Origin of the sequence: Legionella wadsworthii DSM 21896 = ATCC 33877 (genome assembly GCF_000701265.1) — a bacterium.
Lineage (GTDB): Bacteria > Pseudomonadota > Gammaproteobacteria > Legionellales > Legionellaceae > Legionella > Legionella wadsworthii.
On record NZ_JNIA01000023.1, the window covers coordinates 172,324 to 229,994 of the forward strand.

Below are 57,671 nucleotides of genomic sequence, written 5' to 3' on the forward strand. Positions count from 1 at the left end.
ATCCAGGACCTATAAATCGTGGCTTCGAAATAGATAATGAAGTAGCAGACGGAACCAATTCTTATATATTAAATCAGGTTGCCAATGGTGTTTTTGTGCGTATGGCAATCTATGATGCATTAATGGGATAATTTGGTAACTCTTTAAGGAAGTTCCGTAGAACAGGGAAATCCAGGGATATAAACCGATGAGTAATCGCTATAAATATTTATCTATTCTTGTATTGTTGCTCTTTTACTCTTCACTTTTTTATTTTATTGTTAACCATTACCAGCGAATTGATTTCTCTTCTTTTTTTTTATCCTCTCATGCTTTGTTGCAGGGTGAAAATCCTTACCAAAATTTTTTAACGACCTACTTACCGACTCAAAAAATTTTACCTGCTAACTTAAATCCTCCATTTGTTTTATGGAGTTTTATGTTTTTGTCAAAATTAAATTATTCCCATGCACTTTTAGTGTGGTTTTTTTTCTGTTTGCTATTAGGAATTATTGGTATCGCAATTTCTTTACGCTTCGCTTTTTCTAAGCGATTTCTACAGCAAAACTCTGCATATCTTTATCTTTTGTACTTTGCAAGTTTTGCCACGTTAACCAATCTTATAACCCAGCAATTTGGGAGTATCTTATTGTTCTTTATGATGCTCGGTTATTATTTTTATTTACATCAACGTGACTTTCTAGCAGGCTTTTTGTGGGGTATTATTATTTCAATTAAATTGTTCCCTGCACTACTTTTATTTTTTGTCTTAAAACAAAACCGTAAAAAAGTTTTGGCCTCAATACTGATTACTTTATTCATCACCATGGTGCTTCCTTTATTCATTTATGGTCCATGGGTTTATGACCAATATTTTAAAATGATGTCCGGTGTATTTTGGTATGGGGACGATTGGAATGGTTCTCTTTATGGTTTTATTTTTCGCTTCTTTTTTGGCGGCCAAGTGATTCCTAAAATGTCTTCATTAATTGTCATTGAAGTGCTTTACATTGTTTTCTTTTTAATTTTTCTTTTTTGGTATTGGAGAAATTTAGGTCCAAAAGAAGAGGATCCGGTTAATCATCAGCCGTTTTGTTTGACCTTGGCAATGATGTTGTTTTTGAGTCCTTTTGGATGGGTTTATTATTTTTCATTGCTTTTTTTTCCTATGTCGCTTGTCTGGTATTCGATTGCAAAAGACAAAAGTAATTCTGTAAATACAATGCTTCTTTGGCTTATGTGTTTCTTTCTTATTAATTTTCCCGTGGACTATGTTATCAGCCAACATATGTCGAATTTCATAGTTCGAATTAGTTTCTTCTCTTCTTTTTTTTATGGGTTAATCCTATTAATTTATTTATTAGGAAGCAGAAAAAAAATTTATGGTGGCATCGATTTAGTAGGCATAAAAAATTTCTCCATGCCCCCCATCTTTATAATTATATTGTTCGGGTTATTAGTTCCCATAATTTGCTACATATCACGTTTGTTAGAATTGGATTTATTTAGAAAAACTTTGAACCATTTTTTTTAACAATTCATGCTGGGACATGTAATGTATGACGAAAAGACAAAGCTTGTTGTAAATGTCGAAGATCGACATTAGTACATCCATGCATATCCGCAATAGTACGTGCGACTTTTAACAAGCGGTGATATCCCCGCGCAGAAAGCTTAAGTTGTAATAGTGACTGGCGTAGAAAATTTATTTCTTCAGTTCCCAGCTCACAAAATCGCTCACAATCATTTGCGCTTAAATGAGCATTGAGGCATTTTTGCCGCTCCCACTGTAACGTACGGGATTGGATAACTTTTTCGCGAATCGTGTCACTTTGTTTTTCAGTTTTATGAGGAGCGATCAGTTCTTCCTGAGTTAATCCTTGAACTGATATATGCATGTCAATCCTGTCCATTAAAGGTGCAGAGATTTTTGCATGATAACGTTTGATCCTCTCTGGGCTACACAAGCAATTCGCTTGGGGGTTACCCCATTGTCCGCATGGGCAGGGATTCATTGCTGCAATCAGTTGAAATTTGGCTGGAAATTCTATTTGGGCAGCTGCTCTTGAAATACATACTGTTCCTGCCTCAAGAGGCTGCCTTAGCGTTTCAAGAACCTGCCTGTTAAATTCTGGCAATTCATCTAGAAATAAAACACCATGATGCGCTAGAGAAATTTCTCCAGGCTTGGGAGGATTTCCTCCGCCGACTAAAGATACAGGTGAGGCAGTATGATGGGGGGCTCGAAAGGGAGGAACACGCCATGTCTCAAAAAGAGAGGTTTTACCCTGAATAGAATTCAAAGCCACGCATTCAAGGGCTTCCGTTTCCGACAACGGAGGTAAAAGTGTTGGAAATCTCTTTGCCAACATGGTTTTACCACTTCCTGGAGCGCCATTTAAAAGAATACTGTGTCCACCATGTGCTGCTATTTCCATCGCTTTTTTTGCATGGAACTGTCCTTTGACATCAGACCAATCCAGTGTGTCTTGAGGCAGGCAGGAATCAGGTTTTGGCGGTAAATCGTATAGGGAAGTTCCTTGACATAGATAGCTGCAAACTTCGCGCAGATTATTGGCGCTATAAATATTTTTATAACCTGTCAATGATGCCTCATAAGCATTCGCGCTGGCAATAATGAGTAAGCTTTGCTCTTTATGTGCTGCTAACACGGCAGGGATTATTGCGGAAACACCACGAAGTTCACCACTTAATGCCAATTCTGCGATAAACTCATGATTCTCTAACTTATTTTGAGGAACTTGTTTTGAAGCAGCTAAAATGCCAAGTGCAATGGGTAGATCAAACCCGCTTCCAATTTTTGGTAAATCTGCAGGTCCCAAATTGACAGTAATTTTACGGCAAGGAAATTCAAATTGGCTATTAATTATAGCGGAACGTACTCGATCCTTGCTTTCTTTCACAGCAGTTTCTGGAAGGCCCACAATAGTAAATCCAGGTAAACCATTTGACAAATGAACTTCGACGGATACAGGCTTTGCTAATATTCCCAAGGTACTCCGTGTTTTAGTAAATGCAAGATTCATAATTTATTCCTTTAAGTTGGACGTTTGCTTTTATTATTTTCCTATCCGAGTTGTTGCATAACCTGTAGTTATTCCATAATACTTTCTTATCTTTAGCTGAGATTTGAAAGCAACACTAAGTCATGCAAAAGCTCTTGAGTATTTCGCTGTTACGATTCTTTTTGATCTTTGTTAAGCTGTGCTATGAGGACATCAACTTGTTTTTGCAGATGTTCTACCTTTTCTCGAGTTCGAGCTAGAACTTTAGTCTGTACGTCAAATTCTTCGCGAGTAATTAAATCCATATGAGCAAAAGCAGCTTGCAATACTTCTTTAAATTTTTGTTGAATGTCTTTTTCAATATTTTGTAGACTGGTAGGAAGAGCGGCAAAAAGCTTTTTTGCCAAATCATCAAATTGTTTGGGGTCGAACATAATCACTCCATGTTTGGTTTTGCAATGAGTCTAACAAAAGTATAATCACAGCGGAATATATTATGAAAATGATTATGGCAATAATAAAGCCTTTTAAATTGGATGATGTTCATGAGGCGTTAATGGAAATTGGCGTACCCGGTATTACTATATCCGAAACCCGAGGTTTCGGCCGACAAAAGGGCCATACGGAATTATATCGAGGTGCCGAGTATGTCGTCGATTTTCTACCTAAAATTAAAATTGAACTCGCATTGCCAGATGAAATGGTTGAACCGGCAATTGAGGCGATTTGTAAATCAGCTTATACAGGTAAAATAGGTGATGGCAAAATTTTTGTTTATGAATTACAACAGGTGGTGCGTGTCCGCACTGGTGAAATCAATGCGGATGCTTTAACCTAATTGATCAACCCCCGTACCAATAAATGGCACGTTGGGTAATTACTGCATTTAATTGGATATCCCAAGGTTCTGGCTCGAGAAAATCATCGACTCGTTGAAATTGGTAGGCTACGCCATATAAGGGACAATTTTCTTTACCTTTAAACGTACGATCGTAATAACCTGCTCCCATACCGAGACGATTACATCGCACATCAAAAGCAACTAATGGAACGAGGACCAGATCCAAGTCTTCAACTGCAATGGCTAAATCAGGGCTGACATCTGGTTCATTAATTCCAAAACGATTTTTTTGAAAAGGGGTGTCTGGGGTTGCTGGTAAAAATGATAGCGTTAAATTTTTTTCATTGAGAACAGGAAAGTAGCATGTCTTTTCTTGCAAGAGCGCATGCTTCCAAAGTTCCTCCAAATCGATTTCACCATTCACCGCAAAATAAAGAGCAATTTTGTTGGCATATCGAAATTGTTCTAAAAAGCGAATTCGGGTACAAACTTGATTTGAAGCTGTAGCACGATAAGAAACAGATATCTTGGATCGTATTTGTTTCATCGTCTCTCTTAACGCTTTCTTGACTTGATCGGTCATACAAATGTCAGTGTATAGATCATATTAAATTATTGATTTTTTATCATAAAATTTCAAGGTATTGAATTACTCTTAAATTTTTGTCACTCTCAAAACTTTCAGGCTAAATAATTTTTTTTAAATAAAAAACTAGTCAAGCCAATAAAAATAAGGTATATAAGCCGTCCTGGTTTTTATGGGTATCCTTATGGATGTAAAATTTGTACAGTATAATCATTGAGAGAATGGTATGAGTGATTTGTTTGAAGATGATGAAGATGCTGTTGTAGAAGTCGGAGAAGATTTCCTCGATGTAGATAGTGAATTGGATGTCGAAACAGAGGTAATGGAAACCGTTCCTCGTGGTTTAGATGCACGCAGGAAATTAGAAAATATGTTAGATGAAAAACGTTTACGAGATGAATTGGATGATTTTGGGGATTATTAACTCCTATTATCATTGAAGACTCGAAAAAAGATCTATTGATGGCATGAGGGTTAAAGTACAGTCTTATGGTACGAACGCGAGTAGAAACAGTAGGGGAATGCTATAAGGCATTTCCCATAGATGATCGCATTTATTTAGGCGAAGGGTTGTTTGAGACAATAAAAGTTGAAGCAGCCAATCCATTTTATGCTGATTTGCATTGGCATCGGCTCAGTGATTCGGCAAAAAAATTGGGTATCCCTTTTGATATTTCTCTAGAACATTGGATTGAACATCTTTTCAATAAAATAAAACAAGATAATTTATACAATGGCGGTATTAAAGCAATACTGAGCGGGGGTTCTGCGCCTCGAGGTTTGGCATCACGAGGACAGGTAAGCCATCTTATCTTTCAGACTTTCAATTATACTGTGGCAACCAATCCGATTAGATTGGTAAGCGTGCCCTGGTTAAGAGATGAAGCGAATCCCATATATCAGGTAAAATCTGTGAATTATCTCGAAGCAATATTGGCACGCCGTCAAGCAATTGACATGGGAGCAGATGATGCTTTATTTTTTAATCAAAAGCATCATGCAACTGAAACTACTTGCGCCAATTTATTTGTAATAAAAGATGATTTTTTGCTGACCCCCCCACTTTCAGATGGTGTGCTTCCCGGTATTATCCGTTCGAGGTTGTTGCAAATTTGCTCGCAAAAAGACATCACCTGTAAAGAACTATCCCTATCAAAAATACTACTTGAAGAAGCGGATATACTTTTTGTTACTAATTCGTTACAGGGCGTTCGCCCGATACTCTCTTTAGATGAGATGACTTTTTCAGTTGAACATCCTTTACTTAGTCAATTGTCTTCTTATTTCGGCGTTTAAAAGAAAATCTCAGGGGCAGTAGCTTAAAAAGACATAGCAATAAAAATATTAAGACGAGAATGATAATTTCACTGCTTCTGTAAAAGGCACCTTGCTTTAAAACCTCCATTCCCGCATAACCGAAATAGGTATAAACAATTTCTGCTGGAATAAGAAATATCACTGTCGTGATTAAGTAAATACGGAATTTTATTTTCGTTAACCCTAATCCACAATTAACTATATTAAAAGGAATTATTGGCAGTAGACGTAAAAGAGCAACAATCATCCAGCCTTTTTGTTCGACTGCGGAAATTAATTTATTTAATCTTTCTTCCTTCTTCTGGGAAAACCTGTCATAAAATAAATGTCGGGTGATTAAAAAGGATAATGCAGCCCCACATGTAGCCCCTATTAAATTGAGTAATGTTCCAAACAAGGGACCAAATAGGGCGCCTCCAGCCAAAGTCATAACCATAGTGGGCAAGAACATAACCGTAGTAAAACAATATATAATTAAAAAGAGGACCGGTGCAAACCAGCCAAGATGATCAATCCATTGGATGATTTCATTGGAGTAGTTATGAAATAAAAACGCAAAAGAAATTAACGACAAAACGGATAAAACAATGAGGAATGTTTTAACGGGATAAAGCATCCGGAATTTCATAAGCTTTTTTTTAGTCAAGGATAACTCTTTATCAATTATGGCTACAGTCCTTAAAAACCAATTTATCAGAGTCTATTACACTTTGGATATGCCTGGCAATCTTGAAAAAAAATGCCTGATTGGGTATAACCTGAGCGAAGTTTTTTGAGAGATACAAACATGGAACAGGTTAGATGGAAAGAAAAGCAAAAGGAGCTTACTCGGAAGTGGATTAGGGCAATACTACTCTATTGGTTTAAAGTAGAGTTACGTGGAAATTATCAACCTGAATCTAATTCAGTGATCGTTGCGAATAGAACTTCTAAAATAGATTTGCTGTTGCTCGCTGCCTTTTTACCAGAACAACTTACGGTAGCTTTTCCTCCACATTCGGCGGGTAAATTTTGGATGAAGATGATGATGCTCTTTGCCGACGTCATGGTTATCGACTCTACCAATGCCTTTGCTGCAAGAGCGTTAATTAAAGCCATTCGCGAAGGAAAAAGATGTGTTATTTTTCCCCAAGGTATTGGATTGCAGGAGGAAAGCTTAAAGGTTTTTGATGCTCAGGGGATGGTTTTGCAAAAAGCCGGAGCATCAGTTATCCCCATTCGTATTGATGGAGCACAGCACAGCATATTTTCTATTAGTAAAGACAAACATCTTATTCGCTTTTTTCCCAAAATTATATTGCATATCATGCCGGCTCAATCTTTTTTACAAACCGAAAATAAATCTCTGGATAGAAATAGGATGAGTACTCGTTTGTTTCGGTTGATAAGTGAATTAACTTTTGCTAACAGTTTTCAACCCATGCCCCTGTTTGAAGCCCTTATTCAAGGGGTCGCATTGGGTACGAAGAATAAGGCAAAAATTGAAGATGCGAACCGTGCTCCATTAACCCCGAAACAATTTCTTGCGAGATGTTTTATTTTAGGCCGACAAATTAAAAAACAAACCCAAGCTGGCGAACATGTAGGGTTAATGTTACCTACAACAATTGCAGGAATGATCACCTTCTTTAGTTTGCATGCCTATCGGCGTATCCCTGCCATGTTAAATTTTAGCCTGGGGCTTCACAACTTATTGGCAACATGTAAGGTGGCAGAAGTAAAAAATATTTATACAGCCCGCCAGTTTATTTCTTCCGCAAAGCTTGAGGATTTGGTCGATGGATTACAGAAAGCAGGATTTAATGTTTATTTCTTAGAGGATTTTAAATCATCAATTAAATTTACCCATAAACTTGCAGGATTACTTAAAGGAAGGTTTCCATCTTTCGCTTATCGAGCTATCGGTAACCCCGTTTCTCCGGAAGAAACCGGGGTTTTATTATTTACTTCAGGATCGGAGGGGGTGCCAAAAGGCGTTGTTTTATCTCACTCAAACTTACAGGCAAATTGCTGCCAGCTCACTTCGAGGGTGGATTTTTCTTTCCGGGATAAATTTTTTAATGCCTTGCCAATATTCCATTGTTTTGGATTAACTGCAGGTTCTATACTTCCTTTAATCAATGGAATTCATTGCTTTTTTTATCCATCTCCCCTGCATTATAAAATTATTCCAGGTCTAGTTTACCAAACCGGTGCAACGATACTGTTCGGTACCGATACTTTTTTAACAGGATATGCTCGTGCCGCAGAACCTCATGATTTCAGCAGTGTCCGTTATATTTTTGCAGGTGCTGAAAAAGTGAAGCCAGAAACAATTCGGCATTGGATAGAGGCTTTTGGAGTAAAAGTATACGAGGGCTATGGTGCTACAGAAGCATCTCCAGTCATTTCCATGAATTGTCCTCTTGCTTATATGTCTGGAAGTGTTGGCATGCTGCTGCCTTACATGGAAGGCATCATTCAACCAGTAGATGGCATTACTGAAGGCGGACGTTTCATTATACGCGGGCCAAACATTATGAAAGGTTATCTTTCTTACCCGCCTGGTCATATCATTGCCCCCGAGGCTGGGTGGCATGATACAGGCGATATCGTATCTATGGATGAAGAAGGATTCATTACCATTGCCGGTCGGGCAAAACGTTTCGCCAAAATTGCAGGAGAGATGGTTTCCCTTACTGCAGTAGAAGGTGTTGCTGCTTCAATTTGGCCTGAATTGTTACATGCGGCAGTGAGCAAAAAAAATCCCAGGAAGGGTGAAGAAATTATTTTATACAGCGAAGCGGCTCATGCAGATAAAGCAAGTTTCATCAAAAAGATTCGCGAGCTGGATTATTCGGAATTACTGATTCCTCATAAAGTGTTTCCTGGAAGCAAAATTCCTGTTTTACCTTCAGGTAAAATAGATTATCTAACCATTGAGAAAGAAATAGCTTAGTTAGAATAAAAAGATGCAAATAAATATTTTATCAGGTCAACTGGACAATAAATTTATCGCAAAGAGTGCGGATATCTAGTTTGCAAGGTCTCAATATTCTTTATTTTTTCAAAACATAGCTACCTGGTGCCTCCATGAGCGGTTTTAAAGGCAACTGGTTCAATTCCGGGGCAGGAATGAGCTTCCCCGATAATGGCTTTAACCAATTAGACCATTCCGGCCACCAGGAACCTTGATGTTCTGTTGCCTTTGCCAGCCATTGTTCTGGTGTAGCAGGAGCCTGTGGATTGACTTTATAGTTATATTTTTTTGCCTCAGGCGCATTAATAATGCCTGCAATATGCCCTGATCCTCCCAGAACAAAATATTTGGGACCATTCATTATTTTAAAACCTAAATAAGTGGTTTTCCAAGGCGCAATATGGTCTTTTTCAGTTGAAAGAAAGAAGGTTGGAATGTCAATCGAACTGACATCGATGGGTGTATGATTCAGGTGGATTTTACCTGGCTTTACTAAATCATTGTGTAAATACATCCACCGCAAATACTGAGAGTGCATCGTGGCGGGCATGTTGGTCGAATCTGCATTCCAATACAAAATATCAAAAGGAACAGGATTTTTTCCACGAAGATAATTTTTAATAAAGAAAGACCAAATTAAGTCATTGGCGCGAAGTGAGTTAAAACTTGAAGCCATAAACTTACCCGCCAGATACCCTTTTGATTTCATTTCATTTTCGAGTTTTGCAATTTGCTGCTCATCAATAAAAACAGCAATATCGCCGGGATCACTAAAATCAATCATGGAAGCTAGAAAAGTTGCACTACGAATGGATTTTTCCTGATTTGCTTTATTATAAGCAACCAACATGGAAAGAAGTGTGCCTCCGATACAAAACCCCATGGTATTGACTTGATCGACATGAAGCTGTTTTTGAATGGTATGGATGGCGGTTAAAGGACCCTCATTTAAATAATCATACAAACTTTTATGGGAATAATTTGAATCCGGATTAACCCAAGAAATAATAAATACAGTAATTCCTTGCTTCACGAGCCATCGGACTAGCGAATTATGTGGGCTTAAATCCATAATATAATATTTATTTATCCAGGGGGGGATAATAAGGAGAGGAACAGAATGCACTTGGGTTGTTTGGGGTGAATATTGAATGAGCTCCATTAAGCTGTTACGGAAAACGACTTTTCCAGGGGTCACGGCAATGTTTTCACCCAGTTTAAAAGATTCTGTGTCCGTCATTTTTGGAATAAACCGAGGAGAACCCACCTCCACATCCGAAAGTAAATTATGAAGTCCTTGCAATAAATTTTTACCGTGACTTTTGAGTGTTTCGTCCATAATTTGGGGATTTGTATGGAGAAAATTAGCCGGTGACAAGGCATCCAAATATTGTTTTGTAAAAAATTGTAACCGTTTCGCTGTATTTTTGTCGGGATATTCCAGCTGTTCAAATAATGCATTCATATGCTGGCTTGCTAAAAGATAATGTTGGGTTAGCATGTTAAAAAATGGATTATTTAACCAATCTTCCTCTCGAAAACGAGGATCTTCTATGGGCATGGAAGTGCCATTTAACCAATGCTGTAATTGAGCTTGGGCTAATTTGACTGCATCCTGCCAATATGCGAGTTGCATTTCCCAAATCCTTTCCGGGTTCTGAATGAGAATGCTCATCACTTCCTGGAACTGTTCCGTCAATTCGATGTACTGATTGATTATCGTGGAAATGTGGTGCGGTGCTGATTGGATTTCAGAAATTATCTGAAGGCTTTTCTCAGCAATTGCATGCAATAAGTCGTTAAGTTCCTTGTCATGAATCATTCTAACTCCTGTTAGACTATTTAACAGGAGTATATTTTGGTTTTTTTATCAATGATTAGCAAGTTTTATTGATTTTAAAAGATTGTTGAAAAATATCGAGTGCTTCTTGGGATTTATCAATATCTTCTTGAGTTTTTGTTTTCACAGTAGTCCAGAAGGAAGGTTGCGATTTATAATGGAAATAGTTGGGAGGGTAGATACAACTTAAAATCCGACAAAAATTAAAAAACTTTTCTTTAAACCCCCGGTGTTTTTCGATACCATGTCCTTGAGCATCCGCATAAGCTTGAGTTATTGATTTTTCATCTATTTGGGTTAACTGATTTGCTTGAGAAATTCGTGATGTAATTTTTAGGAGCTTTCTACTAAGAGTTATAGCAGCCCTACCTGCTTGTTTGTCATCTTTCTTTATTCTATGAGCATCTAATTCAATGGGATAAATTGCAGCAAACGCCTTATAATGATCGTCGCTGGCAATTTGCTTTTCTAATTGTTGATTAAGAATTGTTAATACTATACCGAACTTAACGTCCATTTTGGGAAGATTATCCATGATTATTTTAAGAGCCTCTAATTGATCACGAGTGACGAATATACCTTCAATTGCTGGACCAACTAATTCATCTATTTTAATATTAATTTTGTCATTATCAACTTCCACATCCATATCACCTAGACGGGCTTCTTTTCTAGTTTTTTGAGCTTTTTCTAAAGCTAACTGGGCAATCTCCTTGAGAGCTTCTGTATGTAATTCCATGCACGTTCTTCTCAGTTCTTTTAAATTTTGAGAGGAAGGATCAAGTAAATACTTAATTAAGGCACAACGAATATCAATTTTAGCAGTAGTGATAATAACAGTAGTCACAATAATTCACTTGTATAAAATTTAGTAATTAAATAATACAATAATATTATTAAATGAACATTAAGCGTTTTACTCTTAACTTAGGGAAAAAGGTAATCTTTTGGAGGTAAAAAGCATCAAATAGGTTTTACTTTACTTCACCGAGGCTACGATCATATCTACCCTTCGATTTAATGTTTAAAATGGCGCACTCCCGTGAATACCATGATGATTCCATGTTTTTCAGCACAAGCAATAATTTGTGCATCTCTGATCGAGCCGCCTGGTTGAATAATTGCAGAAATACCTGCTTCCGCAGCAATTTCCACAGTATCAGGAAAAGGAATAAACGCATCTGAGGCCATGACGCCAGCACGAGTATCAAATCCCATTTTTTCTGCTTGCCATAGCCCGATACGGGCGCTCATCACCCGACTCGTTTGGCCTCCACCCATACCCAATGTTGCTCCATTTTTAGCATATACAATGGCATTAGACTTCACATGTTTTACGGCAATCCATGCAAACAACAAATCATCCATCACCAGATTGGAGGGCTTTTTCTCAGTGACTATTTTAAAATCATAACTACCCAAAGAAAGTGAATCATGCTCTTGCACCAATAAACCACCGTCTACTTTTTTCAAATTCAAGCGGAAGGCTTCATCTGATTTCCAAGAACCCGTGGATAAAACGCGTATATTTTCTTTACTGGAAAGAATTTCTTTGGCTTCAGCACTTACTTCAGGCGCGACAATAACCTCTACAAATTGTTTCTCGAGTATGGTTTTTGCGGTATCGCCATCCAATATCTGGTTCAAAGCGATTATGCCCCCATAGGCGGAAGTAGGGTCGCACTGAAATGCTTTGAGGTATGCATCCAAAGAGGATTCACCTAAAGCGATACCACATGGATTAGCATGTTTTATGATGACACAGGTTGGTTTATCGTAGTTATAGGATTTCACACAATCTAAAGCAGCATCTGCATCAAGAATATTATTATAGGATAGCTGTTTGCCTTGAATTAATTGCGCAGCACCCAAAGAGCCGGTCGTTGCATTTTTATCGACATAAAAAGCAGCCTGCTGGTGTGGGTTTTCTCCGTAACGTAAATCGGTCATTTTATTAAATTGGCAAGTTAGGATTTCTGGAAATCCACAGGGGGTGTAGTCGGAATCTAAAGTGGTCAGATAATTTGTTATTGCTGCATCATAGGAGGCTGTGTGCGCGAAGGCTTTCTTAGCTAAACTAAATCCCCAGCCAGAAGGGACTCTTTGTTTTTTTAAATAGTGAATGAGTTCCTCATAGTCTTCAGGCTTTACGACGACAAAAGTATGGGCGTGGTTTTTTGCAGCAGACCGGATCATGGCCGGACCGCCTATATCGATATTCTCAATGGCCTTATTGAAATTACAATCTGGTCTACTGATGGTTTGCTCGAAGGGGTATAAATTGATCACGAGCAAATCGATGGGTTGAATAGAATGCTGTTTTAGAGTTTTTTCATCTTTTTTTCCACGGGCTAGCAAACCAGCATGTATTGCCGGATGCAAGGTTTTCACCCGGCCATCCATCATTTCAGGAAATCCAGTACATTCACTCACATCGACAACAGGCAACTGATGCTCCCTAAGTAAAGCGGCCGTATTTCCGGTGGCAATGAGTTCCACCCCCAATTGGTGGAGTACTTTGCCTAATTCCACGATGCCTCTTTTATCAGATACACTTAGCAGCGCTCTTTTTGGTCTAAATGTGGAAAATGTATTTTCTTGAACCATCATAACTTCCTTAAATTAGTTCCCACCACGGGCAGTGAAATGAAATCAAACCTGAATGGGTTTATCAATTGATTCTATATTTTAAGCGGTAAAAGCCTCAATTAAGACTCTGTAAACGATTTGTGAGCAAAAACCAATAACGTCCATCCTTGAAGATTTTCCTGATGAACCATGTTAAATACTGAAGCATAGGTCTCAATAAGACTGGAAGCTTGTTCTTCCAAAATTCCGGATACAACCAGAAGAGCGTCTGGATTTAATAATTGTTTGAAACGATCTTTCAAGTTCATTAACGGGGCCAACAAAATATTTGCAATAATTAAATCAGCGGGACTAACCAGGACATCCGGCATGCTAATCGTTAATGTTTTTTCATCCAGACCATTTAATCTGGCATTATTTTGAGTTGCTTGCAGGGCCTGCTGATCAATATCCACAGCATGTACGTCTGCTGCGCCTAATTTTAATGCAGCTAAAGAAAGAATGCCTGAACCACAGCCATAATCCACCAAAGATTTATTCTTTAAATCGGCTTGTTCAAGCCAGGATAAACATAATGAAGTCGTAGGATGGGTACCCGTACCAAAGGCTAAACCCGGATCTAATATTAAATTCACTGCATTGGGTTCAGGCGGAATCGACCAGGTAGGGCATATCCATAAGTTTTGCCCAAAACGTTGTGGTTTAAAGTCATCCATCCAGGCTCTTTCCCAGTCTCTGTCTTCTAATATCTCCAGGGTACAGGTTAATTCAGGGTAATTTTGTAGTAAGTGATCGCGTGTGTACTGCGCTTGAAAGGCTTCTGAAAACAGGGCCTGAATAACCACTTCAGGCCATAATGGCGTTGTCCCTGGTTCCGGTTCCAAAACAGGATTGTCATTTTTGTCGGTGAGCATGATCGAAAGCGCTCCGAACTCCTCTAACTCGGTGCTGAACCATTCTATTTCTTGGCTAGGACAATGTTCTATTTTTAATTGAAACCACACAGCATTAATCCTTGAGCATTTTTTCCAAATAGTGAATGTTAGTGCCACCGGCGATAAAAGATTGATCATGGAAAATGCGTTGGTGCAATTCTATGTTGGTTTTGATTCCTTCAATAATGATTTCATCTAGCGCATTTTTCATTCGGACAATGGCTTCGGCACGCGTTGCACCATAACTTATGAGTTTTCCTATCATGGAATCATAATTAGGGGGCACTGTATAGCTACTATAAATATGGGAGTCAAAACGAATTCCAGGCCCACCGGGTTGATGCAATAACTTAATCATACCGGGTGAGGGCATAAAGGTTCTTGCATCTTCGGCATTAATTCGACATTCTATTGCATGACCGCGAAGTTTTATATCTTCCTGGGTCAGGGTCATGGGTATCTCACTTGCAATTTTGATTTGTTCCTTGATGAGATCAATTCCTGTGATCATTTCAGTGACTGGATGCTCCACCTGGATTCGTGTATTCATTTCAATAAAATAAAAACATCCATCCTGATAGAGAAATTCAAACGTACCTGCCCCGCGATATTGTAAGTCCTGGCATGCCTTAACTACAGAGGCGCCAATCTCTTTTCTCAGCTCGGCACTGATACCAGGTGCTGGGGCTTCTTCAACTACTTTTTGGTGCCGTCTCTGCATAGAACAATCGCGTTCACCTAGATGTATGGCCTTGCCTTTGCCATCCCCAAGCACTTGAAATTCAATATGACGGGGGTTCTCCAGGAATTTTTCCATATAGACAATTGGATTGTTAAACGCTGCTTTTGCTTCGCTGCGTGTGAGTGCTATGGAGTTGAGGAGGCTGGCCTCGCTATGTACAACACGCATACCACGTCCGCCGCCGCCTCCAGCAGCTTTAATGATTACGGGGTATCCAATTTTTTTAGCGATTTCAAGATTTTTTTGATCATCTTCCGACAAAGGACCATCTGAACCTGGGACGCAAGGTACGCCGGCAGCCTTCATTGCATTAATGGCAGACACTTTGTCACCCATAAGACGAATGGTATCCGCTCTGGGCCCAATAAATCGAAATCCACTTTGTTCTACTATTTCTGCAAAGTCAGCATTTTCTGAAAGAAAACCATAACCCGGATGAATTGCTACGGCATCTGTAATTTCAGCAGCGGAAATAATCGCTGGAATATTGAGGTAACTTTTTTGTGCTGGAGCAGGACCTATGCATACCGTTTCGTCAGCAAGGCGAACATGCAATAGATCTTTATCTATATCTGAATGTACTGCTACAGTCTGAATGCCAAGCTCTTTACAGGCACGCAAAATACGAAGCGCAATTTCACCTCTGTTGGCAATAACAATTTTACTGAGCATGGATGCACCCTCTATTCTATGACAAACAGGACCTGATCATATTCGACAGGTTCCCCATTATTGACAAGTATTTCTACTATTTTACCGGCGCGATCCGATTCAATTTCGTTGAACATTTTCATTGCTTCAACAATACATAAAACCTCACCTTGCTTCACAGATTGACCAACAGTCACAAAGGGAGGACTTTCTGGCGAGGGTGAAGTATACATGGTTCCGACCATAGGGGAACGAATTTTGTGGCCTGACATCGATGCTGCTGCAGGCTTATTTTCTTGTGGTGCAGCCGCTACCGGAGCAGCATTATTAGTTAGAGAAGAGGCTGCTTCCTGACGCGGAGCAGGCGCAGAAATGTAATGAACTTGGGGTGATTCTACCGTAGGCACGCTACTGTGACGGCTTAACCTAAGCGATTCTTCACCTTCTTTGATTTCAATTTCTGAAATGCCGGTTTCTTCAAGCAATTCAATTAATTTTCTAATTTTACGAATGTCCATTATTTGATTCTCTTTCAATGATTGATGTTAATGCTAATGAATACCCTTGCGCACCCAAGCCACTGATAGTACCTATTGCTATGTCAGAAAAATAAGAATGGTGACGAAAAGCTTCACGTGAATAAATATTACTGATATGTACTTCAATAAAAGGGATGGCAACAGCACATAAGGCATCTCTCAAAACCACACTGGTGTGTGTGAATCCCGCAGGATTAAAAACTATATAATCTACTTTATCAATCCTGGCCTGATGAACTGCATTTATTAAATCTGCCTCAGAATTACTTTGAAAACAGCTTAATGAAAAACCAGCTTGGCTTGCTTCTTTACTTAAACGAGTATTGATATGATCTAATGTTGTCGTTCCATAAATTGAAGGCTCCCGAGTCCCCAGGAGGTTCAGATTGGGTCCATGCAAAACCAGAATTTTTTTCATATTTTAGTAGAATCAAGCAATTTTGGCAGATTTTGCCTGATCTTCCTATAATTGTCTATATATCTCCGAGGATATCTACATGATCTCCACTTTTTATATTTTTTATAATCGTGCTTTAATTGAAAAATTTGCTCGCTTTGAAACAGTAACCTAAACTATGAATTTAAATTATGAATAAATCATTTACCTAATGTAAATGCCATTATGATTCATCTTCCTGAAAAAAGGAATTTTTGATGCAGGAAATGCTTGATCCACAGCAGGGATTACATAAAGTACAACCTGTTATATATTTCGCAATTTTTATGATGATGATATTGGTGCAAATCTCCATTGACCAATATATCCCATCATTACCTGCCATTACTAAAGCGCTAAAGAGTGATGAATCATCAATCCAACTCACTATTTTCATTTTTATGTTTGGCCTTGGGATTTCACATACCTTTTTTGGCCCTTGGTCTGATAAAGTAGGTAGGAAACGTCCTTTAATTTATGGTATTGGGATAAGTATTATAGGATGTTTCTTCTGTTTGTTTGCACATTCAGTCACTGTGTTGACGCTTGGGCGTTTCTTACAAGGGTTCGGCATCGGCTCTTGCAGCTCTGTTGGGCGATCATTAATTCGTGATTTGTTCACCGATCGCTATCTGTCAAAAATTGGATCCTACGTGGGCATGGCAAGTACATTTCTTTTGGTTGCCTCACCCATCTGGGGAGGATTTATACAAGAACATTTTGGATGGAGAGCAAACTTCTTATTTATATTTATTTTAGGTATCGCCTTTTGGGTTTTTATTCTTCTGGTTTTGCCTGAAACCAACAAATGCCTTAATCCTAATGCCACTAAGGTCAGTGTGATATTAGAAAATTATCTTGCTTTATTTAAATCGAAAATATTCTTGGGTTATACCTTATGTGCCTGCTTTGCCTGCGCAGGTTTAGTTGCTTATCTTACTATCGCTCCATTTTTATTTCAAAATGTATTGGGTTTAAGTCCTCTGGAATATGGCCAATTGTCTATTTTTATTGCAACCGCCATTTGTTTGAGTGGAATAATTAATAGTCAATTAGTGATGTCCAAAGGTGTTTCTTTTATGCTGTTCCTGGGGATTCTATTGATGATTGCCGGGGGTGGAATCATGTTAAGCTTTGCTATTGCTGGAATTATGAATGTACTTACAGTGATGGTTCCGATCGCTTTATTTAGCATGGGGGCAGGTTTTACATTCATTAATGCGTTTGCAGGGGTTTTTCATCCTTTTCCACAAATTGCCGGAACAGTGGCAGCATTGTACGTCAGCATGCAGGATTTAACTTCTGCATTGACCAGCGGCATTATTGCTGTGGCCAAAATACAAGGTCAATTTTCGTTGGCAGTGATTTTACTTGTTTTAGGTTTAGGTGCTTTGGCTGCATGGTTTTACCAGGACTCAGTCACCTAAGGACAATAAATCCTGTTTCGACATTCATTAATCCTGATTCCCGCTTCCTTATTGTGTAGACTTTGCCCTCCCTATGCTCCTTATTTCACAACGGTTCTTACGAGTATTTTTAAATATTAATTTAAAAAATTACAAAACTATGCTAGCTTGGATAAGTTTTAGATTTATGGTTGTGTTCACAGGTGTGACTCACTGTTGAAACCATCAAGTTCATCTATAGCTTGATTTAAGGATTATTGGTTTGGCAGGAGATGAGTTGCTTTTCAATTTAGATTAAGTTGCAAATAAGGAGTGGGTTTCCATGCATCATAATTACTATTTATCTCCCTTAGCTGTTGCTTTGGCTCTAGGAATATCTTCTTCCGCGAGAGCCGCAGAACCTATAGATTTACAAAAGGCTTCTCTTGAGCAAATAAAGCAAAAATTTGCTTTGACCACTCAGGGCATCTCTCCCGCTAAAGACAGCTTAAGCTTCATAAGCGAGCATACTGATAATAATAAAATAACTCATGTTCGTTTGCAGCAACAATATGCAGGATTCCCTGTTTATGGTGGCTATGCCATTATGCATAGCATGTATACAGTAAAATCGTTATCCAAAGCACAGTCCAATGTGGCAATGAATGGTGTGATATATGAAGGATTACAAACTGAATTAGGCCAACCTGATGCTTCATTTGTGAAAAATGCAGATGCGGCATTACAACAATTTAAAGCCAAATATACAGGTAAAGAACTACGGGATGAAAAAGTCACTCCTATGGTTTATATCGATGCGCAACATAATGCACATTGGGCCTATAAAGTAAGCGTTTTAGTGGTTCACCAGGATCAAATACCAGAGCGCCCGACTGCAATCATTGATGCACAAACCAACAAACCATTTGTCCAATGGAACGATATAAAAACTGCAACTGAGTCAGTGAGCGGTGCAGGTTTTGGCGGAAACCGTAAAACCAAATTTTATCAATACGGGGTTGATTTGCCCCATCTAGATCTCACTCGAGATAGCAGTTCAGCAACCTGCTTTATGGAAAATTCAGCGGTTAAAGTCATTGATATGGGGCACCGATACAGTTCTAGAAATAAAGCAATGAAATTTAATTGTCCTGCCAATGATTCCAATATTTATCTCACAGGTTATAAAGGAGATGGATATGACAAAGACAATGGTGCTGCTTCTCCGACCAATGATGCACTGTACTCTGGTCATGTCATTCACTATATGTATCAGGAATGGTATGGCGCGAATGCATTAAGTAATTCTGATGGTTCCCCTATGCAGTTAGTCATGCGGGTTCATTATGGTGAAGGGTATGAGAATGCCTATTGGGATGGCAAGCAAATGACTTTTGGAGATGGTGATACAATGATGTATCCCTTAGTCTCTCTTGGTGTGGCGGCGCACGAAATAAGCCATGGCTTCACCGAACAGCATTCTAATCTTGAATACTACGGCCAATCTGGCGGTATGAATGAAGCTTTTTCTGATATGGCCGCTCAGGCAGCTGAATATTATTCGGTTAACAAGAGTACCTGGCAGATTGGCGGTGAGATCATGAAAGAAACCAGTGGTTGGGAAGCTTTACGTTGGATGGACAAGCCCAGTCGGGATGGTGAATCCATAGATACAGCGGATGAATATTATGGTGGTTTGGATGTTCATTATTCCAGTGGCGTATACAACCATTTATTTTATATTTTAGCCAATCAACCCGATTGGAATACACGATTAGCTTTTGATGTGATGGTTAAAGCCAATATGGATTATTGGACTCCATATTCTAATTTTGATGATGGTGGTGAAGGAATGGTGAGTGCCATTACTGATCTTGTAGCAGGGGATCCCAACCACGAGAAGTATCCGTCCACTGCTGTTTGTGATGTTAAAAAATCCTTAAATGAAGTAAAAATTAGTACTAGCCTAGATGGATGTAAGTAATTTTTAAACGGATAAAAATTTAGCCAGAAGTTTGCTTACAGCTTCTGGCTTTTCCATGTGAATGTGATGCCCTCCATCCATTTTTTTTACCGTAAGATTTTTTACTGCTTCTATACGGTTATGCGTAATTTCTGGATCAAAAGAAAAACCATTGCTTGATAAAATCAAATAAGTTTTAACCGTAATTTCCTCTAAACAGGAGAGGATTTGCTTCTCGGTCATCCGCAAAGGGGAACGAACGAGTAAACGGGGATCATGCCTCCAATAAAACTTGCCATCTCTGTCGATAAGACTTCGTTCACAAAGAATTTTAGCGATATCAAAAGAAACATAGCCTTTAAAGGAACGTGCTAAAGCAGCATTATTTATGCTGTCATAGCCTTTGGTTTGTTTGTCTTTTTGGTTGAGTAAATGAGTAAATTCTTTTAACTGTTGGCATGCCGTTTCTTCAGGAAGCGAAAATGGACCTAAACCTTCAATCAGACTCAGTGAGCTTAAACGTTCAGGGATAACACCGCCTACCAAACTGGCCAAACAAGCACCCATTGAGTGGCCTAACAGATGTACCTTCTCGATATGGAGTGCATTGATTATTTCTATAACCACAAAAATTCCATCAAAAAAATGATAATGACATCCTTCCGGAAGATGGGATGAGTGGCCATGTCCAGGTAAATCAACGGCTATAAAATAAAAATCGTTTTCTAAGTAGGAGGCTAAAGGAGCAAAACTGTTTGCATTATCCAACCACCCATGTAGTGCCAGAACAGGCGGTTTTTGAGGATTGCCCCAAGTCCTGCAGGCTATAGAAAAGCCGGGAATGGTGAGTTTTATGGTGTCCATTGATTGTCTTTTTTCAATATAATAAGTAGTCATTATATCGCTACTGCAAATAAGAGAGCTATAATTCATTTAAAAATGAATAAATATTTTGAGCACCTCTTTTTATTAATATTTTATCCTTGTATTTTGTGGGTTCTAATACTGCGCGCTGGAAATTTTTCATAAAATTAGTGTTATGCTTTATACAGAAATTGAAAAAGAGTGAACTATGCATCAAGAAGTACATAGCGTTTCTTTAATCACCTATAACATTCATAAAGGATTTGGTGTCGGGGGAGCCGTTCGATTTTTATTGCCCAAAATGAGAGATGCAATTACCAATTTGAATCCTGATTTTGTTTTTTTACAAGAAGTTCAAGGAGAGCATAGGAAACGTCAAAAAAGAATCAATTCATGGCCTGACTCACCCCAATTTGAATATATTGCTGAAAATATCTGGCCCCATTACCTATATGCTAAAAACGCGGTGTATGAATCAGGACATCATGGCAATGCCATTTTAAGTAAATATGCTTTTGATCGATACGAAAACATCAATTTGGCGAACATTCGTAGGGCATCAAGAGGAATATTACATGCGCAACTGAAATTGGATAATGTAACCATCCATTTATTATGTGTCCATCTAGGGCTTTTTAAAACAGAACGAATGACTCAATGTAACGCATTAATGCAACGCATAAAGGATGTCGTTCCTCACGATGAACCTTTATTGATGGCGGGGGATTTTAATGACTGGCGCACGGTTATTTCAAAGCCCCTGGCTGAAAATTTGAATATAGAAGAAGCATTCGTTTCAGTAGAGGGGCAACATGCTCGTTCCTTTCCTGCTATTCGTCCTGCACTTTGCGTCGATCGCGTTTATTTTCGTGGTATGAAGGTACAGGAGGTCGCATGTTTACATGGAAAACCATGGCGGATGCTTTCTGATCATTTACCGCTTTATGCGCGTTTTGAATTAATTAAGTCTTAATTTATTTCTATGAGGATTATGCCAGAAAATGATGGAGGCACCACAAAAGTGCCTGGTTTAAAAGTGATTGAAAGATAATAATACAAGCAAAAACAGCCAGAATAGCATAACGATTTAAATAAAATAAAAAATTTTTCGACCTTTGGTTTTCTGGAAGTATGTTTAATTCCGCAAGCCAATTGCGAATTGCACAACATACTGGAAAATAAAGTAAGACAATAAGTTCTCCAAAAATACGTGCCTCTATAAAATTTCCTACTAGAAGTAGTCCTACAAAATAAAGTGCAATTAAATACCGTAAAGGCCGATAAATTCGAGGGATATAATCATGAAATGCAAACCAAAATAATGGTAAGCCAGCAAAACAAAAGCAAAATAAAAGCAAATTGAGGTCAGAAAATAACCAATTTAAATTTACTTCAAAATGGGTATAGTTGGTTTTGAAAGCATTCCATTCGATGAGCTTTCCAGAGGTTCCTCTAAGAAAATATAAAATAATTATTCTTGCGCTAAGATATGCTAAAAATGAAAAGATCAAGGGTTTTGAAACTTCTTTAATGCGTTGCCAATTCAGCACGGGTATAAGTAAAACAAGCAGTACAGCGCTTTCCCGGTTTAGGGTAGCGAAAAAAACTAATGGAATATAGTAAATCCACCGAGCGCGAAGACACCAAAAAAGACCTATTGCTGTAAATAAAATTGTGGGAGTGTCGGCTGGGTAAAAAAAGGTCGCATGAGCTCCAACGGTAAAACGATAATTGATGACTGTGACCAAAGGCAAAATTAAGATAAATAACCAACTTAGAAGCCGTGACTCGCGAATACTAAATTCCGTCCTTAGTAACACATAAACCCCATAGTACATGAGTGTAGTGAACAACCATTCAGCCATAAAAAAAAGGTTTTGTGGTTGCACTGGTAACCATGAGAATGGATAGACCAGCAATGGAATTAATATCCTTTGCGCGTAAGGAAAACGTACTGAGAAGTGAAGGACCTGATCAAAAGGGGTTTCTACGAATGTGCGAGTGAGAACAAAATGTAAATATGCATAACCCAATATTAAAGTAATGGTTATAAAACGGGATTTATATCTTAAAAAATCCATGTTCATAAATATCCCACACATGATTTGAGGCTAATGAGCCTGCACACTTATAGTCAATACAAATTTTGATCTGTATTCATGCCATTCCCGCGTAGCGGTAATCTCTCTTCACCAAAGTAAGAAATTAATTGGATAGGTAGATTCCCGCTTACCCGAGAATGACATGTATCGAGAATATTACTAAAACTCAATGAATTGTAAAAAAAAGATAGAACAGTTTTTGATCTAAAAATTTTAGCTATAGGGAAATTTTGTATTCAAACAAAGTCTCCCCAAGGTATTAATTATTCCATAGTTCCGTTGTATTCACCAACACAAGCAAGACTGTTCAATTGAGCGCGTTTTAATAATGCTTCTTGTGCTTTGGTAATATTTGCTTTTTTTCCGCCCCAAGTAGCCAAACAGTCTTCTTGTAAAGCTCTTCCAAAAGAAAAGGTCAGTAGCCAAGGTTGATGATCAATGCTGTTGATGGCATTTAAGTTGGCTGTAGCCTGTTTGGATGATTGGCCACCAGAAAGAAAATTAATTGTAGGTACAGCGGCAGGAACGTTATTACGGAATACACTGATGGTGTAGTCAGCAACTTCATCTGGTTCACTGAAAGGGCTATGGGCCTTTCCACAAGTGACCATGCTCGGTTTTAAAATAATATGTTCCAATTCGATTTGGTGAATAAATAAAGCATGGAATAACTCATGAAGAACGATTTCACAAACTTCAGCACAATGTTCTATGGTGTGATCGCCATCCATTAATACTTCAGGTTCAACTATCGGGACTATCCCTGCTTCCTGGCATGCTGCTGCATAACGAGCCAGGTTTTCTGCCCCCGTTTTTACAGCAGTTAAGCTAGGAGTAAATTCAGAGATCGAATATACATTACGCCATTTAGCAAATTTAGCACCTAATTTTTTAAAATGTTGCAAACGTTCTGTTAATCCATCTAAACCTTGGGTTACTTGTTCGTTTTCAGTATTGGCTAAAGGAACTAATCCTTTATCGACTTTAATTCCAGGAACAATACCTTTATTGGCAAATAATTGAGGGATTGGAGTTCCGTGTTCGTCTGTTTGGCTAAATGTTTCCTCAAATAAAATAACCCCATTTATATATTGCTCCAAATCAGTGGTTGTAGCGAGCAATAATCGATAATCTCTGCGGTTTTCTTCGGTATTTTCAACGCCAATGGAGGAAAAGCGCTTTCCTATAGTGGAATTGCTTTCATCTGCTGCTAATATTCCTTTACCTTGTTGCAGCATGAGCTCCATAGTATTGGACAATTCTTCATAACTCATAGTGTATTTGCTCCTGATCGTTTCGGCCAAAAAGATGCGATTTATACGCTCTGATAAGACCACTCCTCATGTAGAGTAGATTACCGAGCTCTAAAAATCCCACCATTTTGTCCTAATCTAGGGAATTGTCAACAGCCTCGAACCTATCTCGAGATGTATTTTTCACGAATAATTTGTTGCATGGCGAAGCCTCGTTCTTTTAACAAGTTAAAAGACTCATCTATCATTCCAGGATTTCCGCACAGATAAACCACATCACGCTCGGGATTGAGGTTTAAAGTAGGAAAGGCATGTTGTACGTAGCCACTGTACTCGCTTGCTGTTAAATCGTGTGCTGGCTGCCTGCTTAAGTAAGGTCTAAAGGAAAATTTGGGGTACTTTTGGGAAAAATCTAGAAATTCTTGCCCATAAAGAATTTCTTCTCGCCTTTGTACACCTTGCAAAATCACTACTTCAAGTTCAGGATGTTGCTCCATGAGCATTGCGATTTCCTGAAGCATTGCTCGATAGGGTGTAATACCTGTACTGGTGGCGACTAATATAAAGCGTCCGGGAAGATCACCTTTGAGAATAAGCCGACCATAAGGGCCACTTGTCTGGATTGTGTCACCAGGTTTTAAATTAAAAAGAAGTTCAGTACCTGGTCCATTGGCAAAATAACCCGCCGCAAATTCAATTTGATTATCTTTTTTGGGCACATTGGCTATACTATAACTACGTTTTAATGATTTACCTTGATGATCGAAATGAATGGTAATAAATTGTCCGGGTAAATAATTAAAATGAGGCTCTACTTCACAAGTAAAAATGAAATGTTTTACTTTGGGAGAGATCATATATGATTCTTTTAGGGTGATGGGAAATGTGTTTATTTGCATGGCGTATGTCACTTTTACCGTAAAAACTAGAGATTATAACCCTGAAATTAGCTTAATATAAGCAAAAATTATGCATTACCAATTTAGAGACTTATAATTATAGTATGAATACGCCAGATCTTATAGCAATTTTAGGCAACCTTAGCCGTTCGTTAGACCCAGTACAGCATTTGATTACGGGAGCTGCTTATCTTTTGGGTATTTTATTCTTTTGGACTGCAATTTCCAAATTTAGAAAAATCGGCGATCACAGAGCACAATCCTCTTCCCAAGAAAAAATGTATAGTCCCTTGATGTATTTATTTATAGGCGCGGCCCTGCTTTATTTGCCAACAGCTTTAGGCGTTATGGCCAATACATTCTATGGCGTTGGAAATGTTCTCTCCTATTCATCCTATAATCCGACGAATATTTACAGTTCAATGGGCTTGGTGGTACAAACTGCAGGAATCTTATGGTTTGTCCGCGGGAGTGTGTTGGTGGCACAGTCAAGTCAACCTGGTACTCAGCATGGACCCAAAGGTTTGGTATTTATTATAGCCGGTGTGCTCGCAATGAATTTTGATAATACGATAGCCATGTTAAATTATGTCATGGGTAACGTAGCCAATTGGACTATGGCCATTAAAACCAGTCAGGGATATTAGTCACTTTCCTGATTCTCTTCGCCGCATATTCTAAGATTGTTAGCCTTGGCAAAATCCATAATAGATTGATACAGCAATGGACTGGATTCTTTGAGTTTGGGATCAAGTAAGACACATTGGTATCCTTCGCTATTCATGCTAGGGCGTAACAATGGAGAATAATGTATACGACTGTTTTTAAAGCTTGCCAGCGAACCACTCATTCGTTCTGCCCAGTCACTAGGACGGAAAGTTTTTCCTTGAGAAGTAATTCCTTCTATAATGATTGTCTTGTTTTTAGATGCAGCCATATCTTTATACAATATAAATACAGTATGTTAAGTATACCATCATAAAAGCGGTGCTGTACTGAAAATTATTCATTTTGTAAAAATAAATTGTGTTAAATTTGGTTTTCAAAAGTAATTTTTATCCCTATTATGTACATCATGTGAGTGTTTGGTATTTTTAAAGGTTATTAGGAATGGAAAAAGAAAGTCATTCTGGTATATATTTATTGCCTAATTTATTTACAACAGCCAGTCTTTTTGCAGCTTTTTATTCTCTTGTAGCCTCTATGAAAGGACAATTTGAGGCTTCTATCATTGCTATATTTATTGGCATGATCGCAGATGGGCTTGATGGGAGGATTGCGCGCTTAACGAATACCCAAACTGAATTTGGTGCGGAATACGATAGTTTATCCGATATGGTTACCTTTGGCGTTGCCCCGTCCTTACTGGTTTACAACTTAATTCTAAGTCATCTGGGTAAAGTGGGTTGGCTCGTCGCTTTTGTTTACACGGCTGCTGTTGCTTTACGGTTGGCTCGCTTTAATACGCAAATTGAGACAGCGGACAGGAAGTATTTTCAAGGGTTACCTTGTCCTCCCGCCGCCGCAGTCATGGCTTCTTTTGCCTGGATTTGCTATCAGAATGAATGGCAGAACCTGTTTATTGCTGTGTTTAGTGCCATTTTGTCTTTAACTATGTCAGGATTAATGGTGTCTAATTTTCGTTATTACAGTTTCAAGGAAGTGGACTTCAAGGGAAAAGTTCCATTTCTTTATGTTTTAGTTATGATTATATTATTTGTGGCGATTGCAGCGAACCCTTCGTTGGTTTTATTTGTCAGTTTTACTGCTTACGCTTTATCTGGATTATTGATTACTTTAGTTGCCTTAAATAAAATGAGGAAACATCGAAAGCATCAGGAGAAGTAAACAGCATGCAGGGGAGATCTAAAAAATACTATTCACCTTCACCAAAATAATTGTTAATTAATGGGTTAATGCTTCATTCATTTCCGCCTCATCAGGTCCATCGATTTCCATAAGGAGCTCACTGCCTTTATTGGCAGCTAGCATCATGACTCCCATAATACTTTTGCCATTTACAGTTTGAGAGTTACTCGTAATATTAATTTGGCTTTGGTATTTTGATGCCGTAGAAACAAATTTTGCCGAAGCGCGTGCATGTAAGCCCAATTTATTAATTATTTTAATTTTAGTTTTAATCATAGCGCCACAAATGTATCATGAAATAGGCAATAAGTGTAGCTCTGTGCAGCAAGTAAAACTCAATGGAACCTCATCATGAGTTTCACTTTGCTGCCTCAAAGCGACTATGGAGATTCTATTAATCGTGATGTTTTTGGCTTTTTTCTTTGTGCTTCATTAATTGCCGCTCTAATTTTTCAATCAAAGTATCGATGGCAGCATATAAATCTTCAGATTCTGAGCTGGCATGCAGTTCACCCTTATTGACATGAATCGTTGCCTCTGCAATTTGACGTAATTTTTCTACATTTAAAACCACATTAATTGATTTAATTTGATCGAAGTGGCGCTCCAGTTTATCGAATTTTTCTTCCGTAAAAGTCCTCAGGGCAGGGGTAACCTCAATATGATGTCCTGTAATGTGAATTAACATAAAAACCTCCAAGTTACATAGAACCATGATGAAATCATGATCTTTCAATGATTACAAATTATTTTTCTTTCATTAGATGGAGCAATACCCATTGCTTCACGATATTTTGCTACGGTACGTCTCGCTACTTTAATACCCTGTCCTTCTAATAACTGAGTTATTTTACTGTCACTTAATGGTTTTTTTCTATTCTCCGCAGAAATTAATTTTTTAATGAGAGCACGAATTGCTGTAGAGGAGCACTCATCGCCAGCATCTGTATTCACATGGCTTGAAAAAAAGTATTTTAGCTCAAAAACTCCTCTAGGAGTATGGATAAATTTTTGTGTGGTCACGCGTGAAATGGTAGATTCATGCATGTCCAATGCGGAAGCAACATCATTGAGAATTAAAGGTTTCATTGCTTCTTCACCATATTCCAAGAAACCTTTTTGATATTCCATAATGCATGTGCCTACTTTAAGTAAAGTTTCTTGACGGCTTTGGATACTTTTTAGAAACCATCGCGCTTCTTGCAAATTATTTTTTAAAAATTGGTTATCCGCGCTATTGTTTGCCCGTTGAATTAATGAGGCATACTGACTGTTTATGGATAAATTAGGGAGCACATTTTGATTCAATTGAACTTTCCATTTGTTGTTTATTTTTTTTACTGTTAAATCGGGAATAATATACTCTGTTATTTCTTCATGAATTAAGTTGCCTGGTTTTGGATTCAAACTCTGTATCGTCTTCAATACTTCATCCATTGTTTTTTCATTTATATGAAAATTTTTCATCAACTGTTTGTAATTATGCTGTGCCAGCATTTCAATATTTTCATTAATGATTTGTTTGGTTAATGCCAAATGCTCTGCATTCATCGGAAGTTGTTCCAGCTGCACCAGTAATGTTTCGGCAAGGTTTACAGAGGCACAGCCTACGGGATCAAATAATTGCAAACGATGGCGTACGGCTTCAATTTCATCTAAATCGAGTGGATGCTCATCACTGGTAAGACTTGCATGCAATTCATCCACCGATACTGTAAGAAAGCCATCGCCATTCACTGCATCAATTATTGCCGTGGCGATAGCCCTATCCACATCGCTCATCGGAGATAATTCAAGCTGCCATCTTAAATGATCTTGTAAGTTGGTTGTGGTGCAGTGCAGATTATCGAAATTATAATCATTCTCCTCAAACGAAAGTTTTTTGCTTTGGCTTTGATACAATTCAGACCATTGGTAATCATAAGACTCATCATGCTGTTCTTTTATCTCATTGATTTCATATTCTTCTTTCTCTTCATTTGGGGTGGCTTCAAGCATAGGGTTAGATTCGACAATAAGCTGAATTTCTTGTTGTAAATCAATCGTAGATAATTGCAACAGTCTTATGGCTTGCTGTAACTGGGGGGTCAGTGTTAAATGTTGGCTGATATTGAGTTGCAATGATGGTTTCATTCAAATCCTCTTTGTATTCATTGCTGTTTAATAACAGTTTAAACGATTCGTGAGGATAATCCAGTAGCTATGGGATGAATTAGTTTCAACACTGCAGAAAGTATTTTTTGATTGGCAAGAAAATGAGAAGAAATAAAGGTAAATTTTTAGCCTCATCATCATGAGGCTAAAATTATTATTTTACTTTTTTCTCTTTGAAAAGAACGTGCTTTCGTACTTTGGGATCATACATCATAAGCTCCATCTTCTCAGGATGATTTCTTGGGTTTTTAGTTGTGGTTTTATAGTATCCAGTTCCTGCTGTGGATTCCATTTTCACTTTAATAGTGACCGCTGCCATGGTTTATCCCCTTAATTATACTTTTTCGCCTTTAGCTCTGAGTTTATCCAGAACTGCTTTTATACCTAATTTGTCAACAATACGCATACCTTTGGTACTCAGTTTTAATGTGACAAATCGTTTCTCTTCTTCAACCCAAAAGCTATGGTTCTGAATATTAGGCAGAAAGCGTCTTTTAGTTTTGTTGTTAGCGTGCGACACTTTATGACCAGTCATGGGTCGCTTGCCAGTTACCTGACATACTCTAGACATTGCGTTACTCCAAAATAGGTTTCAATTTAGGGCTTTTTCTTCAGTTGTCTTCGACAATCGGCTTTAATTTTCTACACTTCGATGGGTGCATACATTGTATGTACCAGACACCGATACTCAAAATTCAAAGCCATTGGCTCTAACTACTGAAACATAATAGACCCTATTGGTCTTTGTAAAATTCTGGGCATATAGCCGGATGTGAAATACAAGAGCGGTTTTATATCAAAAAAACGCCTTAGTTGCAAGATTTTTGTAAAAACATATAATTCACGATTTGACAAAATATGAGTGTTATTAATGCAACGCAGAATTAAAAGTTATGTTTTACGGGCTGGGCGAGTGAGTAACCGCCAGCGTCAAGGTCTCGATCTTTGGCTTCAAAATTATGAACTTACTGTAAATGGAACCCCTTGGGATTTAACAAAAGAATTTGATCACACGGCAGATACTGTTATTGAAATAGGTTTTGGCATGGGTGCCTCGTTGTTAACCATGGCTAAAAATAATCCCGAAAAAAATTATATAGGGGTTGAGGTACATTTAGCTGGCGTTGGAAGTTTAGCTGCTGATTTGCATGAATATCAATTATCCAATGTACGGATCGTTGTTCATGATGCAGTGGAGGTTTTACGCACTCAATTTTTAGATAATTCGCTTGCCGGGGTACAAATTTTTTTCCCTGATCCATGGCATAAAAAACGCCATCATAAAAGACGCTTGATTCAGAAAGAGTTTATTCAATTGCTAGCTCAGAAATTAAAACCGGGTGGTTTTATCCATTGCGCAACCGATTGGCAGGATTATGCAGAGTACATGTTAGCGATTCTATCAACAGAACCTTCTTTACAGAATACACAAAATGATGGAGGTTTTTCTCCCAGACCCCTTTCACGCCCACTTACTAAATTTGAACAAAGGGGACAACGTTTGGGGCATGGAGTATGGGATTTGATTTTCATTAAAAGGAATGACTCTTAATGAGGTGCCCTATCAACACTCAAGTGATTGATTCATTACTGGTTTTGTAGAAGTTTTAACTATTCTTTTGATCTTCTATTGTCCAATGTGTAATATAAAACGGGAAGGAATACTACAGGGGACGTATTATGGAATTTATCAAAGAAATAAATGCAGCAATCAAATTAGGATTGGATGAGTTTCAAAAATTCATTAGGGAAAAGCTGCAGGAAAATCAAAGTTATCTTGAAAGGCCTTTCTGGATAAATGGTGGAAGACAGATCACTGTACTAAATTATCTGATTCATCTGCATCATCAAAAAATCGAGAACTCAATTGATGAAGGAATTCCCTTCGATTTAACCCGTTTTATTGATGAGATTTTAAACCAAGTTCAGGATAAAAATATCGGCTTGCCACTCCATCAAGCAATTTCTGAATCCAAAATTGAATTGGCCCTTCATCTTCTAGAAAACTTTACTTTTAATGTGGATCACCGAGATGAGGAGGGGCGGACCCTATTGTCTTTGGCCTTAACCACGAAAGACCGTGCATTATTAACCAAAATTTTAGATTGTAAACCCAATATCCATGCAGCAACCCGTTTTCCAGAGGACAATATACTTTTCCAACCCCTACATCAAGCCATACTGTTGGATTTTGCTTCGGGGGTGAACAATTTAACAAGAGCTGGAGCAGATGTAGCAAATCCTGTGGGCGTACAGAAAGACACTCCGCTCTTGTTAGCGGCAGGACAGGGAAAAATTAAGGCATTAGAAGCATTGTTGGAGGAAGCGCCGGTAGAGCTGCTAAAAATTGACGCTGAGAATGATAATAATTCTGAGGATGTGAACCATGGCGAAACAGCCCTTGAAGCACTTTGTAGGCAATTGGAGCGTAACCGTAAGGATAAAGAATTGATTCGAGGCGTTGCTATGTTGCTTTGCCGCGGAGCAGAACCCCCGCGAAAAGATGGATTGTGCCAATTATTAGCCGATAGACGCAGTGATTTGCTTAAAGAAATTGATGCTTATATGGATACCAGACCTGGATTGGTTGATCCTTTTGTAAACCGATGTCATATCACCGACAGCGCATTGTACAAAATTATGTATGTCGATCATTCCTGGGGAAGTACGTTACGTCAGCTTTTTGGAAAGCCAAGTGATGCAGCTTTCGCCATTGAACGGCTGGTTACTCGAAAATATAGCCGCCGTTCTGAAGGGGAACATGATGCGATCTTGCCAACTGCCGCTGCAGTTCCGTTAAGAGGAGATGAACCCCCTTTAAAACTCTATGCTGAATTTGTAAGAAGATATAATGAGGCTTATGAAAATCAAAGAATTCCTAATCCCTGGAGTACGATGCGATGGTTGATTGCTGAAGGAAAATGTAATTGGAGCACAGTTAAAGAATATGCGCGTAATCATCCTGGATCCAGAACGCAGATTATATTTGATGATATGTTTAAAACGTTACCTAAAATGCAAGTCCATGAAAAGATTGAAAACGCAACAGTAGAAGTTCCTCATGAAAACCAGGTGACTTTGTAAATTGCCTGTCTCATGAAAAAGGTCTAGCTTAAGTACGGATGGATATGACGTGAACATTGGATTATTATAATTTGAATTAAAACCTTTAGGACGTGGCATTCTATGAACATCAGTTTGTTTTTTTTAAGTTTAATTTGTTTTATTGGTATGATAAGTCCTGGACCAGATTTTATATTGGTGACGAAAAATGCGTTTTTGTATCCTAAGCGTCAAGCTTTAGCCACTGCCTTAGGTATTGTTACCGGATGTCTTTTTCATGCCACTTATTGCATTTTGGGTTTGGCATTTATTATTACTCAAAGTATTTTTTTGTATACGACAATTAAATATGTGGGCGCTTGTTATTTAATTTATTTGGGATTAAAAGGTTTAAAGTCAAAACAATTGAAGGTCATAGGTCAGAATCTGCCTACAGTAAAAAATATTTCTACAACTAAAGCATATATGGAAGGTGTATTATGCAATGCTTTAAATCCAAAACTGGCTGTTTTTTTGCTGAGCTTGTTTACACAGTTTGTTTCCATAAATGCCTCGATGAGTGATAAAGCTTTAGTAGCTGGTGTGTTTGTTACGGAATCTGCTTTATATTGGCCTTTGGTCGTTTTATTCCTTCAATCCAATAAAATTCGAAAAATATTTCATAATTTCCAAGCCGCATTATCTCGCCTGTTTGGTGGTTTATTGGTTTATATTGGTATTCGCGTGATGTTAAGCGCCGATTAACTTTCAAAGGAAAGAAATGTGAAAGAAGCTATAGGTCTTAAAAAAACAGAATTAGATACACCTTGTTTGTTAATTGATAAAAATATCTTAAAATCCAATCTGGGAGTGATGAGAAATCATTCTATTGAAAATAAAATTGACATCAGACCTCACTGTAAAACTCATAAATGCTCCGAACTGGCGCGTTTACAAATTGAATATGGGTCAATTGGTGTTTGCGTCGCCAAAGTCTCCGAAGCTGAAATCCTGATCCAACAAGGTATCCCGAATATACTGATCACATCTCCCATTGTGACTCAAAATAAAATTTCACGACTCATGAACTGTCTTGAAAAGGCTCCTTCGACTCTGGTTGTGGTAGATAATCTGCAAAATATTGCTGCTTTAAACGAAGCGGGCTCATGTTGTAAAAAAATAATTCCTGTGCTGTTGGATGTGGATGCAGGAATAGGACGTACAGGGGTCAATCCGGAATATGTTTTAGAATTTGCTTTCAAAATAAAGCAATTACCCTGGCTCAAATTAATGGGTATTCAATGTTATGCCGGCAACTTACAGCATATACCTTTTTATAATGACCGAAAAAAACAATCCTTGCACATCATGCAAATGGCAAGTGATCTGATAAAAAACTTAAGAGAAAATGGCATCCACTGCTCTATTCTCACGGGGAGTGGGACAGGAACTTTCGATATAGATGTCCAAGCCACGGAAGTTACTGAAATTCAGCCGGGTTCCTATACGGTAATGGATGTTCAGTACATGAATATTGGGTCCAAAGAGGATGAAAAACAATTTAATCTCTTCAAGCCAGCCCTGACACTTTTAACTACAGTAATCAGTAACAACCGAACAGAGCATGTGACTGTAGATGCAGGTACCAAAGCCATATATGTAGACAAACAAAGGCCGCAAATTATCAGCCATCATGGATTAGTTTATGATTGGGGTGGATTTGGCGATGAACATGGTAAAGTCTTTGCGGTGCATGGCAGTCCATTACCTTCCTATGGAGAGGTTTTAGAGCTTGTTGTCCCTCACTGTGATCCCACGATAAATTTATTTGACCAATTTTTTATTATTGAAAACAATCAAGTGGTAGATGTTTGGAAGATTGATCTAAGAGGAAAGTGTCAATAAAAATTAAATTCGGCCAAGTAAATAATTATAACTCTCACCTGAGATTAATAATTCACTGCTTTTTCGTACTCCTTGACTTTTTTTGCGCAAAGTGGAGCTGTGGTTTCTGTCAGGTATTTTGTTGCCTCGTAATGTACTGTCTTGCTACTTAGATTAGGCTGGCGTAATTGGTTGATTAAAGCTTCATTATGACTAAAACTTTTTAACCATTTTTTTAGCTTGCGGAGGCTCCATACATGCCGATAAATTTTTCTGTTCCTGATCTCTTTTATGACAATAAATTTAGGTAATTTAAATGGCAGAACGTCTTCATTGATAAGAAGTGCTGCCATAACCCATCGTAAAGAAAGGAATGATGGGTGGAAATCACCGCTCCGATGGCTGATATTTTTTAGGGTAGTCCCTGATTTATCTTTAAATTTTATATTGCCCGCGGTTAAGCAGCATGCGGTTTCTAACGGATCACCCGTCATTTGAAAATGTTTTGGCGCTTTATTATGAGGCCGAGTCTCGAAAGCAAACCACAATTTACCTGAGGTATCCACCAGGAAGCGAAAAATAGTTTCTTTCTCTTGTACCAGTAATTCCTTTAAAGTAGCTAGAGAGTTCACAGAATAAGAATCAGCCTCACTATTAACAGCCGTTTTACCTGCATAAAAAAGATTCTTTGGATCTGGAGGGCAAGAAAAAAATTCTCGATACAACTGGAAACGTTTTAAAAATAAAATCATGCTTTTCATAGGGATAGTGGGTTATTACCTCCATGAATACAACAAATAAATAGCTACCGTCAAGTTTATTCACAAGGATATATAGTACAAATAGGTTCATATGACAAAAGATCGAGGCAGATGTTTTTAAAATTTTTTTCTTGATTCAATCCCAAAGAATTTTTTTAGATTAAGCATTGCAAATTCAATTTACTCTATAACATAATCACACAAAAAAAATAACAAGGAATGTCCATGAAATTTAAACTCTTTACTACTGCTTTCTTAGTTGCGGGAGTAGCTTCTGCCGCTGCCCCAGTAAATGGCTGGTATGCAAGCGGTTTTGGCGGTTATACATACTCACCTTCTAACGTAGAAAGGCTTTATTATGGTTATTTGCTCTCTGATGTGCATTATCGCTACGGCTATAATGCAGGCGGCGGTTTTGGATACCAAAGTAATCCCATTCGTTATGAATTCCAATATAATTACATCTATGTAGATACTAACCGCTATAGTGTCAATCATGTTCCTGCATTGGAAATTGATGGGGGAACCCGGGCGAATGTACTTTTGGCAAATATTTATTACGATTTTGACAAAAAGTTTGGTGAACTTTCTCCTTTTCTTGGGGTAGGCATTGGTTATGGCTTTATGCACGCTACTTTAAACAGTACAAGCCGTTTCAAAAAGCCTCATTTTAACATTAACCAAGACTCTTTCGCCTATCAAGGAACTGCAGGCTTGACTTACAATTTCCGGAATAATTTCGCAGTCAATGCAGCGTATCGCTATTTAGCATCCACTGAGACCAGCTATTGGGGTAAAGTCTTCCAGGCCCACATGGCTGATATTGGAATCATATACCGATTTGATTGGATTGGCTTTAAATAGCATACAATAGTGTAATTCCACTTGAAAACTTGCTTAAACTTCATATACCCCATAGAATTCTACTTTTCTTAGAACATGCCAGGAGAGTAGTACATGGGGTGGAATGAGCCAGATAAAGGCAAAGATCCCTGGAAGGGTAAAAATCAGCCTCCAGATTTAGATGAGGCGCTTAAGCGCGTTCATGACAGATTAAAAAGGCTATTTGGCGGTGGTGCCAAACCAGGGAATGAACCTTCCAAAAAATCCAATAGCGGTTTAATCACTGGAGTAGTTGTCCTATTTGCTTTAATACTTTGGGCATTAGCTGGCATTTTCATAGTAGATCCTGCGGAACAAGCAGTGATTCTTCGTTTTGGTAAATATGTTGAAACAGTAGGGCCAGGCCCGCATTGGATACCTAGAATAATTTCTTCCAAAATCATTCTGAACGTCGACAGAGTATTGGATTATTCCTATTCTGGACAAATGTTGACGAATGATGAAAATCTGGTTTCAGTATCCTTGGCAGTTCAGTATCGTATTGGGGATTTAAAAGAGTATCTTTTTAATGTAGCTAACCCCGAAGAAAGCTTACAACAAGCAACTTCGAGTGCTTTAAGACAAGTAGTCGGTACGACAACTCTGGATCAAATGATAACGGAAGGACGGGAAGTTTGGGGTAATAAAGTTCAAGATACCCTGGTAAAAACACTCGACTTATATAAAACGGGTATTGTTATTGTAAACGTATCGCCTCAACCTGCACGCGCGCCTGAAAGTGTACAGGATGCTTTTGATGATGCAATTAAGGCACAAGAAGATGAAAAACGCTTTAAAGAGCAAGCTTATGCCTATGCTGCAAGAGTAGTTCCTATTGCAGAAGGGAGAGCAAGTCGTATTCAACAAGAAGCTGAAGCATATTCCAAAAAAGTAGTTCTCAATGCTCAGGGTGAGGTTTCAGAATTTTTAGCCTTACTCCCTCAATATACTGCTACCCCAAGCATTACAGCAGAACGTATGTATTTAGAAACAATGCAAAGGGTTTTAAGTAAAAGCAGTAAGATCATCGTAGATAGCAAATCCGGTAATGTCTTGTATCTACCATTAGATAAACTGTTTGACAGAGCTTCGAACTTCCCACAAGGCATTGCAAAAAATGGTAAAGTACAAGGTGATGAAGCCAGCGATGCAGAAAATTTGGTCGATGGTCGTGAATTTACCAGACCTATCTATCGACAAGGGAGAGATCAACAATGAGAACAATGGGTAAAGCCCTTGGCATATTAGCTATTTTAATCATTCTCTTTTTATTGACCAGTGTATTTACTGTAACGCAAGGTCAGCAAGGAATCCTTTTACGTTTAGGGCGTTTGGTTCATGAGGATTTAACGGATAAAGTAAAAGTATTAAATCCGGGATTACATTTTAAAGTGCCATTTGTTGAAAATGTGCGCATTTTTGATACTCGTATTCAAACTATGGATATCAAATCGACTCGTATTGTCACCAAGGAAAAAAAGGATGTGATGGTTGATTACTACGTCAAATGGCAAATTACGGATTTGGCTCAGTATTTTAGATCAACTGGTGGAAGTGAATTTAAAGCAGAGACTTTATTGGAACAACAATTAAACACCTTATTACGGGCGCAGTTTGGTAAACGTACCATTTCTGAAGTAGTGTCGGGCGGCCGTGATGATTTAACTGAATTACTTCGTAAAGCAGCTCAAAAGCAAGCCGGTGGCTTAGGCCTTATTGTTGTCGATGTACGCATCAAAGGGATAGAGTTGCCAGCAAATACCAGTAATGCAATTTATCAGCGTATGCGTGCGGACATGCAAAAAATTGCAAATAGACATCGGGCTGATGGTCAAGCAGCAGCTGAAGAAATTAAAGCCAAAGCGGATGCTGATGTGATGGTTTTATTGGCGCGTACACGGAGTAATGCACAAAAGGTAAGGGCAATTGGACAAGCGCGTGCCGCATCAATTTATGCTGAAGCATATAATAAGAACAAGGATTTCTTTGCTTTATTCCGCAGCTTACTTGCATATGAAGGAAGTTTTAAAAGCAAAAAAGATATTTTGGTATTGGATCAAAGTAGCTCCTTTTTCAATTATTTTAAGGAAGCGATACCAAAAAATGATGGTGTACCCGCTAAAAAGTAACTATAATGTTGGGTTTTGGTAACTATTCATCCTGTCTCAAAATCATGGAGAACGTCCAGATTCAAGTGCAGACTGAATAAAAAATATTCTGAACCTCCTCGACATTTTTTGATTGTGAGTGAACTTTTTCAGAATATTTTTTTGGCCACCTTTGGGATTCTGAACAGAATTTGGCGAGTAGTTAATATTTAGTTGAAATGGGTTTCAGCAATTTTCAATAGAGCAGCGAATAGCATTTTGCAAATTAAGAGTAGATCATGGGTAAAAACGTTGTTGTTTTAGGAACGCAGTGGGGCGATGAAGGCAAGGGTAAAATTGTCGATTTATTGACGCAAGATGCACGGGTTGTTGTTCGTTATCAAGGCGGTCATAATGCCGGCCACACCTTAAAAATTAATGGGGTAAAAACCGTTCTGCGTCTTATTCCATCCGGTATGTTAAGACCACACGTGCGTTGTTATATCGCAAACGGAGTCGTTCTGTCACCAGATGCCCTACTTGGAGAAATTAAAGAATTGGAGCAAAGCGGGGTGGATGTTCGTTCGCGTTTACGTATTAGTGCGGCTTGTCCTCTAATCCTTCCTTTTCATGTCGCCATGGATAAGGCTCGGGAAGCCTACATGGGCAATTCAGCGATTGGTACGACTGGCCGCGGTATAGGACCAGCCTATGAAGACAAGGTTGCTCGACGTGCCTTGAAAGTCAATGATTTATTTCATCCTGAGCGTTTCGAGAAAAAATTAGAAGAACTGTTGGATTTCTATAATTTTATTCTAACGCAATATTACAAGCAGCCTGCTATCGACTTTGATTCGATATTGGATTCTGCATTACATTGGGCAGAAGAATTAAGGCCAATGGTATGCGATGTGTCTGCCTGTTTGCATGAGCACAGGGAAAAGGGAGACAATATTTTATTCGAGGGAGCCCAAGGGGTTTATTTGGATATTGATCATGGTACTTACCCTTTTGTGACTTCATCAAATACCTGTGTGGGATCTGTCATTAATGGTGCAGGATTTGGTCCGAAATACCTGGATTATGTTTTAGGTATTACTAAAGCCTATACAACCCGAGTTGGAGGTGGGCCGTTTCCAACAGAGCTTTTTGATGATGTCGGAAGACAAATTGCAGAGCGAGGACAAGAGTTTGGCGCTGTGACCGGAAGGCCCAGACGTTGTGGCTGGTTTGATGCAGTTTTGCTCAAGCATTCTATTGAGTTAAATAGCATTACAGGTTTATGTCTTACAAAACTGGATGTTTTAGATAATTTGGATGTGCTGCGTATTGCTGTGGCATATAAAGATGAAAACGGTAATTTGCTTTCTCGTCCGCCTCAGGCCGCTGCTGATTTCCAGGGCATAGAGCCTGTTTATGAGGAAATGCCGGGTTGGACAGAATCCACTGCAGATATAACCAATATGAAGGATTTACCTGCAAATGCACTTGCCTATTTAAAACGAATAGAACAGCTGCTTAAGGTACCGATTGATATTTTATCTACTGGCCCAGAACGGAATTCGACAATTATATTACGCGATCCATTCCAGGTTTGATTCCTCGCACTAGAGGACCCTGTTGCTTGTCCAAAGGATCCAGAAATTGCAAAACACTGGATCCCGTGGACAAGCCACGGGGCGTAGTTAAAATGAATCAGAAAACCTTACAATCTTCAGAAGATTGAAGTGAGTTAATAATTCTACAATATCTTGTGGCTTATTAATCTCGGTTCAATCTGAACCGATGTGTATAACCCCCGGGTCAGGCTGCCTACGTCCCGTGGCTTGTCCACGGGATCCAGAAAGTATCTGCAAGGGCATGCAACCTCCGTGTACAAACCATAACTTTTAAAACGTACTTTCAAAAGCTTTCATTTTTTTCTCCAGCGTCCACTGTAATTTGGCTTTTTCGCTTGTTTTGATAAATTCCTGACAGCTTTTGCTTTCTAAATCATGACAATCATCGACTAATAAGGCTTTATCTGTATCCGACCAAATACTGATTCCGGGTATAAATGCATAGGTGAGCGCATTTCTATTGATCTGCTTTATGGTTTGATAATCTAAATGATGATTTAATACTGCTTTTACATACTGTTGGGTTAAATTTGTGCGCAAGATGCCTTCATCATCAGTAGATAAAACGACAGGGACATGGTGTTTCAGATAAAAATTTAAGGGGTGACTACGACCATCAACCTTTAATATTTTAATATTACTGACTAAATTAATTTCTACTGCCTTATGATGCTTGGACATATAGTTCAAAGTATCTTTTAACTTGTTTTCAGAAGCAATGGAAACTCCATGACCAATTCTTTGGGCTTGGCCTATAAAGAGTGCATCATGAATGTGAAAATCCAAATCTTCGGGAGTGACAATTTCCTGAGTTAATTCACCTGCATGCAATGCAATATTCACTTGTGGATAAAACTTATGAAAATACTGATATAGTTGCATCTGTTTACGATAGTCGCGAAGTGATATGAGACCATCTTCCGGTTGCACCAAGTTCACCCCAACCAGAACTCCTTTCTCTGCCATCGATTGGGCTACAGCCTCAAAGGCATTTAATGTTTGTGCAAACAGATTATCGAACGACTGCTCCCTGAGGGAATAGTATAAAAATTTTACAGTTATTTGACATGCTTTTTTTCCTGGGTTAAGGTCACAGCCTAACTCATGGCGTGCCCGTTTTAACATTCGATTTGCTTCTACTGCCGTATAATTCACATTGCTTTGGAAATCCTGATTTGCCAATAAAATTTTTCTTTTTTCGCTAAAGGACTTGGTTGCTTTAAGCATATCGCCGAAGTGGGTCGAATGAGCATTATCCGGTAAAACCATTAATTCCATATATAGTTCGTTTTGCTGAGCGGCAGTTTTTAACACCGAAGCAATCAGTTCGGCCTGATGGTCTGCAACAATGGTATTGAACTTAAAAAATGAATTAAAAAAATGATCATGTCCTGATTCTTTAAATGGAACAAAATCTTTCATCGACCAGCTTCTTATCACACTTGCATAGAGTTCAGGGTGATTCAGCAGATCTTTTGTATTCACCCCATGGCATACCGAGTTAGTTTTACTAACCGCTTTGGTAGTTGTATTTAAACAATAATTTTCTTTTGTTGCCAGCTCAAGCATGATTTCTGGATAAGCACCTCCCGCTAAATGGTAATGCAACTCTCCACCTTTAGGCATTTTTTTCAAAAAAGCATATAAGTCATTAGGTTCGCTTTTGATTTGATCAAAGTAGGACGAAACATTTGCTTGAGCAAAAGGGGAGAGCAGTAGCCCAGCTAAAAGAGCAATTGATTTAATATAGTTCATTGTATTCTAAAATGAGTCATTTTTGAGGGATTATCGCACACTTATTGTTAAACCCCAACCATTGTATTTAGATACCATTCATAGCAAAATAAATTTTGAGTCCATTGGGACTGTTTTGATGGAGTGAGAATTGGACCTGCAACAAAAAGAGGTCTTGGAGACTTGAGTTGATTTTTTCAATGTAAAAGTCATATCAAATAGGAATGATGAACATGAACCATTTTTTCTCAAAGACTTATGCTTTTTTAGGAATGCTTTTTATTTTACTCCCTGTAAATATTTGTTGTGCCGCGGCGGATTTGAATGCAGGTGAGCCTAAAAATAAAATGACCATCAATGTGGGTATTTATGCGCCTTTTTCAAGTAAATCTGCTTTTATCGGCAGGAATATGTTAGGTGCAATGGAAATTGCACGGGATCAACTCAAGTCTCAAGACATCCACTATGAATTTTATACCTTGGATAACACGTCCAACCAAGCAAATGCAGCAAGCACACTACAGAAATTTATTGATGCCCATCATATTAATGTCCTACTCACTGAAGGATCTGAAAGCGGGGAGTTAGTCGCCCCTTTAGCAAAAAAGAACAAATTGCTTCATTTTTGCCTCACTGAGGAATCGCTCTTTACGGATGGTATGAATAATTTTAAATCTGAGAGTCCAAATCATCAAAGAGCTGCTATTCTGACACAATCCAGTAAACCAGAATTTATTGCGCAATTTAAACAAGAATATTTTAGCAACCCTGTAAGTGAAGCAGGATATGCTTTTGACATCTTCCATTTGGTGCATCAAAGTGCCATTCTCTCTTTGAAAACTCATTCGGATTTTTCTAGTGAAGACATTGCAACGCATTTATTGGCCCTGGGTGCAGGAACTGGCGTTATGGGACCTTTTCACTTGAGTGATAAAGGGGTTTCTTATAAGAGGCAAATACTTACAGCATAATTTAATTTTCTAAATTACTGTTTGCTAAAAAAGGTCCTGGGTTAGGCGGTGACCTTAACCCAGAGATTCTATTCACAAGTTTTTTAGCAAATTATCTATTAGCTAGAGCCATTCCTTCTAAAACAGTTAAAGCAGCATAGAGTTGATAATCATTATGCATTAAATCATCAATTAGCGCTTTAGCATTTTTAGCTTTAGTCGCTTCCTGATTGTTTTTATTGAGAATGTGTCCATTTAGACTGGCCTCGCTAAAACCGGATAGCTCCGATTGCTTAGAGGCAACGTTTTTAGGAATTTCTAACTCGTTCACCACGATATCAGGTATAATTCCTTGAGCTTGAATTGATGTTCCTGCTGGGGTGTAATAAAGAGCTGTAGTGAGTTTAATTCCAGTTTTATCATCCAGTGGCAGTACAGTTTGCACTGAACCTTTCCCAAAGCTTGTGGTACCGAGTATCACAGCTCTTTTGTTGTCTTTAAGCGCACCGGCCACAATTTCGGCAGCAGATGCAGAACCATTGTTAATGAGAACTACCATGGGTGCATTATGCAACACATCGATACCTTTAGATAAAGCGGTGAAATCCGAACCAGGCAAGCGGCCTTTTGTTGAAACAATTGTTTCTGGTTTCCCTGATTTATCTTTTCCAAGAAATGCATCGGAAACTTGGATGGCTGAATCAAGCAATCCTCCTGGGTTGTTGCGTAAATCCAATACCAAGCCCTTTAAATTTCCTCCAGACTGTTGTTTGAGCCTTTCTATCGCTTGCAACATATCTTTTCCTGTTAATGCCTGGAATTGAGTTAATCGAATGTACCCATAGCCAGGGGCTAGCAATTTACTTTGTACGCTTTTGATTTGAATGACTTCTCGAATCAAATCGAAGGTAAGCGGTTTGTTCGCTCCTTTACGTAATACAGTCAACTGGATGGTACTACCAGCTTTACCACGCATCATGTTGACCGCATCTTTCAAAGTGAGGCCTTGAACTGAGTCTTGGCCTAGCTTAATAATATAGTCCCCTGATTTGATGCCTGCTTTAAAGGCTGGAGTATCCACAAGAGGAGTAACCACTTTAACCACACCTTCTTCCATAGTGACTTCTAAGCCCAACCCCCCAAATTCACCGCTAGTTGAAGTTTGCAGTTCTTTAAATTCATCTTCATCCAAATAACTGGAATGAGGGTCAAGTCCATTGAGCATGCCGCGTATGGCATTATCAAAAAGTTCCTTATCATCAATAGGTTTGACATAATATTTTTTAATTTCCCCAATCGCATTGGAAAATCTTTGAACATCTTCTAAGGGAACTGCCTTTGAAGTACTTGAGCTCGTAGAAGGATCTGTATTTGCCTCATCGTCCGCATAGCTTGTGAGAGGCAACATGAGAGTAAACGCGTATACTACCGCAAGCGAGCGGGGATATAGTTTTCTTGTCAACATAGCGATCTCCTCAGATGCAAGGCTACAAAATCAGCCATCTTCCTTTATTATAATTATTGAGATGCAATTAAGGTGCCAGAGTTTTACTTAGAACAACCAGCTAAGTGGTGGAATTGCTTTTCCCCTTAATCTTATCTCAAAGTATAGACCGTTTTGTTTAATTCCGCCGCTATGTCCAACACTTGCAATTTGTTCATTTTGAACTACATATTGACCTTTGCTTTTAAATAAAGATTGATTATGAGCATATAAAGTCATAAATCCTTGTCCATGATCAATGATAAGCAATAAACCATATCCTTTTAACCAATCGCTAAACACTACTTTGCCTGGATAAACGGCGGTAACTACCGTTCCTTCTTCGGCAAAAAATGTCACCCCCTGATTCATTTTACGAAAAGAACGGCCAGTGTTCTGGATCGGAAGCGGCAATTTTTTGCGCATTTGACTAAATGCTTTATGCGTCGGGTTCATAGGTTTGCTCGCCGGCGACATACTTTGTTGGGTTAATGACTTCAATAGACGCGCTAAATTTTCTTTATTTTTTCGCACGTCCCGCAATGTATTTTGTTTGTCTTGTATTTCCTGATTTAAAGTGTTGATGAGTTGTGTATGATAACTTTTATTTTGTTGCAGCTGTTGCTGATGCTGGGTCAGGGAATCCTTAAGCTGTTGGTTGGCAACCAGTTCTGTTCTCAGTTTTTCTTTGCTTTCGCCCAAACTTCCTTTGGTTGTGTCAATTCTTTCAATTAATTGTTGTCGTGATTTAATGATGTATTGGTAATAAGTTAAAATTCGACTAATTTGATTCGGATCATCTTGGTTGAGTATTAATTTAAGCGGTTGATATTCACCCATTTGATAGCGGGCTCGGACATGATTTGCCAATAATTGTTGTTGCTTGCTCAATTGTTCATTTAATTGATTGACTTGCTTCTGTAGATCAGAAATTTTATTTTCTTTATTCTTTATATCCACTTGTATGTCGCGTAACTTGCGAACCCCAACCCCGATCTGCTTTTCAGTCTCCGATAATTCTTTATTTAATAGTTCCTGCTTGTTATGCGCCGAGTTTAAATTTTGTTGGAGACTATTTATCTGTGCATCCAATTGTTTCATTTTGTTTTGTGCTTGGGCTACAGAAGGTGTTGGCGTTGCATGTGCCTCCAAATATAAAAACGTATAAAAAATGAACCCTAAGAAAGAATAGCCAAAATGTCGCTTTCTATGAACATTTAATTTATCACTGAATTTTTTTAGGGATTGAACGCAGGGATGAATTAAATTAGGGTAAGATAAATTAAAATAAATTATATCAGTCCATTTATTCATGTGTGTTTTTTTCTAACAATTTTAATCCTGTCATTTCCCTTGGCGGAGAAATTCCCAGCAAGCTCAGTATTGTGGGTGCAATATCTGTTAAGCTGCCTTCAGTACGGGCAAAATGCCAGCCTCCTCCCACATACACCAAGGGTACGGGCTCGCTCGTATGAGCAGTATGTGCTTGGTGTGTTGTTTCATCAAACATTTCTTCAGCATTGCCATGATCAGCAGTGATGAGCAGCTTTCCCCCTTGTTTTTCCAGGGCCTGCCAGACTTTGCTCATACATAGATCCAGGCATTCTATTGCCTTTAGAGTCGCTTTAAAATCACCACTATGTCCCACCATATCCGCATTGGCATAATTACAAATGATGACATTATAAGTTTGATCCTCAATTGCTTCTACCAAAGCCTCCGTCAATTGTGGTGCGCTCATTTCAGGTTGTAAATTATAGGTGGCAACCTTAGGTGACGGAATTAGTATTCGTTGTTCCAGGTTAAAAACATGTTCCTTTCCTCCATTAAAGAAAAAAGTCACATGGGCATATTTTTCAGTTTCTGCAATACGTAATTGACTTAATCCATGATTGGCGAGTACTTCCCCTAAGGTATTATTTAAAGGTATTGAGGGAAAGGCTTCGGTAGTCGCTAAATTTTTATCATATTGAGTCATGCTGACAAAATAAGATAATTTTGGTATGGCTGCCCGGGGAAATTTTTCAAAATCACGATCAACAAAAGCAGTAGTTAATTGTCGTGCCCTATCTGCACGAAAATTAAAAAATAATACGGCATCTCCATCTTCAATTGTTTTTATTTCGCCGATACGGCTAGGCGGAATAAACTCATCGGATAAATTTTGTTTGTAATAATACTTGATTGCTGTCTCTGCATCCGAAAAATAGAGATCACTTAAACCCTCAGTGATTAATTGGTAAACTGGTTCAATTCTTTCCCAACGATTGTCTCTATCCATAGCATAATAGCGTCCGCTAATGGAGCACACTCGTGCCACTGGGTAGGTTTTTAGCTCAGTTTTAAGGCGTTCCACACTTTGTAATGCACTTTGGGGCGGGGTATCTCGACCATCTAAAAATAAATGTAAATAAATTGAGTTAAAATGATGTTGTGCGCATAACTTAAGTAGCGCAAATAAATGTTCCTCATGGCTGTGAACACCTCCTGGAGAAAATAGGCCTATGAGGTGCAGTGATTTCCCTGATTTCTTTAATGTCTCAATGACTTCATTGAATACGGGGTTATGGAAGAATTCCCCACTTTTTATACTGTCATTAATGCGAGTAAAATCTTGTTGAATGACTCTTCCGGCACCAATATGCATGTGGCCTACTTCAGAATTACCCATTTGCGCGTCAGGTAATCCGACAGAGTATCCGGAGGCTTGTAAAAGAATATGCGGGCATTGTTCCCACCATTCATCCCATTGAGGGGTATGGGCTTGCGCAATTGCATTATGCTTATTATTTTCGTTATACCCCCAGCCATCCAAGATCATGAGCACTAAGGGTGATTTCTTTTGCATAAAAGCTCTCCACAAAATCTAATCGGTAATTTGAATGAATCAAATTATACATGAATTATTCTGTATTCCGTAATCATTCACGGGCACCTATAAAATCTTTGGCGGTTTTTAACTTTACTTGTTTTAATATGAAGACTCTCAATTAACTCATCATGGTTGAATAGTGACATTTCTGTATTAAAGAGGTTAGACTATGCACTATTTATTTAATTTGGATGCGTAGTTTTGAAACAAAAAATTCCTCAGCATGTGGCCATTATTATGGATGGCAACGGTCGTTGGGCTGAAAGTAGAGGGCTGCCGCGTATTGAAGGTCATAAAGCAGGAGTTGAATCTGTCAAGGCGATGATCCGCTGCTGTATGACCAAAAAAATTCCTTGTCTCAGTTTATTTGCTTTCAGTTCTGAAAATTGGTCTAGACCTGCAGAGGAAGTTAACTTTTTAATGGAATTATTTTTAGATTCTTTACAAAAAGAACTCCCGGAATTAAACCAGCATGGCATCCGTATGCGGTTTACCGGGGATCGAAGTTTGCTTTCTCCTATGTTGCAGAAACAGATGCGAGAGGCTGAGCTTTTAACTCAAAATAATGATCAATTAATTTTAAATGTTGTGGTCAACTACGGTGGTAAATGGGATGTAGTGAATGCGACAAAAAAAATAGCCCGCCTGGTTTTAGATGGTGAACTATCTATAGATGAGATAAATGAGACCAATTTCGCACTTTGTTTAGATACTGCAGGTTTACCTGATCCCGATTTATTTATTCGTACTAGCGGGGAACTGCGGATAAGTAATTTCTTTCTCTGGCAACTTGCTTATACAGAGCTCTATTTTAGCGAAGTTCACTGGCCAGACTTTGGAGAACCCGAGTTTGAACTGGCTTTAGCTTCTTTTCATAAAAGAAAAAGAAGATTTGGACAAATTTTCTAATATAACACTAAGGCAAAAATATGTTTTTACAACGTTTGATTACAACATTGATTTTAGTACCCTTAGTTTTATGGCTTATTTTTTTTGGAAATCAGTGGGTTTTGGCTGGAATTGTTTTACTGATTTATCTTGCTGCAATTAAAGAGTGTTTCCAGCTCATCCCCTTGGAAAATTGGATTCTGCGCGTTGGATTTTTGGTTTTGATGCTTACGTTTTTGTGGGCATGCGGCTATTTTTTTACTTATTGGTTATATATCGGATTAGTTATTTGGTTTTTAAATGTTTTGGCTATTCTAACCTTTCCAGCCTCACAAAAATATTGGGGGTATCCTGTCATTGTTGCGGGTTTATGTTTGCTGCTTTTACCTTTATTTGTGCAAAGCCTCATTCATTTATATACTTTGCCTCAAGGTAAAGCTTTATTAGTTTATTTGTTATTTTTAATATGGGTTTCAGATACTGGAGCTTATCTAAGTGGTAAGCTCATGGGCAAACACAAATTAATTCCTCAAGTGAGTCCAGGAAAAACTTGGGAAGGAGTATTGGGAGGAATTGTTTTGTCCATGCTCATTGCTTGGGGTGGATACGCTTATTTTCATCCTGTCGCTATAGTTAATTGGTTCCTTTTAGCCTTATATACTATAATTATTGCGATCTTTGGTGATTTATTCATCAGTATATTGAAGCGTCGTTGTCATTTAAAAGATACGGGTGCCATTATACCTGGTCATGGGGGTATTTTAGATCGATTGGATAGTTTAATTGCAGCTTTACCTATATTTTACTTTGGATCTACTTTTAATTATCCACTGGGGTAGTTACCTGGTACAAAGTGATATAAATGCTCGAGGGATGTTCATCACAAGTTTGCAAGAGTGATCATATACCTAAGTTATCGAAAATTTAAAAATAAATTTTTTCGATTATTACTTCATTGGGGATAGCACTATGCTTTCAACATTGCTGTATTTTCTTTTGGCGTTAGTCTTGTTAGTTACCATACATGAATATGGCCATTTTCAGGTAGCGCGTTGGTGCGGTGTGAAAGTACTGCGTTTTTCTTTTGGTTTCGGGCCTGTGCTTGCGCGTTGGCGAGATAAAAAAGGAACGGAATATGCCTGGTCTCTCTTGCCTTTGGGTGGTTATGTCAAAATGCTCGATGAATCCGAAGGAGATGTTCCCGAAAATGAACGTCATCTGGCTTTTAATAATCAGTCGCTCTGGAAAAGAGCTGCAATAGTACTTGCTGGTCCTTTTTTTAATTTTATTTTTGCTTTTGTCGCTTTATGGTGCGTGCTGGTTATTGGGATGCAATCTTTAGCACCTATGATTGAAGCAGTGAAGCCAAATAGTATTGCAGCATATGCTGGAATAAAATCTAATGAAGAAATTGTTGCTTTAAATGATACAAAAATAAACAGCTGGAGAGATTTCCAATATGCGATTATGCCTCTTGTTGGTTCAGGGGAAACCATACAATTAACGCTGAAGTCCTTAAAAAATGGTCATCAACGACAGGTTTCTTTACCTTTGAACAATTGGAACTTGGATAGTAAAAAACCCGACCCGCTCCTAAGCCTTGGCATTGAACCCTTTATCCCTTCTATACCTCCAATAGTAGGTGAAGTAATACCTAATTCTCCGGCAGCAAAGGCAGGATTACAAAATGGTGACAAAATTTTGAGTGTTGATGGAAAGTCTTTTAATGATTGGCTTTTTTTAGTGGATTATGTACAAGTGCATCCCGATAAAAAAATGATTTTATCCATTAACAGAGTAGGCAGCATACAAAAACTTGCCGTACAAGCTGGGAGTCAAGAAAATAAAGGGAAAATTGAAGGGTTTTTAGGAGTACGTTCTCAAAAAGTTAATTGGCCAGCCCACTGGTTACGGTTGGAAAGGCAAGATCCCATAACCGCCCTTGGCACAGCGTTGAAACAAACAGTGCAACTTACTGGTACTACATTTATTTTGATGGGTAGATTAGTGACAGGTAAGTTGGGATTAAATAGCATCAGCGGCCCTGTAGGCATTGCACAAGGGGCTGGTGATTCTGGCCGCAGTGGATTAACATCCTACTTATTTTTTCTAGCCTTGGTCAGCATCAGTTTGGGGGCATTGAATTTATTACCTATTCCCATGCTGGATGGCGGGCATTTATTTTATTATGTTTTAGAAGCTATTCTCCGTAAGCCTGTGTCTGATAGCTTAAAATCAGCAGGAGCTTATTTGGGATTAATGATATTAGCCGCTTTGATGTTTATCGCATTGACCAATGATTTATCGAGACTTGCTGGATAGTGGATACTAATTAATCGATCACACAATCGCAAAGTATTGGCAAAGCCAAGGAACAAAAACTTGACAGTAGTTTCTACTTCCTATAAAAAGTGTTTCAATTTTTGGTGTACAGAGTTTGAGTATTAAAAGTACACGTAGTACTGGGCGTAAAATAATAATGAAAAAAATCAGTAGTAAATTAATATTAGGTGTTTGTTGTTCCTCGCTAATCGCTTGGTCTACACAAACAATCGCAGCAGATACTTTTGTTGTTCGCAGTATCAAAGTGACTGGACTGAAACGTGTTTCTACGGGTACAGTACTCAATTATATTCCTGTCCAAGTTGGAGAGGAAATTGGGCCAGAATCAACTGCTGAGATTATTAAAACTCTTTACGATACCGGTTTCTTTCAGTCTGTTTCATTAGAACGCCAGGGCAATGTTTTAATTGTAAATGTAGTTGAAAGGGAAACTATCGGTTCTATAAGTGTCGTAGGAAATAAGGAAATTCCGAGTGACAAAATGAAAGATTTCCTGAAAGAGATGGGTTTGGTTAAGGGACGAGTTTTTCAAACCTCTACTTTAGAGCGTTTGGAAAAGGAGCTAAAACAAGCCTATAGCGCAAGAGGGAAATACAATGCGCGCATTGAAACACGCGTCACGCCTTTAACAGATAATCGTGTTGGCATTACAGTGACCATCTCTGAAGGGCGAGTCTCGCGGATTAAACAAATTAAAATCATAGGCAACCATGATTTTTCTACAAATGAATTATTGCCTGAGTTTGCCTTATCCAAGTCAGGAATCTTTACTTATTTCACAAAAAAGGATCAATACACCAAGTCAGGTATGGATGCCTCTTTAGAAGCCTTACGTTCTTTTTACATGGATAGAGGCTATTTAAAATTTAAAATTATTTCCTCTCAAGTGTTGTTATCGCCTGATAGAAAAGATGTTTATATTAATGTTCATATCGAAGAGGGGCCTCAGTATCATTTTGCAGGTTACAAAGTAGTTGGTAAACCCATTTTGCCACCGGAAAAAATCAATTCTCTGATTCAAGTCAAACAGGGTTCAGTTTTTTCACGCAAAAAGGTAACTGACTCCATTTCAGCTATTGGGCTGGCCTTAGGTGATGTCGGTTATGGATTCCCTGCAATAAATGCAGATCCTCAAATTGATGAGGAAAACAAAACAGTTTTTATAACTTTTATTGTACAGCCTGGCCGTCATGTTTATGTGCGCCGTATTAAATTTCACGGCAATACGAAAACGAGTGATTATGTCTTAAGGAGTGTCATTCGCCAGGATGAGGGAGGATTACTCTCTTTACACAATATCAAAGAATCTGAGCGGCAATTACGTTTACTTGGTTATTTAAAAAACGTTGACGTGAAGACCACGCCAGTCACCGAAGAAAATAATCAGGTTGATTTAGATGTACAAGTTGAAGAAGCGCCCTCTGCAGAAGCAAGTGCATCTGTTGGATATGGTACCAATGGTTACCAATTAAATGCCTCCATTAACCAGCATAACTTCATGGGAACGGGGCGCTCAATGGGGGCTGCGTTTACTGCGAGTAAATGGGGTCAAGACTACACAATAAATTATTACAATCCATTTTATACCGACACTGGGATTGGTCGTGGTCTTAACTTATATTATGCCCGTGTTGATCCTAGAAATCTCAATGTAAGTACATACAGCTCCAATCGTTTTGGAGGGGATGTGAACTACAGCATACCCCTTGGGGAAAGAAGCAGATGGCAATTGGGATATGGTTATCAAGATGTAGAAATCAAAACTGTTGGAAACGTAGTTCCCATTAAGAATTTTGTGGACATCTATGGAACACATTTCCAAGAAGTTCGCTTGTCTACTGGATGGAATCGAAATAGTTATGACCAATTTCCTTATCCTACCCGGGGAATAAACCAACAATTGTCGGGAGTGATTGCCCTTCCTGCTTCATCCAATTCACTATCCTATTATAAAGGATCTTATCAAGCGAGAATGTATCAACCTATTGCACGTGGGTGGATTTTTTCTTTGCAAGGGTTTGCCGGATATGGGAACTCTTTTAATAATAACGGCTTGCCATTTTTCGAAAATTATTATGCAGGGGGTACCGCACAACCTGGTCAGGTACGAGGATTTGACAGCTACTCTTTAGGACCATTAGATAATTTCCGTAATTCAGTGGGTGGTAACTTATTACTCAGCGGAACGGCAGGAATTATATTGCCCTATCCCTTGAGCCGGGACAATGTGCGAACAACAGCTTTCGTAGATGCAGGTAACGTTTTTGCTGTGAATACTTTGCCTGAATTAACTGGAAAATATGAAGGACCTATAAGATATTCCGCAGGTCTTTCTCTCGAGTGGCGTTCACCTTTTGGTCCATTGGCGTTTAGCATCGCCAAGGCATTGAATCCACAACCGTTCGATCAAAAGCAATTGTTCCAATTTGCTTTATCCTCAGGGTTCTAATCGCATATATTTTTATTCTTACCCTCTCTATAGAGAGGGGGAATTTATCTCAGCTTTCCATGAGGAGAAAATTTTTGAAAATCCCTTAACACATATCGCAACCATTGTCGAATTGTGCTAGCATCATGCTCTTTAATTTAGGAGATTCGTTATGAAGCGGTTTGGTTTGGTATTAATGGCCTTTGTTTTTAGCGTATTTGGTGCAAATGCATTTGCTGATGCAGCGAAAATTGGGGTAGTAGATTTGCAAAAAATCATGCAAACTTCTAGTCAAATTAAAGAAATTCAAAAGAAATTAGAGAAAGATTTCAAACCACGTCGAGACAAACTGGTAGCTGTTGAAGCAGGCATTAAAGCGGACATGGAGAAGTTTAAAAGAGATAGTGCAATATTAAGCGCCTCTCAAAAGAAAGAAATGGAAAAGAAAATTGTAAGTGCCCAACAACAATTTGAGCGTGATGGCCAACAATACCAGCAAGAATTAAGCACTGCTAATAATGAAGCAATGGAAGCATTGTATGCAAAAGTGCGTGCTGCGATAGCAAAAGTTGCTAAAGATGACAAGTACGATTTGATTGTACAAAAAGATGCAGCGCCTTTCAGTGCTACTGCTCTTGATGTCACTGATAAAGTTGCAAAAGCAATCAATTAATCGGCGATGTAACGTTGCTGACCCTAAAAGAACTCGCAGATCATCTAGGTGGCGTGTGGCATGGAAATGCCAAACACGCCATTTTTAGTTATGCTTCCCTGAGCCGTGCAACTTCAGTGGATGTCGCTTATTATGATAATTCTGCATTGCGCGAGGCCTTAGAAACATCTGCAGCAGGTGCGGTAATCCTTAAAGAAGAGCATCAAACCCTGTTTCCAGGAAACTGCATTGTAGTATCGCAGCCTATAGAAGCCATGAGACAGGCAGCCCGACTTTTATCTGTTCCTAATCACCAAAGCCGTGGCATTCATTCTACCGCTGTAGTTCATGAATCTGCCCTGTTAGGACACAATATATCAATAGGTGCCTTTAGTGTCATTCATGACAATGTACATATTGCAGATGGGGTTACAATAGGCGCCAATACAGTCATTGAATCTTCTGTGAGAATTCATAAAAATACACAAATTGAAAACAATGTGGTCATTCATTCCGGATGCCGTTTAGGTAGTCATGTTCTTATCCATTCAGGGTGTGTTATTGGTGCGTCTCCTTTCAATTATTTAAAAGATCATGGCCAATGGCACCCAGGCTATAACGCAGGTGCGGTGATTATTGAAAACAGGGTGCAGATAGGTGCAAATACTGTCATAGATAGAGGCTCTTTGAGTGATACTTATTTGGGGGAAGGGGTTTGTATTGATAATCTGGTACAGATTGCGCACGATGTACTGGTAGGGAAAAACACAATTATAGCGGGTTGCGCCGCTGTAGGCGCTTATGTCCAGATTGGTGCGGATTGTATTATTGGCGGTGCAAGTTGTATCGCAGCCCATGTGCATATTGCAGATGATATCGTCATTACTGGTATGTCGACAGTAAGTAAATCTTTGGCCAAATCCGGTATTTACTCATCAGGAACGCTGGTACATGAACATCGTCGTTGGCGTCGAAATGCGGCACGATTTCGACGATTAGATGATTATATCATCAGGTTAGGTGCCTTAGAGAAGAAGGTAAGCAATAGGGGTGAAGAATAAGTTTTTTAATTAATAATTGATTTAAACCTGCTAAATCAGGATAATATTTTTTCCTTTGGGCCTTACGTTTGGACCACTAAGCATATTTATTTAAGCGAGAAATTACGTATGAGTGAACCTGTAGACATAAAACAGATTTTTAGCATTTTGCCCCATCGTTATCCCTTTCTTCTGGTAGATAGGGTTGTTGACTACATACCTTTTGAAAGTATCACAGCTATAAAAAATGTGTCCATAAACGAAAGTTTTTTTTCTGGCCATTTTCCAGAAAATCCCATTATGCCTGGGGTTTTAATGCTGGAAGCACTAGCTCAAACAAGTGGGCTTTTAGTAGGGCTTTCTCAAACTCCCGAAGAAAATGAGGGGATTTTGCATTTTTTTGCAGGCATTGATAATGCAAAATTTAAACATGTGGTCACTCCAGGAGATCAATTGCGCCTGGAAGTAAAACTAATCGCAAAAAAAAGAGAATTTTGGCGTGTACATGGCGAAGCTTATGTAGGTGATAAATTGGCTTGTACTGCGGATTTATTAAGTGCTGCAAAGGAAATTCAAAAGTGATAGATGAACGAGCAATAATTCACCCCAGTGCGAAACTCGCAAAAGGGGTATCAGTAGGTCCTGGGGCTGTGATTGGTGCAGATGTAGAAATAGGTGAAAATACCTGGGTAGGTCCTTATGCAGTAATTGAGGGGCCCACGGTGATAGGAAAAAATAATAAAATTTTTCAATTCGCTTCCGTAGGTGATGAACCACAAGATATTACTTACAAAGGTGAATATACACGGTTAGAAATAGGCGACGAAAACATCATTCGTGAATATTGTATGATTAGTCGTGGTACGGCTAAAGGAAGTGGTGTTACCCGCATCGGCAATAAAAATTTTTTTATGGCTTATTCTCATGTTGGGCATGATTGCGTGATTGGGAATCAAATTATTTTGGTGAGCTATGCAGCATTATCGGGCCATGTCACCGTCGGTGATTATGCAAATATCGGTGGGTATGCGGCAGTTCACCAATTCTGCCATGTAGGTGCCTACGCTTTTATTGCTAGAGCCTCTTATGTCGCTAAAGATGTCCTTCCTTATCTTATGATATCTGGAGATACAACCTCTGCCTGCGGTATTAATACCGTTGGTTTACGTAGGCGGGGATTTTCTTCAGAGGCGATTGATAACTTAAGACGTGCTTATAAAATAATTTTCCGCAAAGGATTAACTGTACAACAAGCTGTTGCCGAGTTGGAATTGATGCAAAAGGAATGCCCTGAGGTTGTTTTAATGATTGATGCATTAAACCAATCTACCCGGGGAATAGTTAGATAAATTAAAATAAATTAGAGTGAAATCCTATGTTAGACATTCAATTATTAAGGGATGATCCGCAATTTGTTGCATCTCAGTTATCCAAGCGAGGTTTTAAATTTGATGTGTCTTCGTTCACCTCCTTAGAAGAACAAAGAAAGTCGTTGCAAGTTGCAACGCAAGCCTTGCAAAATGAACGTAATTTACGCTCCAAAGCCATTGGCGCGGCCAAATCTCGGGGTGAAGATATAGAACCGATGCGTGAAGAAATGAATCGACTTGCGCAGGAACTTGAAGAAAAAAAAGAGGCTTTGGATATACTATTACAACAAATTGAGGCGATCGCACTAAGGTTGCCTAATATACCTCATGAGTCTGTGCCAGTAGGTGAAAATGAGCAGCAGAATCAGGAAGTGAGGCGTTGGGGTAAGGTTCCCACTTTTGATTTTCCCGTTAAATCCCATGACGAGTTAGGTGAAGGTTTAGGACAAATGGATTTTGCTTTGGCTGCAAAAATTACGGGCAGTCGATTTGTAGTGATGAAAAATCAATTAGCCAGATTGCACAGAGCGCTGATCCAATTTATGTTGGATATCCACACGCAGCAACATGGTTATCAAGAAATCTATGTGCCCTATATCGTGAATGCGGATAGCTTAATGGGAACAGGACAATTACCAAAATTCGAAGAAGACTTGTTTAAATTAAAGGGCGATCATGAATTTTACTTGATTCCTACTGCAGAAATTCCTGTAACAAATACGGTACGCGATACACTTTTAGAGGCGCAGGTTTTACCGCTTCAATATGCTTGTCACTCACCTTGTTTCCGAAGTGAGGCGGGATCCTATGGTAAAGATACTAAGGGAATGATTCGACAGCATCAGTTTGAAAAAGTGGAATTGGTTTGGATTACCAAACCCGAGGATTCTTATCGTGCGTTGGAGCAGTTGGTGACACATGCAGAGACAATTTTACAGAAATTAGAGTTACCTTACCGAGTCATGACTCTTTGTACTGGTGACATGGGTCCTAGTTCAGCAAAGACCTATGATTTAGAGGTTTGGCTACCCAGCCAAAATACATATCGTGAAATTTCTTCCTGCTCTAATATGGAGTCATTCCAGGCACGACGTATGAAAGCACGTTTTAGAAATGAGCAAACGCGGGAAATCGAATTAGTTCATACATTAAATGGTTCTGGCCTTGCGGTTGGAAGAACTTTAGTAGCTATCCTGGAAAATTACCAGGATAAAGAAGGGAATATTCACATTCCCAAAGCTTTGATACCCTATTTGGGTGGGGTAGAGCGAATCAATGTATAAACTAACACTGTAACCACTGTGCCAGTAGCCATTTGGTTACAGTTAAATAACACCTCAGCAAATGCGATGCACCTGCATTCTAGAACTTAACAGGCGGAAGGTTTCCACTAAACATTAAACTTTGCTTCTGATCCACTTCCACTTTTTTTCGAGATATCTTCCCTGCTGAAAAGAAAGTAAGACGGGGTATTATCAATGGTTCTGCAATAAATTGCCGATTTGGATAAATTTTTGTGTTGTAACCTATTTTTTGGGGTCGCGGCAATTTCCTATGGGACAATTTAGGTATTTCATTTGGGGATCTTGATGAGAAAAGATGATGTTCCCGTATTTTTGATTGATTTCCCTTAGAAAAAATAAGGTATTTTGTTTGGAAAAAGCAAAATCATACCTTCTTCTCATTCTATTTTTAATTCTTCTCTTTTTATACCTTCGAATTGTATAAGCTTTAAAAGCGTTGGCACGATAAAAATTACATGTCAATAAAGGAGACTTCCACAGTCTGTTTAGGATTCTAAACTGTTTGGTTACCATTAAAAAAAGAAGGAAATTTTGTTTATGGATGTATTTGAGATCACGTTTCATTTGTTCATTTTGATTCATGACATCCGTTTTATTGAGTGTGGCATTTATTCTCCTGAGCCAAGCAAAAAAAGAGATAAGCAGAGGATGGCTAGCCTCACATCTCTCTGGATGGTTGGAAAAAAATTTAGGTGAATAGGTGGTTTTTTTTTTAAAATTAACATCCAATGTCCATTGAAGGTTATCCATATCCATCAATTCCTGCGCGTCCAAGTTTTAAAAGTATAGTAGTTTTTGTAAAATGTGCATTTAAATTGGGCTCATTGTTTTTTAAATGACTTTCAAGGGGTTGCATGAATTTTTTGACACCATGACGGATTGTTTTTATGATGGGTTTTATTTTTATGCCAAAGGATATGCTTACTTCTGACTTTGATTTGCTTCTTAAACTGAATGAATATTTATGGCATTGGTTTGGTTGCCCTAAGCATAGAGTGTTTGCTCAAGTAACCCACGATTTATTAGCGAAAGCCGTCAATTACAACAAGGGGTAGCTATTATTTTACCTCTAATGGTTTCCTTTTTTTTAATGGATACACGCTCACCAAAATGGGGACATTTAGCTCTCTTGTTTCCATTCAGCAATCTGTCTGACGAATCCAGAATACGCTCACATTATCGTCGAGAAAACTGCGGTACTGGAAACCTGTCAAAGTAATCTTACTCTGACAGGTTTATATTGAGAAAATTATTTAGATGAATTTTGGCGAATGTACTATTTAAATTATGCATATTTCTCAAGGTATCGCTTTATCTTTTGGTATTTTGCAAGTGATTCCTGATTCTTGGCAGATATTAGAAATAAATAAATATGATTTTTTAAAAGGTTCGAGGATAGCATA

Annotated in this window: 56 protein-coding genes and 1 pseudogene (1 of these 57 running past the window's edge); 30 read left to right on the forward strand and 27 right to left on the reverse strand. The window is 38.6% G+C overall.

Going from position 1 to position 57,671, the window contains the following annotated elements:
• Together BU07_RS0103050 and BU07_RS0103055 are read left to right on the forward strand one after the other, a co-directional pair.
• Positions 1–131, forward strand: partial view of an aspartate carbamoyltransferase catalytic subunit gene (locus tag BU07_RS0103050; RefSeq protein ID WP_031563611.1) — the 3' end only. The gene continues 760 nt to the left of window position 1, outside the view; only the last 131 of its 891 coding nucleotides appear in the window; the start codon falls outside the window, past its left edge; its stop codon occupies positions 129–131.
• Positions 132–187: 56 nt separating this feature from the next.
• The gene (locus BU07_RS0103055) at positions 188–1,513 is read left to right on the forward strand and encodes a glycosyltransferase family 87 protein (protein WP_031563614.1); all 1,326 of its coding nucleotides are present in this window, start codon (positions 188–190) and stop codon (positions 1,511–1,513) included.
• A 4-nt stretch (positions 1,514–1,517) separates the two neighbouring features.
• Here BU07_RS0103055 and BU07_RS0103060 read toward each other — a convergent pair whose 3' ends face one another.
• Together BU07_RS0103060 and ubiK are read right to left on the reverse strand one after the other, a co-directional pair.
• Complete coding sequence (locus tag BU07_RS0103060) at positions 1,518–3,026, reverse strand: YifB family Mg chelatase-like AAA ATPase (RefSeq protein ID WP_031563616.1); 1,509 nt, start codon at positions 3,024–3,026, stop codon at positions 1,518–1,520.
• 149 nt (positions 3,027–3,175) lie between these two features.
• Positions 3,176–3,439, reverse strand: coding sequence for a ubiquinone biosynthesis accessory factor UbiK (gene ubiK, locus BU07_RS0103065; protein WP_031563619.1), 264 nt, complete (start codon positions 3,437–3,439; stop codon positions 3,176–3,178).
• Between the two features lie 62 nt (positions 3,440–3,501).
• Between ubiK and BU07_RS0103070 the strand changes: the two genes are divergently transcribed.
• Positions 3,502–3,843, forward strand: a complete 342-nt coding sequence (locus tag BU07_RS0103070; protein WP_031563621.1) for a P-II family nitrogen regulator — start codon at positions 3,502–3,504, stop codon at positions 3,841–3,843.
• A gap of 4 nt (positions 3,844–3,847) precedes the next feature.
• Here the strand turns inward: BU07_RS0103070 and BU07_RS0103075 are convergent, their stop codons facing one another.
• Positions 3,848–4,429, reverse strand: a complete 582-nt coding sequence (locus tag BU07_RS0103075) for a 5-formyltetrahydrofolate cyclo-ligase (protein WP_031563623.1) — start codon at positions 4,427–4,429, stop codon at positions 3,848–3,850.
• A 229-nt stretch (positions 4,430–4,658) separates the two neighbouring features.
• Between BU07_RS0103075 and BU07_RS0103080 the strand changes: the two genes are divergently transcribed.
• Together BU07_RS0103080 and BU07_RS0103085 are read left to right on the forward strand one after the other, a co-directional pair.
• The gene (locus BU07_RS0103080) at positions 4,659–4,856 is read left to right on the forward strand and encodes a PA3496 family putative envelope integrity protein (protein WP_031563625.1); all 198 of its coding nucleotides are present in this window, start codon (positions 4,659–4,661) and stop codon (positions 4,854–4,856) included.
• 65 nt (positions 4,857–4,921) lie between these two features.
• A complete protein-coding gene (locus BU07_RS0103085) occupies positions 4,922–5,728 on the forward strand; it encodes an aminotransferase class IV (protein WP_031563627.1) in 807 nt (268 codons plus the stop codon).
• Here BU07_RS0103085 and BU07_RS0103090 read toward each other — a convergent pair.
• On the reverse strand, positions 5,697–6,377 hold the full coding sequence (locus BU07_RS0103090; protein ID WP_031563630.1) for a VTT domain-containing protein: 681 nt from the start codon (positions 6,375–6,377) through the stop codon (positions 5,697–5,699). The genes BU07_RS0103085 and BU07_RS0103090 overlap by 32 nt on opposite strands.
• 159 nt (positions 6,378–6,536) lie before the next feature.
• On the opposite strand from BU07_RS0103090, the gene BU07_RS0103100 reads away from it, so the two are divergent.
• Complete coding sequence (locus tag BU07_RS0103100) at positions 6,537–8,687, forward strand: AMP-binding protein (protein ID WP_031563632.1); 2,151 nt, start codon at positions 6,537–6,539, stop codon at positions 8,685–8,687.
• A 100-nt stretch (positions 8,688–8,787) separates the two neighbouring features.
• Here BU07_RS0103100 and BU07_RS0103105 read toward each other — a convergent pair whose 3' ends face one another.
• The 7 genes from BU07_RS0103105 to aroQ all read right to left on the reverse strand — a co-directional run bounded on the left by BU07_RS0103105 (position 8,788) and on the right by aroQ (position 16,422).
• On the reverse strand, positions 8,788–10,530 hold the full coding sequence (locus tag BU07_RS0103105) for a PHA/PHB synthase family protein (protein ID WP_031563634.1): 1,743 nt from the start codon (positions 10,528–10,530) through the stop codon (positions 8,788–8,790).
• A 55-nt stretch (positions 10,531–10,585) separates the two neighbouring features.
• Positions 10,586–11,287, reverse strand: a complete 702-nt coding sequence (locus BU07_RS0103110) for a hypothetical protein (RefSeq protein WP_133134463.1) — start codon at positions 11,285–11,287, stop codon at positions 10,586–10,588.
• Between the two features lie 278 nt (positions 11,288–11,565).
• The gene (gene purH, locus BU07_RS0103115) at positions 11,566–13,155 is read right to left on the reverse strand and encodes a bifunctional phosphoribosylaminoimidazolecarboxamide formyltransferase/IMP cyclohydrolase (RefSeq protein WP_031563638.1); all 1,590 of its coding nucleotides are present in this window, start codon (positions 13,153–13,155) and stop codon (positions 11,566–11,568) included.
• Between the two features lie 101 nt (positions 13,156–13,256).
• On the reverse strand, positions 13,257–14,141 hold the full coding sequence (gene prmA / locus BU07_RS0103120; protein ID WP_031563641.1) for a 50S ribosomal protein L11 methyltransferase: 885 nt from the start codon (positions 14,139–14,141) through the stop codon (positions 13,257–13,259).
• Positions 14,142–14,145: 4 nt separating this feature from the next.
• Positions 14,146–15,486 (reverse strand): acetyl-CoA carboxylase biotin carboxylase subunit, encoded by a 1,341-nt coding sequence (gene accC, locus BU07_RS0103125; RefSeq protein ID WP_031563643.1) that lies wholly within the window; start codon positions 15,484–15,486, stop codon positions 14,146–14,148.
• A gap of 11 nt (positions 15,487–15,497) precedes the next feature.
• Complete coding sequence (gene accB, locus BU07_RS0103130) at positions 15,498–15,983, reverse strand: acetyl-CoA carboxylase biotin carboxyl carrier protein (protein WP_031563645.1); 486 nt, start codon at positions 15,981–15,983, stop codon at positions 15,498–15,500.
• Positions 15,970–16,422 (reverse strand): type II 3-dehydroquinate dehydratase, encoded by a 453-nt coding sequence (gene aroQ, locus BU07_RS0103135; RefSeq protein ID WP_031563647.1) that lies wholly within the window; start codon positions 16,420–16,422, stop codon positions 15,970–15,972. Before aroQ ends, accB begins: the two co-directional genes overlap by 14 nt.
• Positions 16,423–16,658: 236 nt before the next feature.
• On the opposite strand from aroQ, the gene BU07_RS0103140 reads away from it, so the two are divergent.
• Together BU07_RS0103140 and proA are read left to right on the forward strand one after the other, a co-directional pair.
• Entirely contained in the window at positions 16,659–17,867 is a 1,209-nt protein-coding gene (locus tag BU07_RS0103140) for a multidrug effflux MFS transporter (protein ID WP_031563649.1), read from the forward strand.
• A 301-nt stretch (positions 17,868–18,168) separates the two neighbouring features.
• On the forward strand, positions 18,169–19,809 hold the full coding sequence (proA, locus tag BU07_RS0103145) for a zinc metalloprotease ProA (RefSeq protein WP_031563651.1): 1,641 nt from the start codon (positions 18,169–18,171) through the stop codon (positions 19,807–19,809).
• Between the two features lie 3 nt (positions 19,810–19,812).
• Here proA and BU07_RS0103150 read toward each other — a convergent pair whose 3' ends face one another.
• The gene (locus BU07_RS0103150; RefSeq protein WP_031563654.1) at positions 19,813–20,652 is read right to left on the reverse strand and encodes an alpha/beta fold hydrolase; all 840 of its coding nucleotides are present in this window, start codon (positions 20,650–20,652) and stop codon (positions 19,813–19,815) included.
• 208 nt (positions 20,653–20,860) lie between these two features.
• Between BU07_RS0103150 and BU07_RS0103160 the strand changes: the two genes are divergently transcribed.
• Complete coding sequence (locus tag BU07_RS0103160) at positions 20,861–21,625, forward strand: endonuclease/exonuclease/phosphatase family protein (RefSeq protein ID WP_031563655.1); 765 nt, start codon at positions 20,861–20,863, stop codon at positions 21,623–21,625.
• 16 nt (positions 21,626–21,641) lie between these two features.
• Here the strand turns inward: BU07_RS0103160 and BU07_RS0103165 are convergent, their stop codons facing one another.
• The 3 genes from BU07_RS0103165 to BU07_RS0103175 all read right to left on the reverse strand — a co-directional run bounded on the left by BU07_RS0103165 (position 21,642) and on the right by BU07_RS0103175 (position 24,906).
• The gene (locus BU07_RS0103165) at positions 21,642–22,739 is read right to left on the reverse strand and encodes a hypothetical protein (protein WP_031563657.1); all 1,098 of its coding nucleotides are present in this window, start codon (positions 22,737–22,739) and stop codon (positions 21,642–21,644) included.
• 278 nt (positions 22,740–23,017) lie between these two features.
• The gene (locus BU07_RS0103170; protein WP_031563658.1) at positions 23,018–24,028 is read right to left on the reverse strand and encodes a class I fructose-bisphosphate aldolase; all 1,011 of its coding nucleotides are present in this window, start codon (positions 24,026–24,028) and stop codon (positions 23,018–23,020) included.
• 143 nt (positions 24,029–24,171) lie between these two features.
• Entirely contained in the window at positions 24,172–24,906 is a 735-nt protein-coding gene (locus BU07_RS0103175) for a ferredoxin--NADP reductase (protein ID WP_031563660.1), read from the reverse strand.
• A gap of 104 nt (positions 24,907–25,010) precedes the next feature.
• Between BU07_RS0103175 and BU07_RS0103180 the strand changes: the two genes are divergently transcribed.
• Positions 25,011–25,553, forward strand: a complete 543-nt coding sequence (locus BU07_RS0103180) for a hypothetical protein (protein WP_031563663.1) — start codon at positions 25,011–25,013, stop codon at positions 25,551–25,553.
• On the opposite strand, the gene BU07_RS0103185 is transcribed toward BU07_RS0103180, so the two are convergent.
• Positions 25,550–25,843 (reverse strand): DUF3579 domain-containing protein, encoded by a 294-nt coding sequence (locus BU07_RS0103185; RefSeq protein WP_031563665.1) that lies wholly within the window; start codon positions 25,841–25,843, stop codon positions 25,550–25,552. The two genes, BU07_RS0103180 and BU07_RS0103185, sit on opposite strands and share 4 nt — an antisense overlap.
• A 173-nt stretch (positions 25,844–26,016) precedes the next feature.
• Between BU07_RS0103185 and pssA the strand changes: the two genes are divergently transcribed.
• Positions 26,017–26,754, forward strand: a complete 738-nt coding sequence (gene pssA / locus BU07_RS0103190) for a CDP-diacylglycerol--serine O-phosphatidyltransferase (RefSeq protein ID WP_031563667.1) — start codon at positions 26,017–26,019, stop codon at positions 26,752–26,754.
• A gap of 28 nt (positions 26,755–26,782) precedes the next feature.
• On the opposite strand, the pseudogene BU07_RS16630 reads toward pssA, so the two are convergent.
• From BU07_RS16630 to rpmB, 5 genes and pseudogenes are all read right to left on the reverse strand, one after another.
• Positions 26,783–27,051, reverse strand: a pseudogene (locus tag BU07_RS16630) (HPr family phosphocarrier protein).
• 118 nt (positions 27,052–27,169) lie between these two features.
• On the reverse strand, positions 27,170–27,463 hold the full coding sequence (hpf, locus tag BU07_RS0103200; protein ID WP_031563668.1) for a ribosome hibernation promoting factor: 294 nt from the start codon (positions 27,461–27,463) through the stop codon (positions 27,170–27,172).
• 44 nt (positions 27,464–27,507) lie between these two features.
• Positions 27,508–28,908, reverse strand: a complete 1,401-nt coding sequence (locus BU07_RS0103205) for an RNA polymerase factor sigma-54 (protein ID WP_031563669.1) — start codon at positions 28,906–28,908, stop codon at positions 27,508–27,510.
• 175 nt (positions 28,909–29,083) lie between these two features.
• Entirely contained in the window at positions 29,084–29,248 is a 165-nt protein-coding gene (rpmG, locus tag BU07_RS0103210; protein ID WP_003635328.1) for a 50S ribosomal protein L33, read from the reverse strand.
• Between the two features lie 15 nt (positions 29,249–29,263).
• Positions 29,264–29,500: a 50S ribosomal protein L28 gene (gene rpmB / locus BU07_RS0103215; RefSeq protein WP_019233564.1), complete on the reverse strand. Its 237-nt coding sequence runs from the start codon at positions 29,498–29,500 to the stop codon at positions 29,264–29,266.
• Between the two features lie 300 nt (positions 29,501–29,800).
• Between rpmB and trmB the strand changes: the two genes are divergently transcribed.
• From trmB to BU07_RS0103235, 4 genes are all read left to right on the forward strand, one after another.
• The gene (gene trmB, locus BU07_RS0103220) at positions 29,801–30,481 is read left to right on the forward strand and encodes a tRNA (guanosine(46)-N7)-methyltransferase TrmB (protein WP_031563671.1); all 681 of its coding nucleotides are present in this window, start codon (positions 29,801–29,803) and stop codon (positions 30,479–30,481) included.
• 128 nt (positions 30,482–30,609) lie between these two features.
• Complete coding sequence (gene ankC / locus BU07_RS0103225; protein WP_031563672.1) at positions 30,610–32,013, forward strand: Dot/Icm T4SS effector AnkC/LegA12; 1,404 nt, start codon at positions 30,610–30,612, stop codon at positions 32,011–32,013.
• Positions 32,014–32,115: 102 nt separating this feature from the next.
• Positions 32,116–32,736: a LysE family translocator gene (locus BU07_RS0103230; RefSeq protein ID WP_031563673.1), complete on the forward strand. Its 621-nt coding sequence runs from the start codon at positions 32,116–32,118 to the stop codon at positions 32,734–32,736.
• An 18-nt stretch (positions 32,737–32,754) separates the two neighbouring features.
• On the forward strand, positions 32,755–33,876 hold the full coding sequence (locus BU07_RS0103235) for a DSD1 family PLP-dependent enzyme (RefSeq protein ID WP_031563674.1): 1,122 nt from the start codon (positions 32,755–32,757) through the stop codon (positions 33,874–33,876).
• A 44-nt stretch (positions 33,877–33,920) separates the two neighbouring features.
• On the opposite strand, the gene BU07_RS0103240 is transcribed toward BU07_RS0103235, so the two are convergent.
• Positions 33,921–34,607, reverse strand: coding sequence for a hypothetical protein (locus BU07_RS0103240; protein ID WP_031563675.1), 687 nt, complete (start codon positions 34,605–34,607; stop codon positions 33,921–33,923).
• A 234-nt stretch (positions 34,608–34,841) separates the two neighbouring features.
• Here BU07_RS0103240 and BU07_RS0103245 point away from each other — a divergent pair, with 234 nt between their 5' ends.
• The 4 genes from BU07_RS0103245 to BU07_RS0103260 all read left to right on the forward strand — a co-directional run bounded on the left by BU07_RS0103245 (position 34,842) and on the right by BU07_RS0103260 (position 39,183).
• The gene (locus BU07_RS0103245) at positions 34,842–35,480 is read left to right on the forward strand and encodes an outer membrane protein (protein ID WP_031563677.1); all 639 of its coding nucleotides are present in this window, start codon (positions 34,842–34,844) and stop codon (positions 35,478–35,480) included.
• Between the two features lie 93 nt (positions 35,481–35,573).
• A complete protein-coding gene (hflK, locus tag BU07_RS0103250) occupies positions 35,574–36,716 on the forward strand; it encodes an FtsH protease activity modulator HflK (RefSeq protein ID WP_031563678.1) in 1,143 nt (380 codons plus the stop codon).
• Entirely contained in the window at positions 36,713–37,627 is a 915-nt protein-coding gene (gene hflC, locus BU07_RS0103255) for a protease modulator HflC (RefSeq protein WP_031563679.1), read from the forward strand. The genes hflK and hflC overlap by 4 nt, the downstream gene beginning before the upstream one ends.
• A 257-nt stretch (positions 37,628–37,884) precedes the next feature.
• Positions 37,885–39,183, forward strand: a complete 1,299-nt coding sequence (locus tag BU07_RS0103260; RefSeq protein WP_031563680.1) for an adenylosuccinate synthase — start codon at positions 37,885–37,887, stop codon at positions 39,181–39,183.
• 291 nt (positions 39,184–39,474) lie between these two features.
• Here BU07_RS0103260 and BU07_RS0103265 read toward each other — a convergent pair whose 3' ends face one another.
• The gene (locus tag BU07_RS0103265) at positions 39,475–40,959 is read right to left on the reverse strand and encodes an adenosine deaminase family protein (protein WP_031563681.1); all 1,485 of its coding nucleotides are present in this window, start codon (positions 40,957–40,959) and stop codon (positions 39,475–39,477) included.
• A 212-nt stretch (positions 40,960–41,171) separates the two neighbouring features.
• Here BU07_RS0103265 and BU07_RS0103270 point away from each other — a divergent pair, with 212 nt between their 5' ends.
• Positions 41,172–41,909, forward strand: a complete 738-nt coding sequence (locus tag BU07_RS0103270; protein ID WP_031563682.1) for a type 1 periplasmic-binding domain-containing protein — start codon at positions 41,172–41,174, stop codon at positions 41,907–41,909.
• 91 nt (positions 41,910–42,000) lie between these two features.
• Here BU07_RS0103270 and BU07_RS0103275 read toward each other — a convergent pair whose 3' ends face one another.
• From BU07_RS0103275 to gpmI, 3 genes are all read right to left on the reverse strand, one after another.
• Entirely contained in the window at positions 42,001–43,353 is a 1,353-nt protein-coding gene (locus BU07_RS0103275; RefSeq protein ID WP_031563683.1) for a S41 family peptidase, read from the reverse strand.
• 87 nt (positions 43,354–43,440) lie between these two features.
• Positions 43,441–44,685 carry a murein hydrolase activator EnvC family protein gene (locus tag BU07_RS0103280; protein WP_084157782.1) on the reverse strand — a complete coding sequence of 415 codons (1,245 nt, stop codon included), beginning with the start codon at positions 44,683–44,685 and terminating at the stop codon, positions 43,441–43,443.
• Positions 44,678–46,219 (reverse strand): 2,3-bisphosphoglycerate-independent phosphoglycerate mutase, encoded by a 1,542-nt coding sequence (gene gpmI, locus BU07_RS0103285; RefSeq protein ID WP_031563686.1) that lies wholly within the window; start codon positions 46,217–46,219, stop codon positions 44,678–44,680. The genes BU07_RS0103280 and gpmI overlap by 8 nt, the downstream gene beginning before the upstream one ends.
• A 225-nt stretch (positions 46,220–46,444) precedes the next feature.
• Between gpmI and uppS the strand changes: the two genes are divergently transcribed.
• From uppS to serS, 9 genes are all read left to right on the forward strand, one after another.
• Positions 46,445–47,152, forward strand: coding sequence for a polyprenyl diphosphate synthase (uppS, locus tag BU07_RS0103290; protein WP_031563688.1), 708 nt, complete (start codon positions 46,445–46,447; stop codon positions 47,150–47,152).
• A gap of 20 nt (positions 47,153–47,172) precedes the next feature.
• Positions 47,173–47,970, forward strand: a complete 798-nt coding sequence (locus BU07_RS0103295) for a phosphatidate cytidylyltransferase (protein WP_031563689.1) — start codon at positions 47,173–47,175, stop codon at positions 47,968–47,970.
• Positions 47,971–48,100: 130 nt separating this feature from the next.
• A complete protein-coding gene (rseP, locus tag BU07_RS0103300; protein ID WP_031563690.1) occupies positions 48,101–49,453 on the forward strand; it encodes an RIP metalloprotease RseP in 1,353 nt (450 codons plus the stop codon).
• Positions 49,454–49,610: 157 nt separating this feature from the next.
• Positions 49,611–51,923, forward strand: a complete 2,313-nt coding sequence (bamA, locus tag BU07_RS0103305; protein WP_031563691.1) for an outer membrane protein assembly factor BamA — start codon at positions 49,611–49,613, stop codon at positions 51,921–51,923.
• A 151-nt stretch (positions 51,924–52,074) separates the two neighbouring features.
• Complete coding sequence (locus tag BU07_RS0103310) at positions 52,075–52,575, forward strand: OmpH/Skp family outer membrane protein (protein WP_031563692.1); 501 nt, start codon at positions 52,075–52,077, stop codon at positions 52,573–52,575.
• A 14-nt stretch (positions 52,576–52,589) separates the two neighbouring features.
• Entirely contained in the window at positions 52,590–53,615 is a 1,026-nt protein-coding gene (gene lpxD, locus BU07_RS0103315) for a UDP-3-O-(3-hydroxymyristoyl)glucosamine N-acyltransferase (RefSeq protein WP_031563693.1), read from the forward strand.
• A gap of 108 nt (positions 53,616–53,723) precedes the next feature.
• Positions 53,724–54,176: a 3-hydroxyacyl-ACP dehydratase FabZ gene (gene fabZ, locus BU07_RS0103320; protein ID WP_031563694.1), complete on the forward strand. Its 453-nt coding sequence runs from the start codon at positions 53,724–53,726 to the stop codon at positions 54,174–54,176.
• Positions 54,173–54,943 (forward strand): acyl-ACP--UDP-N-acetylglucosamine O-acyltransferase, encoded by a 771-nt coding sequence (gene lpxA, locus BU07_RS0103325; protein WP_031563695.1) that lies wholly within the window; start codon positions 54,173–54,175, stop codon positions 54,941–54,943. Before fabZ ends, lpxA begins: the two co-directional genes overlap by 4 nt.
• 26 nt (positions 54,944–54,969) lie before the next feature.
• Positions 54,970–56,247, forward strand: a complete 1,278-nt coding sequence (serS, locus tag BU07_RS0103330) for a serine--tRNA ligase (protein ID WP_031563696.1) — start codon at positions 54,970–54,972, stop codon at positions 56,245–56,247.
• A gap of 243 nt (positions 56,248–56,490) precedes the next feature.
• Here the strand turns inward: serS and BU07_RS16945 are convergent, their stop codons facing one another.
• Positions 56,491–57,018: a hypothetical protein gene (locus BU07_RS16945; protein ID WP_031563698.1), complete on the reverse strand. Its 528-nt coding sequence runs from the start codon at positions 57,016–57,018 to the stop codon at positions 56,491–56,493.
• 137 nt (positions 57,019–57,155) lie between these two features.
• Between BU07_RS16945 and BU07_RS17360 the strand changes: the two genes are divergently transcribed.
• Positions 57,156–57,323 (forward strand): hypothetical protein, encoded by a 168-nt coding sequence (locus BU07_RS17360; RefSeq protein WP_154659361.1) that lies wholly within the window; start codon positions 57,156–57,158, stop codon positions 57,321–57,323.
• Positions 57,324–57,671: the final 348 nt, after the last annotated feature.

Coding starts and splice junctions, on each gene's coding strand:
- BU07_RS0103055 (WP_031563614.1), top strand. CDS start 188: ATGAGTAATCGCTATAAATATTTATCTATTCTTGTATTGTTGCTCTTT.
- BU07_RS0103060 (WP_031563616.1), bottom strand. CDS start 3,026: ATGAATCTTGCATTTACTAAAACACGGAGTACCTTGGGAATATTAGCA.
- ubiK (WP_031563619.1), bottom strand. CDS start 3,439: ATGTTCGACCCCAAACAATTTGATGATTTGGCAAAAAAGCTTTTTGCC.
- BU07_RS0103070 (WP_031563621.1), top strand. CDS start 3,502: ATGAAAATGATTATGGCAATAATAAAGCCTTTTAAATTGGATGATGTT.
- BU07_RS0103075 (WP_031563623.1), bottom strand. CDS start 4,429: ATGACCGATCAAGTCAAGAAAGCGTTAAGAGAGACGATGAAACAAATA.
- BU07_RS0103080 (WP_031563625.1), top strand. CDS start 4,659: ATGAGTGATTTGTTTGAAGATGATGAAGATGCTGTTGTAGAAGTCGGA.
- BU07_RS0103085 (WP_031563627.1), top strand. CDS start 4,922: ATGGTACGAACGCGAGTAGAAACAGTAGGGGAATGCTATAAGGCATTT.
- BU07_RS0103090 (WP_031563630.1), bottom strand. CDS start 6,377: ATGAAATTCCGGATGCTTTATCCCGTTAAAACATTCCTCATTGTTTTA.
- BU07_RS0103100 (WP_031563632.1), top strand. CDS start 6,537: ATGGAACAGGTTAGATGGAAAGAAAAGCAAAAGGAGCTTACTCGGAAG.
- BU07_RS0103105 (WP_031563634.1), bottom strand. CDS start 10,530: ATGATTCATGACAAGGAACTTAACGACTTATTGCATGCAATTGCTGAG.
- BU07_RS0103110 (WP_133134463.1), bottom strand. CDS start 11,287: ATGGAATTACATACAGAAGCTCTCAAGGAGATTGCCCAGTTAGCTTTA.
- purH (WP_031563638.1), bottom strand. CDS start 13,155: ATGGTTCAAGAAAATACATTTTCCACATTTAGACCAAAAAGAGCGCTG.
- accC (WP_031563643.1), bottom strand. CDS start 15,486: ATGCTCAGTAAAATTGTTATTGCCAACAGAGGTGAAATTGCGCTTCGT.
- accB (WP_031563645.1), bottom strand. CDS start 15,983: ATGGACATTCGTAAAATTAGAAAATTAATTGAATTGCTTGAAGAAACC.
- aroQ (WP_031563647.1), bottom strand. CDS start 16,422: ATGAAAAAAATTCTGGTTTTGCATGGACCCAATCTGAACCTCCTGGGG.
- BU07_RS0103140 (WP_031563649.1), top strand. CDS start 16,659: ATGCAGGAAATGCTTGATCCACAGCAGGGATTACATAAAGTACAACCT.
- proA (WP_031563651.1), top strand. CDS start 18,169: ATGCATCATAATTACTATTTATCTCCCTTAGCTGTTGCTTTGGCTCTA.
- BU07_RS0103150 (WP_031563654.1), bottom strand. CDS start 20,652: ATGGACACCATAAAACTCACCATTCCCGGCTTTTCTATAGCCTGCAGG.
- BU07_RS0103160 (WP_031563655.1), top strand. CDS start 20,861: ATGCATCAAGAAGTACATAGCGTTTCTTTAATCACCTATAACATTCAT.
- BU07_RS0103165 (WP_031563657.1), bottom strand. CDS start 22,739: ATGAACATGGATTTTTTAAGATATAAATCCCGTTTTATAACCATTACT.
- BU07_RS0103170 (WP_031563658.1), bottom strand. CDS start 24,028: ATGAGTTATGAAGAATTGTCCAATACTATGGAGCTCATGCTGCAACAA.
- BU07_RS0103175 (WP_031563660.1), bottom strand. CDS start 24,906: ATGCAAATAAACACATTTCCCATCACCCTAAAAGAATCATATATGATC.
- BU07_RS0103180 (WP_031563663.1), top strand. CDS start 25,011: ATGAATACGCCAGATCTTATAGCAATTTTAGGCAACCTTAGCCGTTCG.
- BU07_RS0103185 (WP_031563665.1), bottom strand. CDS start 25,843: ATGGCTGCATCTAAAAACAAGACAATCATTATAGAAGGAATTACTTCT.
- pssA (WP_031563667.1), top strand. CDS start 26,017: ATGGAAAAAGAAAGTCATTCTGGTATATATTTATTGCCTAATTTATTT.
- hpf (WP_031563668.1), bottom strand. CDS start 27,463: ATGTTAATTCACATTACAGGACATCATATTGAGGTTACCCCTGCCCTG.
- BU07_RS0103205 (WP_031563669.1), bottom strand. CDS start 28,908: ATGAAACCATCATTGCAACTCAATATCAGCCAACATTTAACACTGACC.
- rpmG (WP_003635328.1), bottom strand. CDS start 29,248: ATGGCAGCGGTCACTATTAAAGTGAAAATGGAATCCACAGCAGGAACT.
- rpmB (WP_019233564.1), bottom strand. CDS start 29,500: ATGTCTAGAGTATGTCAGGTAACTGGCAAGCGACCCATGACTGGTCAT.
- trmB (WP_031563671.1), top strand. CDS start 29,801: ATGCAACGCAGAATTAAAAGTTATGTTTTACGGGCTGGGCGAGTGAGT.
- ankC (WP_031563672.1), top strand. CDS start 30,610: ATGGAATTTATCAAAGAAATAAATGCAGCAATCAAATTAGGATTGGAT.
- BU07_RS0103230 (WP_031563673.1), top strand. CDS start 32,116: ATGAACATCAGTTTGTTTTTTTTAAGTTTAATTTGTTTTATTGGTATG.
- BU07_RS0103240 (WP_031563675.1), bottom strand. CDS start 34,607: ATGATTTTATTTTTAAAACGTTTCCAGTTGTATCGAGAATTTTTTTCT.
- BU07_RS0103245 (WP_031563677.1), top strand. CDS start 34,842: ATGAAATTTAAACTCTTTACTACTGCTTTCTTAGTTGCGGGAGTAGCT.
- hflK (WP_031563678.1), top strand. CDS start 35,574: ATGGGGTGGAATGAGCCAGATAAAGGCAAAGATCCCTGGAAGGGTAAA.
- hflC (WP_031563679.1), top strand. CDS start 36,713: ATGAGAACAATGGGTAAAGCCCTTGGCATATTAGCTATTTTAATCATT.
- BU07_RS0103260 (WP_031563680.1), top strand. CDS start 37,885: ATGGGTAAAAACGTTGTTGTTTTAGGAACGCAGTGGGGCGATGAAGGC.
- BU07_RS0103265 (WP_031563681.1), bottom strand. CDS start 40,959: ATGAACTATATTAAATCAATTGCTCTTTTAGCTGGGCTACTGCTCTCC.
- BU07_RS0103270 (WP_031563682.1), top strand. CDS start 41,172: ATGAACCATTTTTTCTCAAAGACTTATGCTTTTTTAGGAATGCTTTTT.
- BU07_RS0103275 (WP_031563683.1), bottom strand. CDS start 43,353: ATGTTGACAAGAAAACTATATCCCCGCTCGCTTGCGGTAGTATACGCG.
- BU07_RS0103280 (WP_084157782.1), bottom strand. CDS start 44,685: ATGAATAAATGGACTGATATAATTTATTTTAATTTATCTTACCCTAAT.
- gpmI (WP_031563686.1), bottom strand. CDS start 46,219: ATGCAAAAGAAATCACCCTTAGTGCTCATGATCTTGGATGGCTGGGGG.
- BU07_RS0103295 (WP_031563689.1), top strand. CDS start 47,173: ATGTTTTTACAACGTTTGATTACAACATTGATTTTAGTACCCTTAGTT.
- rseP (WP_031563690.1), top strand. CDS start 48,101: ATGCTTTCAACATTGCTGTATTTTCTTTTGGCGTTAGTCTTGTTAGTT.
- bamA (WP_031563691.1), top strand. CDS start 49,611: ATGAAAAAAATCAGTAGTAAATTAATATTAGGTGTTTGTTGTTCCTCG.
- BU07_RS0103310 (WP_031563692.1), top strand. CDS start 52,075: ATGAAGCGGTTTGGTTTGGTATTAATGGCCTTTGTTTTTAGCGTATTT.
- fabZ (WP_031563694.1), top strand. CDS start 53,724: ATGAGTGAACCTGTAGACATAAAACAGATTTTTAGCATTTTGCCCCAT.
- serS (WP_031563696.1), top strand. CDS start 54,970: ATGTTAGACATTCAATTATTAAGGGATGATCCGCAATTTGTTGCATCT.
- BU07_RS16945 (WP_031563698.1), bottom strand. CDS start 57,018: ATGGATAACCTTCAATGGACATTGGATGTTAATTTTAAAAAAAAAACC.
- BU07_RS17360 (WP_154659361.1), top strand. CDS start 57,156: ATGATGGGTTTTATTTTTATGCCAAAGGATATGCTTACTTCTGACTTT.